The sequence below is a fragment of the Alteribacillus bidgolensis genome, assembly GCF_002886255.1.
Taxonomy (GTDB): domain Bacteria; phylum Bacillota; class Bacilli; order Bacillales; family Marinococcaceae; genus Alteribacillus; species Alteribacillus bidgolensis.
On record NZ_KZ614149.1, the window covers coordinates 516,026 to 573,696 of the forward strand.

Below are 57,671 nucleotides of genomic sequence, written 5' to 3' on the forward strand. Positions count from 1 at the left end.
TATGGGGGATTTTTTTAGCTGCGGCATTCGCTGTACTCGGAAAAAAGCCGAGTTTTTCTAGAGGAAGGAGGATTCGATGGGAAGGCAATGGAAAGGAAAAGTAATTTTTCATGTAGATATTAATAGTTTTTATGCATCAGTAGAGAGAATACATGATCCTTCTTTAGCTGGAAAACCAGTAGCTATAGCAGGCAATCCAAAAGAAAGAAAAGGAATCGTAGTTACAGCTAGTTATGAGGCAAGAGCGTATGGCGTGAAGACTACGATGCCTGTTTGGGAAGCGAAAAGAAAATGTCCCGGTTTAATTATTCGACCTCCCGATTTTGATAAGTACAGAGCAGCTTCTGCCGAGATGTTTCATTTATTAGAGGAATACACCGAGTTAGTGGAACCTGTTTCCATCGATGAGGGTTATTTGGATATGACAATTCCTTTTAAAGAAGGAAAAACAGTTCAGACTGCATATGAATTGCAAAACAGAATGAACAGAGAATTAGGATTGCCATGCAGTATAGGAATAGCTCCAAATAAATTTTTAGCAAAAATGGCCAGCGACATGAAAAAGCCGTTAGGAGTGACGGTTCTTCGAAAAAGGGAAGTACCCCAAAAGTTATGGCCTCTTCCCGTTGAAGAGATGCATGGTATCGGGCATAAGACAGCCGTAAAATTAAAAGATTGGAATATATTGACTATTGGAGATTTAGCTGTTTTTTCAGCTTCTTCTCTGCAAGGGCGCTTTGGAGTGAAAGGCAAAAAACTAAGTGAACGAGCCAATGGAATAGACCATCGTTCAGTGGACCCAGAAGCTGCAAAGGAAGTTAAAAGTGTGGGGAATTCAATAACGTTGTCTTCCGACGTACAAGATAAAGAAGAGCTGATGAACGTTATTCAGACTCTTTCTGAAAAAGTGGAAATAAGATTAAAACGAAAAGAAGTGTCTTCTGCTAACATACAATTGATGATTAGATATAGTGATCGACAGACGATAACAAGAAGCAGAAAACTTCCCAATCCGCTTTTTACGGGTGCAGAGATAAAACGACAGGCAGCCGAATTGCTCAATAAGCATTGGAATGGTAAACCGGTCCGGTTAATAGGTGTGACCGCCTTGAACGTCATTCCTCTTTCAGAAGCTTATAAACAACTAGACTTATTTTCATACAAAAAAGATATGAAAGAAGCCGAATTATCTCATTCAATTGCTGAACTGACCAATAAGTATGGAGACAATATTATTTCGAAAGGAAGTTCTCTTAAAAAGTAGGCTGTGTGTAAAGGCACAAGCCTTTTTTTATATTTTAGGAATGTTTAACTTTGTTAAAGGATCAAAGTATAAGAAAAACTACGACTTCCGCTTATAAGGAATGGACGGCAAGCCGAGTTTTTCTAATGCTTTGAAAATGAAAGGAGTAAAAAACAGGGAATAGATCTAGTCCGTAAGTCTTATAAATATCAACAGAATGAAGCCGATAATAAAGGCAGAGTGATTAATCGGGGTGAACAGTGTGAAATTGTCAGCAAATATATCTTCTAAACAAAACCAGTCCTCTTCTTTACCATTACGAGAAGGTGCTGTATATCGTGCAAATATATTAGAACGGCGGGGAAACAATGAAGCGACAATACGTCTTAATAACTGGAAAATACATGCAATATTTCAAGGTGGTATGCCTAAGCAAAACAACATTGCTTTTCAAGTAACGAACAGAAAAGAGGGCGAACTTCAGGTTCGTGCTCTTACCAACAGCCAAAATAATATAGACGGACAAAATCGAGCAGTTTCTACTTCTTCTATTTTAAAAAACTTAGGAGTTCATCAGCCTTCCAATGCCGTAAAAAGCGGAGCTTCAATTTTGTTAGATTTAGGCACAGCACTTACCAAAACATCCACTCGTTCTCTGCAAAACTTCATGGAAAAATCATCAGGTACGACAGAGCAGAAATTACAAACGGTGCAAGCAGCAGCTAATAAAAGGATTGATATAACAGAAAATAACTTAAGAGATATACATGAAGGTTTACATAGTAAAAGTGCTGTTAATTTTATGAAAAGTCTCTCTGTATCTAACTACAACTCTCAAGAATCACAAACACAAATGTCAGCCGATAAAGTAAATGAGGCAGTAAAACAAGGAATAAGAGCGGCAGAAGCGAGTGATAAAGAAGGACTAAAGGAGACAGTGCAAAATATACGAACGCAGCTTCAAAAAGGAGAAGAACCTTCTAAGGCTTTAAAAGAAATCAAAGAAAAGATAATCAATCATTCCGCTCTAACAGAAAGACAGAGATCAGATGCAGAAAAAGGAGTAAAAGAAGTAGAAAATTTTATTTCGAAAGGGAAAACACGTCAAGCAAAAGAAGTACTGTCCGATACGTTGAAAACAGAAGGGGCATTGCCTAGAGAGAAGTCTGGGGCAGTGAGTTCGTCTTTAATAGAAAATATTCAAGATATACGTTATGCACTGCATAATGGAGGTTCTGCTAAAGAAACCATTAAACAAATACAACGTGAAGTATTAAACCATCCGGAACTTACAAAAGAACAAGCTTCTCAGTTAAAACAAGCTATAAAAGAAGCAGAACAACTAAGCAATGCTGGACGGGAAAAGCTCGATAATGCTTTGCGCACGTTAGAAAAAAGTGCAGGAACTAAAATGGCCCCCGCACCAATGGAAAGACTAGAAGAACCATTGCATCAGCTGCGCAAGGAATTACAAGCTGGAGCACCTGCCGATAAAGTGCTTCAAAAAATAAAACAGCTTTTACAACAAGGTGATAAAAGGGAAATAGCACAAACATTAGATCGAGTGCTTTCCCAAATGGCAAGTTCATCAGCCGGAAACAAGGGAGCAATGCACCTTGACATCCAACAAGCTTTAGAAAAAGCAGGGTTTTATAGAACTTATGTTCGTGAAATGGGGAAACTCATCAATCAATCAGAACAGCTGCATGAAGCCGGAAGGAAGCACATGATAAATATACTGGACAAAATAGAATTAACGGGAAAAGAAAGGGCAAATGTTCAAGAAATGCTGCCATCCCTGAAAAACAAGGTAAATCAGGAACCTGATTTGAACAAGTTATTAAATCAGGTGAGAGGTGAATTGGTTCCGTCACTGCCAAATCGTTTGCAGCCATCGGCAGCTGAACAGACAGCCAAAGCTCAAGTACTTTTAGATCAGAGAAAAGAATTAGCATCGAGACAGCATACTCATCGCTTACTTGAAGATTTAACAAAGGCTATGCAAGTAAATGATAATCAAAGTAAACTTTCTTCCTATGTAGTTAACGAAGCAATCCAGACATCGGTGCCGTTCGAATCTAAACAGCTGCTTGAAACGAGAATTACAGAGAAACTTATAAAAGTGGCGGATGATTTTAAACAAATAAAGCAAGATACACTAAAACAATTAGAACAAGCATCAAAATTAATACGGCAGGACAAACAATCAGCACCTCAAGCTAAGAAAATTCTAGAAGCAGCAATAAAAAAATTAGATCGGGCCATTTTAAGAAGCGATGTCATGCTTTTTACGGATATGAAAACAGAACGACAATTACTTCAAGCAAGTGGACAGCTTGCCGAAGCTAAACAATTGCTTGGAAAAGGAAAGATTGCAGAAGCTCATTGTTTCACTTTTTGTTCGGTCGGTTTGAATTGTAATTTACTCATTCTTGTACCTCGTTTACAACCTATTAATTGGCTGAACAAAATAATATTCATATGCAAGAAGACCCTGGACTACTAGAAAATTTATTAGATATGGACCTAGGTGATAATGTCCCTCCGCAGCTTTATTCTGTTATAGCAGAAATTTTGCTGCTTATAGAAGAAATGGAAAAGAAATATTAATGCTGCGGGTTATAAAACCGATAGTAGTAGTAGACAACCCGAAAGGGGCATGAGTAATGACTTTTTTATCAGATGAAATCCTGCAACAAAAAACCTCTCAAGAACTGACAATGATGTTATATGAAGCATGTGAATATAATGTAGAAGAAGCAATTTCCTCTATTGAAAAAAAAGATTATATGCTCGCAAATAAGAAATTTCAGCGAGCGGTAGATATTCTTGAACGCCTAGGTGTTGGTTTAAATTATGAAGCCGGCATCATAGCAGATGAATTAGATGCTTTGTACAACTATATGAGTGAGCTCTTAATAATAGCGAATATCGAAAAAAATAAAGAAAAAGCCAAAGAAACAGCCAATATATTACACCACATTTCTGCTGCCTGGAATGAGGCGATTTTTACCCAAACAGATAAACAATCAAAGACTGTGCGGGCAAGAACAAATGCTTATGAAAAGAATGCATTGTATGCTGATTAGTGAAAAAGGGGCGTAAAGAGTGAAGATAAATAATAACATTCAAGCATTGAATGCTTATCGCAATTTAAATCAAAACCAAAATCAGGTATCAAAAAATTTGGAAAAACTTTCATCCGGACTTCGGATTAATCGTGCTTCTGATGATGCAGCCGGCCTTGCAATTTCTGAAAAAATGCGTTCCCAAATTAGAGGGCTAAAACAGTCTGAACGAAATTCAATGGATGGCATTTCATTAATGCAGACGTCAGAAGGTGCCATGCAGGAGATTCACTCAATGCTGCAGCGCATGAGAGAACTGGCTGTACAAGCATCCAATGATACAAATACGGAATATGACAGCGAACAGCTGCAAAAAGAAATATTAGAGCTGACAAAAGAAATTGACAGTATCTCTAACAGAACCGAATTTAATACGAAAAAACTGCTGGATGGGTCAAGTGCTGTTTACTCCTATTTAGATGAGGATAAAAATGGTGCTAAATTAGCCTCTCCACCAGTCGCGTTGGATGCTGACATTCAACCTGGTGATTATAGTATATCTGTTTCAGGAAAAAGTTTAAAAATAGATGGCGCCGACGGGGTGCTGCCAAACCAAGAAGATGAAAATCAGAGATTGGGTGAATACACTATAGAAGTAGAAGATTTAAATGATGAAACTGCATTCGTAACCATTTATGATGATAAGGGTATTGAAATAGATAGTCAAAATATCTCAGATGAACAATCTAACGTAGGCGGGTTTGAATTATCCTTTAATGATATTACTGTAGAGGGTAAAAGCAAGTTCAGACTGGAAGCTGAAGGAACGTTTAAATTACTTAATGATGATGGTGAAAACATTGAATTAAAAGAAGAAGTTTCAACGAAAGATGGAAAAATCCAGCTAGGTGATTTAGAGTTTGAATTTAGAGCTAACATTAGTGATGGTTCATCCGATTTTCAAGTTATCAACAACTCCCTTGCTTTTCAAATAGGTCCAAATACAGGCCAGCAAGTAATGGTTGATATTCCTAAAATGGACGCAGAAGAATTAGATGTTGATGAGGTGGATGTTTCGACTCACGACGGTGCAAGCAAAGCGATTACACAATTTGACGATGCTATTAATCAAGTATCAGATGCAAGAGCAAAACTTGGGGCCGTTCAAAATCGCATGGAGCATACTGTAGCTAACTTGCAGGTTACTCATGAAAACCTAACTTCATCCGAGTCAAGGATTCGGGATGCGGATATGGCCAAGGAAATGACTGAATTTACGAGAAATAACATTATTAACCAATCTGCAACAGCGATGCTGGCCCAGGCCAATCAGCTTCCACAAGGCGTTTTGCAGCTGCTTCAATAAATGGAAAAATCCGGAAGAGTGACAAAGATGGACTTTTCCGGATTTTTTATTATTTTAGGAATGTTTACTTTGTTAAAAAAGTATAACTTTAGCCATAAGAAGCGGAGGCAAGCCGAGTTTTTCTAATACTTTAAGAAAGTTAACTTCATTAAAGGATCAAAGTATAAGAAAAACTAAGACTTTTGCCATTAAGGACTTGGCGATAAGCCAAGTTTTTCTAATAATCTTTTCCGCCTTTTTGCTACTTTATGGTAAAATGTAACAAGAAATATAAGTGTAAAGGTCGTGACGATAGTGGATATTCATAAAGTTATGCAAACGGGTGTCCATCCGCCTTCTTCTAAAGGGAAAGAAACGTCCCGGACAAGCGTCTCATTTACAGAAATAATGGATCAACGACGCCATGATAAAGCTTATGATCGTCTCACCAAAATGATTGAGCAAATAGATGATCAAGGTAAAGTCTTATCTGAAACCCGTACTGTCGAAGAATTGCGTAAATATAAACAGCTGGTTAAAGATTTTATGAAGGAAGCTGTAGATCATGGCTTGAATTTAGAAGAAAAACGTGGTTTTAACAGGCGTGGAAGAACAAAAATTTATAAAGTAGTAGAGGAAGTTGATCGTAAATTGCTTGAACTAACAAACGCAGTAATGGAAAAAGAAAAAAAGGGAATAGATATTCTGGATAAAGTTGGAGAAATTAGGGGATTGCTTGTTAATCTCTATGCCTAAAAAATTTAACCTGATAAAGAAGTAAGTATAAGAATGGACTAAGCCTTCCACCAACTTGGCGACAAGCCAAGTTTTTCTAATAAAAAAATAAGAAGGCGTTTCCATCTAGAGAATTTCCATGAAAAAAGAATGAAAGCAAAGCTGAATTTATAAATCGGGGTATAAAACGTAAAATAATTGCATATAAAGTTATATTAAAGATTGCAAAACCCTTACATCTTTCTTAAGATACAGGTTGTGCTTCAAACGAAGGGAGTTGTTAACTTTTACCTGAAGACTTCATATGATTTTATCATTTACAGGTTGTTAACCCTTTTCGGCTGAAAGAAGTAAATCGTTTAGGTGTCACGAGAAAAAACTATAAAGATAAGGAAGTGTCCATGTGATAGTACATGACCTGGTGGAAGCGAAAGAGTATTTCGAGAATGAAACAAAGAACGATTACTTAGTTCTTTATGAAAAGTTTCAAAATAGCAAGTGTGACTTTGAGGAAAATGGACGCTTTTGTATGAAAGAAGCTGATGAAAAAGAAGTCGTTCAAATCTTACGAGGTCGACAAGATGATACACTGTATAGTGTGAAAAATTATGACCTTAATGATTTTTCTTCGGTAGAAGCCATTCTCGAAAAAGTAAAAACGGAACATCAAGAAATTTTTGTATAGCTTCACACCATAAATAGATATAAATCGCTGCCGCCTGAAATGGGGCAGCGATTTTTTAATAGGTTATATTTTTCGTGTTTTTTTAGTTTATTATTTTTAAAAAACTGATTATTGTAAAAAACCATAGCAAAGGCGTCCATTTGTTCGGTGCTTTAGTTGACAAGAAAGTTTAGGATATTATTGGTTAACATTATAAGAAAGTTTTGTCAGAAGTATTCGTGCACAGTATAATAAGAAAAAAAGGAGCATTCGAAGAAAATGAAAATTAATGTGTTATTTGTTTGTCTTGGAAATATTTGCCGTTCCCCTATGGCAGAAGCGGTATTTCGAGATAAGGTTTCAAATGCAGAATTAAGTGATCAAATACAAATGGATTCAGCAGGGACCGGTCATTGGCATATTGGCAAGCCTCCTCACGAAGGGACTAGAAGCATCTTGATGAAAAAGAATATATCTTATGATGGAATAAGAGCGAGACAGATAAACGCTGATGACTATAAGAACTTTACATATATTATTTCGATGGATGATGCTAACGTATCAGAGGTTGAGAAACTACAAAAAGGTAAAACTGATACTTTATATGCTGGCAAACTTCTTGATTTTCATCCTGATTTTGATGGCGGGGATGTTCCTGATCCATATTTGACAGGGAATTTTGAAGAGGTTTACGATATGATTGATTTAAGTTGTACAAACTTATTAGCATGGATTCGGAGACGAGAAAGCATATGAGCATATCTATTCAAAGAGCATTAACTGGAGCAGGGATAAACGAAAAGATTGACAGTATTCAACCGGTTTCTGGAGGCAGCATTAGTGCAGCTTATCTTGTACATACAAATAGTCAATCATACTTTGTGAAATGGCATGAAGAAGCTCCTAATGATTTTTTTAGACAGGAAGCATTAGGACTGCGCTTTTTAGAAGAAGCAAAAGATATTTTTGTACCTAGCGTATACGGTTGGGGCAAAAAATATATTGTGATGGATCCAGTTATAGGGGCAGCTTCTATCCAGACAGAGGGAGAACTAGGACGTGCGATAGCGTCCTTACATTGCAGCAGCGGATCATTTTTTGGATTAGAAGAAGACAACTTCATTGGAGAATTACCTCAAGTAAATGACTGGGAAGAATCATGGGTAGCTTTTTTGCGTGACAAAAGACTGCAGCCCCAAATAGAACTAGCCAGATCTCTCGGTCGCATGCCGAAAGAACGTAATAGAAAAGCGTATTATGTGCTTGATCATTTAAATGATTGGGTACCTGATCATAAGCACCCGGTAAAGCTGCACGGAGATCTTTGGGGAGGAAATTGGCTGCCTGGTGAAAATGGTAAGCCTTACTTAATTGATCCTGCTGTATGGTATGGAGATCACGAATTTGAACTTGCTTTCACGTACTTATTCGGTGGTTTTTCCAAAAATGTGTATGATGCATATCAAGAAATTAAAACGATTGATGTTTTATTTGACGAGAGAAAAGCTTTATATCAGCTTTATTATCTACTCGTTCATTTAAACATTTTCGGTGAAAGCTATGGGAGACAAGTGGACCGAATATTGACAAAATACGCTAAATGAAAGAGCTCTTATAGAACAAGGAATTAAACAATCATTAAGAGAGTTATAAATGTAATCATATACAATGTAACTTAAAGAAACATAAAATAAATGGCACATTTCACCCCTGTTTGAATAGCATGAATTAGTATGTTAGACGGCATACTTTGCTGCAGAGAGGGGTTTTTTTATGTGCGGTATTACAGGATGGCTGCAATTTAATAAGGACATGAAACAGGAACAACCTGAAATAAACAAAATGACAAATACCCTTCGTTATCGAGGTCCAGATCAACAAAACACGTATAGCAGCAAGCATATCACTTTTGGCCATTCTAGATTAATTGTCATTGATCCTGCAGGTGGAAAGCAGCCAATGCTTAAAGAACGAAACAAAAAACGTTATGTCCTCGTTTATAATGGAGAATTATATAACACAGATTTTTTACGTTCTCAACTAAAAAAAGCAGGTCATACGTTTTCTTCTCATTCCGATACAGAAGTGGTTTTAACTTCTTATATAGAGTGGGGCAGCAGCTGCGTTGAGAAAATGAACGGTATATTCGCTTTTGCAATTTGGGATGAAGAGGATGAAAGTCTTTTTTTGGCAAGAGATCGATTAGGAGTAAAGCCATTGTTTTATACCGAAAATAAAAATGGATTTATATTTGGATCAGAAATAAAAGCTTTGCTAGCTCACAGAAGTGTAAAACCTATTGTTAAGGAAGAAGGTTTGCTTGATTTATTTAGTTTAGGCCCTTCGAGAACTCCGGGATCTGGTATTTATGATGGGATAAGTGAATTAAAACCAGCACATGTTATGAATATTTCTAAACAAGGTTCAAAAATGACACGTTATTGGAATGTACAAGGTAAACCTCATAACGCAACTGCAGAAGAAACCTCTGAAGCCATAAGAACTTTGCTTTATCAAGCTGCCAAACGACAGCTGATATCAGATAAGCCGGTAAGTACTTTTTTATCCGGAGGATTGGATTCTAGTGCCTTAACTGCCATAGCAGCCAAGGAATACGAAAAAAAACTGCATACCTATTCGATTGATTATGAAGATAATGAAAAATACTTTAAATCAAACGATTATCAACCAGATAGTGACCAAACATACATTGATAAAATGAAAAATACTTTTCACACGCAACATCATTACGAATCAATAACGATTGAGGAGTTAACGGACTCATTAAAAGAGGCAGTGCTTGCACGGGACCTGCCAGGGATGGCGGATATAGATTCTTCATTATTGTGGTTTTGCAAAAAAATAAAACAGCAAGCTGTGGTGGCTTTATCTGGGGAATGTGCCGATGAAATATTTGGAGGGTACCCTTGGTTTTATAGAGAAGATCTCATAAATAAAACTGGTTTTCCGTGGATTTCGTCGCTTAATGAACGACACCAATTACTAAATGATAAATATCGTAAAAACTTAAACATGGAAGAATACGCTTTAAAAAGATACAGGGAAACGATAAAAGAAACGCCGTATTCACCAAATGATAATGAAATAGAGAAACGACACAAAGAAATGTCTTATCTAAACATGAATTGGTTCATGGCGACTTTGTTAGAAAGAAAGGACCGCATGAGCATGAGAGCTAGTCTAGAGGTAAGGGTGCCTTTTGCTGACCACGAGTTAGTAGAATACGTGTGGAACGTTCCATCAGATTGGAAGAGATGGGGTGGAAAAGAAAAAGGGATATTGCGAAAAGCTTTGGAAGGTATATTGCCAGAAGATGTGTTATATCGAAAGAAAAACCCTTATCCGAAAACACACCATCCGAAATATACGACAATGATGACAGAAAAAATGAATGATATTTTATCTAAAAAAGAAGCGCCTCTGTATGAGATTATGGATCCAAGCCAGTTAAAAAAACTGGCAGAAAGTAATGGAGCTTCGTTTAAAGTTCCATGGTTTGGTCAATTAATGACGGGCCCGCAGCTGCTTGCATATTTATGGCAAGTTAACTATTGGCTTGAGGCTTATCAGGTAACAATAAAATAAACAATTACTGCCAACTTCTGCTGTAAGCGTAAGTTGGCAGCTCTTTTTCTTCATAATTCTTTTTCACTGGATCAGCTAAATAAAAAATAGAAAAAAATAATATTTTTCCATATTCGCCCGGTCAAACGACTACCTCCATACATATAGTAATTCTGAAAATACAAAAAGGAGGAAATATATATGTCTGGTGGATATGGATATGGAGGCGGTTTTGCGTTAATCGTCGTTTTGTTTATTTTGCTAATAATTGTGGGAGCTGCGTGGGGATATGGCGGTTATTAAAAACCGTTAAAAAAGGAACCGTTCCAATTTTGGAGCGGTTCTTTTCCTTTTCTGTAAGGAAAGCATACCAAAAAATATAAGCAAAATTTCTGCTTTGAACGTACAGGATTATCTGAATGCTATTGCTGCTGATGTAATAGCTCGTTAAAGAAAGCTTTTTCTGAAAACGCGAACGTTATTCCGTGTAATTCCGATTTAGTTATACAACCTCACTTCTTGCATCACTTGTGTTTTTTGAAGCAGTGGATTATCTTTACGTAACTTGAGATGTTAAATTAGGTAAAATTGCTTGATATTTGGGGATGGGTACATAAAAAGACTAGAGCGACGTTAGAAGTGCTCTAGTCTCCGTGTAATAGATGGAGAATCGCTAAAACCAAGAAAAACGCGGCCGGTCATCGTCTTCGGTATGCTCATCATTGTCTTCGTCTGTGTTAGAAGAAGAAGTATCTTGCGGCCTTCCAAACAAGAGATCGCTCCAAGGGTCTCGACCTACTGGTTTCTCTTCCGTATTTTCTTCTTTTTCCGAGCTATTATTCTGCTTCTTTTCTTCTTTCAGAAAAGAAGCAGAATAATATGGTGCATTTTTGTTAATCATTCTTTCACTCCGTTCTACAACTTTTAGTGATAAATTCATTCATATTCACTATATTCATTGATGTGAAGTGTGTTTAGGCACTTATAAAAGTTTCCAAATCAGGCTTTTATTTTACACGGTTAAGTAAGAAGGATGAGGTTTTATTGGGGATGAAATGGAAAAAGAACAGGACTGTCCTGTTTCAGGAGCAGCCCTGTTCCGAAGAGAGAAATGAGAGTTTTTCATTGATTCACTGCAATTCTGTTAACTGATTGCTTACTTTACTTTATGAAAAAAATCAAACAATGGCAAGGTTAAAGCCTAATATGTATAAAGGAATCCTGATGATGTAAGAAAAGAAGGTTTTCTATATCATATTAAATGGGTAAGAAGAAAAAAATTAATGTATAGGGTGCTGTAACCAAATGTGTAGAAATTTAAATGTAAAGAAGTGGTTATACAGATTTTTCTCCTTGTTCATCATTACAAGTTGTTTATATCTTTTTTTTGAAATCGCAGGCTTTCTTCACACAGAAAAACTTATTACATTTGACCAGCTAGTCATGAAAAATATCCCTTTTTTTCATTCGGAAGGCCTTACAGCTATTTTTTCATTTCTCACCTCATTAGCTTCTGTTACGTTTACTAGCACCATTACCATTATGCTATGTGCATGTTTTTTCTTTTTTAAAAAAAGGAAAGAAGGATGGATATTGGCCCTTTCTGTCGCAGGAGGAGGCTTATTTAATTATGTACTCAAAGCTGTCTATGAAAGACAAAGACCTGATATTGACCAGCTTATTGAAGTTTCCGGCTTTAGTTTTCCGAGCGGTCATTCAATGAATGCTGTAACTTTATATGGTATGCTTGCTGTTCTATGTTTTTTTATGATGAATCGTTTAACATTAAAGCTTATGAATGGTATAGGATTTTGTCTATTGATTTTTTTAATAGGTGTCAGCAGGGTATATTTAGGGGTTCATTATGTAAGTGACGTTATAGCAGGATATCTTGCAGGATTCGCCTGGATTAGTGCAGTAATATTACTTTATCGTTCCATGTCAGTTAAAAAGAAAAAAGTTTAAAAACATTTTCGTTGCGCTGTGTAAAGGAATGTCTTATGATAGCAGAGGTGTTTGAAATATTAGTTTTTCGGTAATACATGGAAAATGAGGTGAGAGTAAGTGTTGAAAAAGTTGTTTGGTAAAAAAGAAGAACCTAAAAATGTAAGTATCACATCACCTGCAACTGGTAAGTTTGTTGATTTAACGGACGTTCCTGATCCCACTTTTTCAGAGAAAATGATGGGAGATGGTTTTGCTGTAGAACCTTCTGAAGGAAAAATAGTCTCGCCTGTTGATGGAAGAGTTGTACAAGTATTTCCTACAAAACACGCAGTCGGTATAAAATCAAGTGAGGGACTCGATGTACTTATTCATATCGGTCTTGAAACGGTATCACTAAATGGAGAAGGATTCGAAGGGCGTGTAAGTGAAGGGGACAAAGTGAAAAGAGGAGATGTGCTAGTCGAATTTGCTATAGAGGATGTTAAAGAAAAAGCGAAGAGTACTATTACTCCTGTTGTTTTCACAGAAGGTGACCAGGTCGATCACCTGGAAAGAAAAGAAGTTAACAGTTTGACAGCTGGAGAAACGGAAATCATGACAATAACTGTAAAAAGTTAAAAGGCAGAAAGAACAGAGAAGAATCTGCAAGTATCCATTTTTAGGATGCTTGCAGATTTTCCTTTAAAAAAGAAAGGCTTTTCCTTACAATAATAATCATTACTAGTTTGTAAATGGAGAGGTCGACATGGTTATCCAAAAAGTATTAAATCACAATGCTGCCATAGTACTTCATAATCAAGAAGAAAAAGTCGCTATAGGCTCTGGCTTGGCTTTTCAAAAAAAGAAGCAAGATAAGATTAACCCCGAAAAAGTAGAAAAACTTTTTGTGCACAATCCAAACAGTCAAACCCCGTTTGTTCATTTGTTAGCTTTAACAGAAAATGACGATACGAAATTAGTGCAGGAAATCGTTTCATGGCTCGAACAAAAACACGAAAAACATTTTGACAGTCATTCCTATGCACTGATTTTTGACCATTTGGTTCATTTAATGAAAAGGCTTAAACAAGATAAGAAAATAAACAACCATTTGCTGCAGGAAATTAAAACACTTTATCCTGATGCCTTCGAGCTCGCACAAAAAACAGCAGAAAAAATAAAAATATATGTCAATAAAGACGTAGCACAAGATGAAATTGGTTTTTTAGCTTTACATTTGTATAAATCCAAAAAAAAGAAAATGTCTCCTCAAATTTTAAAAGAGCATACCGAAGCATTACATTATATGGTAAACATTATGGAAGAGGAGTTAAATACTATTTTTCCTAAAAATACGATAGCTTATGAAGGCCTGATTAGTCATTTGCATGTCACTGTAAAAGCTGCGGAAGTAGAGGAAGAATTGACTAAAGCGCCAGCAGAATTAATAGAAATGATGAAAATGGGCTACCCAAAGGCTTTTCGAGCTGCAGAAATGGCCGTCTCTGCCTTTGAGAATCGCTATAGACTCTCCCTTCCTGAAGATGAGAGTGTCTATATTGCCATGCATACACAGCGGTTAGTGAGCAGAAGAACAAACGGCTGAAAGTGTGTCTATACCCAGTGGTCAAATGTCTTTTCATGTGCTATACTATGTGACATCATTTTAATCGAAAAGTGTTTCAATTATTTGAGAAATTAAGAGCGTAAAGTGGGGGAATGGCAGTGGCAGCACAAGTGAAGTTGTATGATACAACGTTACGTGACGGCACGCAAGGGGAAGGAATCAGTTTATCTGTAGATGATAAAATAAAGATTGCAAATAAATTAGATCAAATGGGCGTTCATTATATTGAAGGCGGCTGGCCTGGAAGCAATCCGAAAGATATGAATTTCTTTGAACGCGCTAAAGACTTATCCTTAGATCAAGCTGTCATTACAGCATTTGGGATGACACGCAGACCTGGTTTAAAAGCCGAAGAAGATCCTAATTTAAAGAGAATTTTAGAAAGCGGGGTAGAAGCCGCAGCCTTAGTCGGTAAAACGTGGGATTTTCACGTAACAGAAGCAGTTCAAACGTCTCTAGAAGAAAATGTAAATATGATTTATGATTCCGTACGTTTCTTGAAGGATCACGATTTAGAAGTTATTTTTGATGCGGAACATTTTTTTGACGGATTCAAAAATAATAAAGAATATGCTCTAAAAACTATTTTAGCAGCCGAAGACGCAGGAGCAGATTGTGTAGCGCTCTGCGACACAAACGGAGGGTCCCTTCCTTCTGAGATAGCCGCTATTCTAACAGAGGTTCAAAATAAACTAACAGTAGAAATAGGCATTCATTGCCATAATGACGGCGAACTTGGAGTAGCAAATACTCTGGAAGCGGTGAACGCCGGAGCCAGTCAAATTCAAGGCACAATTAATGGCTACGGTGAAAGATGCGGAAACGCTAACTTAGTATCCGTTATTCCAAACTTGCAGTTAAAAATGGGTATAGAGTGTGTGTCTGACGAGCAGTTAAAACAATTAACAGAGACATCTAAATACCTTCATGAATTAGCAAACCAAACACCTCCAAACGGTCAGCCGTTTACAGGGAAAAGTGCTTTTGCACACAAAGGCGGTATGCATGTCAGCGCTGTTTTAAAACATCCAGAAACGTACGAACATGTTATCCCTGAAAAAATCGGCAATGAAAGAAGAGTACTAGTCTCAGAATTGTCAGGTCAGAGCAACTTATTATTTAAGGCAAAAGAATTGGGTCTTTCTCTTGATAAAAGCAATCCTGCCGTCAAAGAAACTATTGAAAAAATGAAGGATATGGAGCATAAAGGCTATCAATATGAAGCAGCAGAAGCATCTTTTGAACTGCTTATCCGTAACGGCATGGGAGAAAATCACGATTACTTTCGACTAGATCATTTTAAAATCATTACCCATAAAGAAAAAGAAGGAAGCTTTACGACCGAAGCAGTTGTGAAAATGATCATTAAAGACCAAACCGTAATGACAGCTGCTGAGGGAAATGGCCCTGTGAATGCACTCGATCATGCTCTCAGAAAAGCGATAGGAGAATTTTATCCCCTTGTACATGAGATGTACTTGTCTGATTATAAAGTACGTGTTCTCGATGAGGCAGAGGCAACCGCTTCCACTGTAAGAGTCTTAATCGAATCTTCCGATGGAAAAGAAACGTGGAGTACTATTGGGGTGTCTGCAAACATTATTGAAGCAAGCTGGCATGCACTCGTTGACAGTATCCGTTATTATTTTATGAAACAAAGAAGCAGACTTGAAGAAGTGGAACTTTTCTCTTCTATGCCTACAGAGGGCGTTAAAAACCATTAAGACAAAGATTTCTTAGGAGAGAGCAGATGATGAATAATTATTCAGAAGAAAAAGGTTATTTTGGAGAATTTGGTGGAAGTTTTGTACCGGAACAATTACAAGCTGTCCTCGAACGATTAGATGAAGCATTTTTAAGATTTAAAAATGATCCCGAATTTTTGCAAGAATATCATTATTACTTAAAAGAATATGTCGGAAGAGAGAATCCTTTAACCTATGCAGAGCGTTTAACCAAAAAATTGGGAGGCGCAAGAATATATTTAAAAAGAGAAGATTTAAATCATACTGGTGCCCATAAAATTAATAATGTAGTAGGACAAATTTTACTTGCTAAAAAAATGGGAGCCGCTCGTGTTATTGCAGAAACAGGGGCCGGTCAGCACGGGGTTGCGACAGCTACTGCGTGTGCCATGATGAATATAGACTGCACTATTTATATGGGAAAAGAAGATGTGCGAAGACAGGAATTAAACGTATTCCGTATGGAATTATTAGGAGCTGAAGTTGTAGCTGTTAACCAAGGGGGAGGCCGTTTAAAGGACGCGGTCGACGAAGCGTTAAAAGATCTGGTTGCAAACTATGAATCTACCTTTTACTTAATTGGGTCTGCGGTTGGCCCTCATCCATACCCGTCGATTGTTCATTATTTTCAATCGGTTATTAGTGAAGAATCAAAAAGACAAATTCTTGAAAAAGAAGGATGCCTGCCCGATGCTGTTGTTGCTTGTGTAGGTGGCGGAAGTAATGCGATCGGAGCATTTTCTGCCTATCTGGAGGATAAAGACGTTCGTTTAATTGGGGCTGAGCCAGTTGAAGCTGCTACTTTAACACAAGGAAAGCCAGCAGTGCTGCACGGTTTTAACAGTCTTTGTCTTCAAGATGATGAAGGCAATCCGCTTCCGACAGAATCTATTGCAGCCGGCTTGGATTATCCCGGAATTGGTCCTGAGCATAGTTTTCTTAAGATCTCGGGACGGGCCGAGTATGTTACCGTTACAAAAAAAGAAGTACTTGAAGCTTTTCAAGAAATCTCCCGGACGGAAGGAATTATTCCTGCGCTTGAAAGTGCCCATGCGATTGCACATGTTATAAAATTAGCTCCATCTTTACAAGAGGATAGTATTATTATCGTAAACTTGTCAGGACGAGGAGATAAAGATGTGGCTGAAGTGAAAAGACTTCTAGAATTAAATGTATAAATAAACAACAAAAGTGCCCGGACTCAGTAAATTTCTGATTCGGGCACTTTTTATACTTCAAGGAAGTTTAACTTTGTTAAAGGTTCAAAGTAAGGAAAACGACCTCTTCCGCCATAAGGACTTGGTGCCAAGCCGAGTTTTTTAATCTACCTTATTCTGCTTGAATAATGGTTGAAGGATCGAGCATCGTAATAACGATGATAGCTAATAAAAAACAGTAAATGGCAAAATAAATTAACCTTCCTTTGTTTAAAAAGTTAATCAACCATACAATCCCAATCCACGAGGTAATAAAAGAGGCTATAAACGATACAATCAGCTGCAGGGTGCCAATAGAAGCGAGGGCACCTGTATTTAAGTCATCAATAGCAAGCACTGATGAACCTAAAATGACCGGTATAGATAATAGAAAGGAATAACGAACGGCTGTTTTTCTATTTAATCCAGCATATAGTGCTGCAATTAATGTGCTGCCAGAACGTGATATCCCTGGAAGTACAGCTAAAGTTTGTGCAAGCCCAACAATAACAGCATCAAGCAGGTTCATTTCTTTTTCTGTACGATGTCCAATTTTATGATATTTTTCGATTAATATTAAAAAAAAGCCTGTTATTGCTAGAGAAGATGCGATAAAAATAGGAGTTTTAATAGACTCTGCAAGGAAGTCTTCCAATAACAATCCTAAAAAGCCTGTGATCAATGTGGCAATGACAATGTAAATGGCAAAGAAAAATTCTGGACGGTCCTCTGGATGCCTTTGTGCTATGAAACGGAAAAAAGCATTTATAAGATGGATAATATCGCTGCGGAAATACAATACGACAGCTACTATCGAACCTAAATGTAGAATTACTTCAAATGATAATCCTGGAAAAGAATATCCAAATAATAATTGAGCAATTACAATATGTGCCGTACTAGATATAGGAAGGAATTCCGCAATCCCTTGTACGATTCCAAAAATTAACGCTTCTAAAACACTCATTTATTCCACTCCTTCATCCGTCTGCATTTGTGTTTTTACAAACGGTTCTCATTTCCCTTAGTAAGTGTAGCAAAACCAGGTCAAGGTGGGAAGAAAATTTTGGCTCAAAATTCAATCATCAAAAAGCGTTCACAGAATGTAGGTAGGAGATATAGTGTAAAACTAGTAAAATAGAAATAAAGATACAGCGGGCTGAACAGGAGGATATGGAAAATGAATAAAAAATTCATCACGAGCATGGTGCTTGCAGCAGCCATAATAATCATTAGTTATGTGATATTTACAAATATTTCTGCACAAGAAGTCGGTACACAAGAAGGTGATGCTGCAGCTGACTTTACCCTTCCTTCGTACAATGGAGAGGAGCGCTCTTTATCTTCTTATGAAGGTAATATCGTAATTATGAATATGTGGGCTTCCTGGTGTGAGCCATGTACCGAAGAAATCCCTGAATTAATGGAATTTCATCAACAGTATGAGGAACAAGGTGTTATAGTATTAACGATTAATATGAATTCTTTTGAACGAAAGCAAGAGCAAGCAGAGAAATTTGTAGAACAATTTGACATGAGACAAACTCCGGCTTTAATTGATGAAGAAGGCGAAGTGGCTGATTTATACAACTTGCAGTACTTACCGACGACATACATTATTACTAGAGATGGTACGATAGCAGAAAAAATAGCGGGAGAGATTAATTTTAAACAGTTAGAAGAAAAAGTAGCAGATCAGCTATAATTAATAATAATAGACCTGCACACGTAAGGTAGAAGAGAGGTGAAAAAAATGTATGAAGAGAAAACGGTGCAGGTTATAGATATTCTAGAAGAAGATCAATGGATTCAAAAACTAAAAACAAATGGAGGAGCAGGACAGGCGATATTATATTTCGTTTGTAGCCCCCGTGTTAACATTGGAGATACAATAAAGGTAAATACTACGGCAGCAAAATTAAAATTAGGTACTGGTGGATGGGATATGGTCATAACTTCCTTGGAAAAGGATAACTATAACGAAGGCAGCGGCCATATTATGAAAGCACGTTATACTCCGTGCCAGCACAGTGTTTTTGCTGTAGATTCTCCTGAACATCCTGATCACGCCCTTTTTAAACTTCCATTTGAATTACACCAAAAGAAAGTTTTACTCGCTGAACTTCATAGTATGCTGCCGATTATTTTAGGAGCAATCTTTATGTGTAAGGAAGATCAGCATATTGGGATTGTTTTATCGGATGAAGCTGCGATACCTGCAGGGCTTAGTGATCATATGAGAGCGTGGAAAAGCGACCCAAGGGTGCATGTCGTGACGACTGGCCAATCTTTCGGGGGGACCGCTGAGGCTGTAACAATCCCCAACGCGTTACAATGGTTAATGTTAAAAAAACAAGTAGATGTATTGATTATCTCCATGGGACATGGAACAGTTGGCACCAATACGCCTTTTGGGTTCAGCGGTATGGCACTGGCAGGCTGGGCAAATATAGTAGGAGCGTTAAAGGGCGAATCGGTATGGTTACCGCGAATTTCTTTTCGTGAGAAGAGGAGCCGTCATTTTGGATTAAGCCATCATACTCTAACACCGCTGCAACATTTTACTTACGCACCTTCCACCCTGGTCCTGCCGGCTTTGGAAAGGTATAAAATGGAGAAATTCGATGAACAGACGAAGGCACTTCGACGTCATTCGTTTATTAAAATAAAATATGAAGAAGTAGAGAAGTGGATGCCGCTTTGGTTAAATTGGTATAAAACGAACCACCCCTCTATTCATACAATGGGGGTGAAAGTCGAAGAACATACGGATTATCTAAAAGGGATTATGGCTTCAGTGAAATATGTTCAGTAACCAAAAGATTAAGGAAACGATACGATCATTGAGGAGGAAACGATGAAACTAACAGAAAAAACAACACACAAAGAATCAATATACAAAGGAAGAATTGTCGATTTGAATCTTCATGAGGTAGAACTGCCAAATGGAAAAACTAGCAAGAGGGAAATTATCAATCATCCTGGAGCAGTAGCGTTGATTGCTCTCACGGAAGAAGGCAAGCTTTTGATGGTTAAACAGTTTCGAAAAGCTCTCGAAAAAGAAATTGTTGAGATTCCAGCTGGAAAATTAGAAGCAGGTGAAAATCCTGAAGATACAGCTATAAGAGAATTAGAAGAAGAAACAGGTTACAAAACGAGTCAATTGAAAAAGGTAATCTCTTTCTACACTTCTCCCGGGTTTGCTGATGAAATTGTTCATATTTTTGAGGCAAATAACCTAACAAAAGGACGCTCATCTACAGATGAAGATGAGTTTGTGGAGGTAATGGAAGTGTCGTTAGAAGAAGCTGAGAAAATGATAGAAACAGAAGAAATCCATGATGCAAAAACTGTTTTTGCTGTTCAGTACATACGAAATAGGACAGCGGAAAGTTCACCCTAAACTTGATTATGAAATATAAAAGGAACGGTAATAGAAAAGTTTCCCGGCTCATAGAGTGTAACATGTCCTATTAAGCAGGGAGGCAGTTTAAAATGTTCCAGACAACGTCTTTACTGATACAAAAACATTGGCTCGAATATCGTTCCTTTTACTGGTTTTCCCTTATATTATTATTTATGGGAGTGATTTTTGGAGCAGTTTTAGTTAATAGTTTGTCGCTGCCTTTGAAAAATGACCTTTATTATTACCTTCAGCAATTCCTTACCCAATTTGAATCCGGAACAGATATTACTGCTCGTCAAATATTTTTACAAAGTATTTCTCACCACGCTGGTTATATAGGCTTAATGTGGGTACTTGGGCTGTCCGTGGCAGGAGTTCCTTTCATATTAATTCTATTGTTTCTTAAAGGAGTCGTTTCTGGATTTACGATTGGATTTTTAGTTCAGCAAATGGGAAGCGGTGGATTTTTTCTAGCTTTTGCCTCCATTTTGCCGCAAAATATAATCGTAATTCCTGCTTATATGATCATGGCAGTAACTTCTATCGGAATATCATTAAGCATTATAAAACATTTATTTAAACAAAGCCGTTCTACTCCAGTGCCTGCGGTAATCTTAAAATCGGTAATTATATCTGGAGGAATTCTATTACTTCTCAGCGGTGCTGCAGCAATAGAAGGCTTTTTATCTCCTGCGATGATGAGAAATGTGATAGAGTGGGCAATTTAATTCTCATTTTATAATCATTTTAATTTAATGATAATTATTATTATCATTTGACACTCTTCCCAGCTGTCATTATAATAAAAACGTAGCCGCTTATCAGGGGGAGGGTAAACATGGAGCAAAGAATCGATAGGATTAAGAAGCAACTTCATTCTCAAAGTTATAAACTAACGCCCCAAAGGGAAGCGACTGTAAGGGTGCTTCTTGAACATGAAGAGGATCATCTGAGTGCAGAAGATGTTTATCTGCTCGTGAAAGAAAAAGCTCCGGAAATTGGATTAGCTACCGTGTATCGTACACTTGAGTTACTTAATGAATTAGAAGTCGTGGATAAAATAAATTTTGGGGACGGTGTGTCCCGTTATGACCTTCGTAAAGAAGGAGCTGATCATTTTCACCATCATCTTGTCTGTATAGAATGTGGTTCAGTAGATGAAATTCAAGAAGATTTGTTAGGTGATGTTGAAAAAGTAGTCGAAAGAGATTGGCATTTTAAAATTAAAGATCACCGTTTAACATTTCATGGTGTTTGTCATCGCTGTCAAGAAAATGGGGATTCAGAGAAAAAAAATCAATCTCCAGAAAAAGCAATTAATAAAGTGCGCTAAAACCTTTTCGTCAGGAAGAGGTTTTTTATTTGTTCTATTTTAGGAAAATTTAACTTTGCTAAAGGAATAAAGCATAAGTAAAGACTAAATTTTTTGCCAAAGCAAGTTTTTCAAACATATGCTTAAAATTTATTTATCTAAATCAATTTCATAAGTGCTATTTTGTTTATCAAAAACGAACATTATATTGATTGTAGCGGAAGGCGGCGACTGCGGGATAAGCTTGAGCTGAAGACCCCGCAGGCAGCTTGCTGCCGAGGAGGCTGAAGCGAAGCCCGCGGCAAAGAAGACACTACGACAACGAACAAAGTGAGTTGGAGTAGATGTCGCGCTTGTACCCCGAGGGTGAAAGCGTCCGTCTGAAACGAAAATCGAACGATAGCGAAGGGATTTTATATGATGTTCGTTTATAATGATATAGAAATGAATGATGAAATTCATTCATCTATATACGGAATAGCTGGTCTGTTCACTCAGGAAATTTATAAGGATACGTATAATAAAGGTTGTTTTTGTCATAGATAATTCATAGCTGTGTTAGAAAGGAGGAATTCATAATGGAAAAGTGGATGTCATATGGGGTAGAAACAATTAAAATTTTCGTTATTTTTATAGTGTGCCTTTTAGCTTTTTATTATGGTATTCTATGGTTAAGTGATAGTTATGAAGCAGATGAACGACTAAATAAGCCAGAGAAAAATTATGAGGAAGTTAAAATAAATAGTAAAATTAGTTTTTATTAAGACAACTATATCAAGGGGGAAAGGGATTTGCAGCATGACGTATTAGATTTTCTCCACTATTGTCAAGTTGAAAAAGGATTATCTGAAAATACGATTAGCTCTTATAAAAGAGATTTACTTAACTATATTTCTCATTTAGAGAAAAATTATTTAAAAGACATAGAACAAATAGAGAGATCTCATATTGTTGACTTTCTATTTACAATGAAAGAAAATGGACGCTCTACCTCTACCATAGCAAGAACGATTTCATCTATACGTGCCTTCCACCAATTTTTGTTAAGGGACCAGAGATTAAAAAAAGACCCTTCTGAGTTAGTTGAAATACCAAAGGGAGAGAAAAAATTACCAGATGTGCTTTCTGCCTCAGAAGTAGAAAAATTGTTATCTGCCAGTGAAGGTGTTACTGCATTTGATCTTAGAAATAAAGCTATGCTTGAATTAATGTACGCAACAGGTCTTCGAGTGACTGAACTTTGTGAGCTTGAAGTTGGTGATATCCATTTGCAAATGGGATTTGTACATTGTATCGGAAAAGGTAATAAAGAAAGAATCATTCCGCTTGGTAAAATGGCGCAAGAGGCATTAGAGCAGTACATACATAAAGGCCGGTCTTTTTTAATGAAAAAGAAAAGGCATGACGTTTTGTTTGTAAATCATCATGGAAACCAGTTATCGAGACAAGGATTTTGGAAAATATTAAAGACTGCTTCAGAGAAAGCCAATATCCAAAAAAAATTAACTCCTCACACACTTCGTCACTCGTTTGCTACTCATCTTCTAGAAAATGGTGCCGATTTACGAGCGGTGCAAGAAATGTTAGGGCATGCTGATATCTCCACAACACAAATCTATACCCACGTTTCTAACCATAAATTAAAAGATGTCTACATCCATTTCCATCCTAGAGCATGAAAGTTTAAAGCAAATGTTATTATCAACGGTTAAAACTACATTATGGAAAAGGTGATAAAATGTCAAATTATCATTTCAAACGAATATTTGTCATCGTTATGGATTCCGTTGGAATTGGAGAAGCTCCCGACGCGAAAGAGTATAATGATAAAGGGGCTGATACTTTAGGTCACATTGCTGAAAAAATGAATGGTCTCCATATGCCTCATATGGAAAAACTGGGGATTGGAAATATTAAAAACACAGCTGGAATAGAAGCAGTAGATCAGCCGCAAGCTCACACCGGTATAATGGAGGAAGCTTCTCATAGCAAGGATACAATGACAGGACATTGGGAAATTATGGGACTTCATATCAAGGAACCTTTTCGCACTTTTCCGGATGGTTTTCCAAAAGAGCTTATTTCGAAACTAGAGCAGGAAACGGGACGTAAAATAATTGGAAACAAAGTTGCCTCTGGCACAGAAATTATTAAAGAGCTTGGCGGCGAGCATATGTCATCTGGAGCTCTTATCGTTTATACATCCGCTGATTCTGTACTGCAAATAGCCGCACATGAAGACGTTGTGCCGATTGAAGAACTATACGATATTTGTGAAAAAGCGAGAGCAATGACTTATGAATCGCCTTATATGATTGGTAGGGTTATTGCACGGCCGTTCATAGGTCAACCAGGCGCATTTGAAAGAACAGCGAATCGTCACGACTATGCTTTAAAACCTTTTGGCCGTACAGTAATGAATGAATTAGCGGATAAAGGATTAGACAGCTTAGCAATTGGTAAAATCAGCGATATATATGACGGGGAGGGAGTAACTGAATCCATTAGAACAAGTTCAAATAACGACGGCATGGATAAAATTATTCAAACAGCAAATAGAGATTTCACCGGCTTATGCTTTTTAAACTTGGTAGATTTTGATGCTAAGTTTGGGCATAGAAGAGATCCTTTAGGTTATGGAAAGGCACTTGAAGAGTTTGATGAAAGACTGCCTGACTTAATGGAAGAATGCCGAAGGGAAGATGTCATCATAATTACAGCAGACCATGGAAACGATCCTGTCCACCACGGAACCGACCATACTAGAGAATTAGTACCATTGCTTGTTTATACCCCGGCATATACACCTGGAAATGACTTAGGAGTAAGAAAAACGTTTGCAGATATTGGTGCTACTTTGGCTGATAATTTTAACGTTAAACGCCCGGAAAATGGTACAAGCTTTTTGAAAAACATTACGAAATAAGGGTGATGCATTTGACAACTAAACGCCTCTTAGAAGACGCAGCCGAAACACTTCAAGAAAAAATTGATTTTGAACCAAAAGCAGGGCTGATTTTAGGTTCCGGGTTAGGAGTATTAGCAGAAGAAATCGAAAATCCTGTAAAGGTGCATTATGAAGACATTCCTGGTTTTCCTGTTTCTACAGTGATAGGACATGCCGGACAGCTCGTTTTCGGTCGCTTAAAAGGAGTTCCTGTCGTGGCTATGCAAGGAAGGTTCCATTATTATGAAGGCTACACGATGCAGGAGGTAACCTTTCCTGTCAGAGTTATGCGTGCCCTTGGAGTGGATACTCTGCTTGTCACAAATGCAGCAGGGAGTGTGAATGAATCCTTTTCTCCTGGTCATTTAATGCTTATTAAAGATCATTTAAACTTGCAAGGAGATAATCCCCTTCTTGGAAAAAATGATGATACACTAGGGCCAAGATTTCCAGATATGTCATCAGCATACAGCGTGGAACTCATGGAAGCAGCAAGAAAAGCTGCGTCTTCTCTTAACATTACGTTACAAGAAGGTGTGTACGCTGCAAACACAGGTCCTGCATATGAAACACCAGCAGAAATAAGAATGATTAGAACATTAGGTGCAGATGCAGTTGGAATGTCAACTGTTCCAGAAGTTACGACTGCTGTTCACGGCGGAATGAAAGTGTTAGGAATTTCATGTTTGTCCAATATGGCAGCCGGTATTTTAGATCAGCCGCTAAGCCACGATGAAGTAATCGAAACAACTGAAAAGGTAAAAGAAGAATTTCTTTTGTTAATGAAAGAGATAATACACCAAATGGGTAAGGGAGAGGCTTAGCATGAATCAATTAGCGGAAAAAGTAACAGAAGCAGCCAATTATCTAGAAGAAAAAATTGTAAATCAGCCGAAAATTGGTTTAATATTAGGTTCTGGATTAGGTGATTTAGCAGAAGAAATTGAAGCAGCAACTGAAGTTGAATACAGTTCTATTCCTTATTTTCCTATTTCTACGGTAGAAGGACATGCAGGAAAATTAGTTATAGGAAATTTACAGGGAAATGTAGTTATAGCTATGCAAGGACGTTTTCATTATTATGAAGGTTACAGTATGCAAGAAGTAACATTTCCTGTAAGGGTCATGCAAGCTTTAGGTGTAGAGACACTTCTAGTAACTAATGCTTGCGGTGGGATGAATCCTTCATTTCAACCTGGAGATTTAATGGTGATAGAAGACCATATCAATATGACAGGAACAAATCCGTTAATTGGACGAAATGATGAAAAATTGGGACCGCGTTTTCCTGATATGAGCCAAGCTTATGATAAGTCACTTCAAAAGATTGCAGAAAATGCAGCTGAGTCAATTGGTATATCGGTACAAAAAGGTGTCTATACAGGGATTTCCGGGCCTGCTTTTATGACGGCAGCTGAATTAATTATGCTGAGACGTTTAGGAGGAGATGTAGTCGGAATGTCTACTGTACCTGAAGTAATCACAGCCCGGCACGCAGGCCTTAAAGTGCTCGGTATCTCGTGTATTACTGATATGGCAGTAGGAGAGGAAATAGAGGGCGTCTCTCATGAGGAAGTTATGGAAACAGCCTCTAAAACAAAACCTAAGTTTATTGCTCTTGTAAAACAAATACTTAAAGAGATGTAAATTAAACTCTCCTTTAACCGTGAATGATAGTTATATAGGATGCAGGTGATGAAACACTGCTGCAGTATGCAGCAGTGTTTATCTGCGCATTTATCCCCCCTTTCCTCAGAATGTCATAAATGGGAAAAGGGGGGATAGAAAAGAAAGGGTGCGTGTAATATGAGAATGGTGGATATCATTGCAAAAAAACGTGACGGCAGGGAGCTTTCTGATGATGAAATTCGTTGGTTTGTAAATGGATACAGTAACGAAGAAATCCCAGATTATCAAGCTTCGGCATTTGCAATGGCTTTATACTTTCAAGGGATGACGCAAAAAGAAGCTGCGTCTCTAACATTTGCGATGGCTGAATCTGGTGATCAGCTTGATTTATCTGAAATCGAAGGGACGAAAGTAGATAAACATTCAACAGGAGGAGTAGGAGATAAAACAACCCTTATACTAGGTCCGCTTGTGGCTGCTCTTGGAATTCCTGTTGCAAAAATGTCAGGGAGAGGATTAGGGCATACAGGCGGTACTATTGACAAGCTCGAATCGTTTAAAGGGTTTCGAACAGAACTGAAGCAAGATGAATTTATCAAGCTTGTAAATGAGAATAAAATAGCACTTGCCGGTCAAAGCGGAAATCTTACTCCTGCCGATAAAAAGTTATATGCCTTAAGAGATGTGACAGCTACCGTCGATTCCATTCCACTTATAGCTAGTTCTGTAATGAGTAAAAAAATTGCAGCAGGTGCTGACGCGATCGTATTAGATGTGAAAATGGGGTCCGGGGCATTCATGGAAAATCTAGAGGACGCAAAAGCGTTAGCACAAGCGATGGTTAAAATCGGACATTCCTTAAATCGAAAGACGATGGCTGTTATCTCTAATATGGATCAACCTTTAGGACGTCATGTTGGAAATGCCCTCGAAGTAAAAGAAGCGATAGAGACCTTAAAAGGACAAGGACCTGATGATCTTCATGAATTAAGCGTTGAATTGGCTGCTCATATGGCAGCAGCAGGCGGAAAAGCTTCGAATGAAAAAGAAGGCCGTAAGTTGATTGAAGAAGTAATCTCAAATGGCAAAGCTATTGAAAAGATGAAGCTGTTTATTGAAAAACAGGGAGGAGATGCAACGGCAGTAGATAATCCGGATTTATTCTGTACAGCAGCCTTTAAAAAGGAAATAAAAGCTCCAAAACCCGGATATGTACAATCAATGCATGCTGCACAAATAGGAAGAGCAGCTATGGTGTTAGGTGCTGGAAGAGCAACAAAAGATGATATAATTGATCATGCCGTTGGTATAGAGCTTCATAAAAAAATAGGCGATGAGGTAAAAAAAGATGAATTAATAGCAACATTGCACAGCAATCAGCCAGATACAGAACAAGCCGAAGAGATGGTAAAAAATGCTTTTTCTTTAGTCAAAGCCAAAACAGAAAAGCCGCTCCTTATTTATGAGACTATTTATAATTAAATAAGGAAAACATCAGGGTCTGTATGGATGCAGTATGACATCTATGCAGACTTTTTTACTGTCTAAGATCTAAAATGGAAAATATTTATATTAGGCTATCCGGAAAGCAACTTTTCTTATTGTAAAATTTCTTAGTATATACGATGAAAATAATGGAAAAAATAATCGTATCATTATGGGAGGTGTCTGGAATTGATAAAAAGTCTACCTGCGTTAAAGACCAGTTTTCTTTGTGTATTGACACTGGTTACATTTATACATTCTGAATCGGTTTTCGCAAAGGAAGAAGAGGAAAAAATCCCTGAACTCGCGGAAGATGCTAAGTCAGCCATTATTATGGAAGTGGACACAGGACAGGTTCTTTACAACAAAAATGAAAATGAAAAACTGCCTCCAGCTAGCATGACTAAAATAATGACAATGCTGCTCGTCATGGAAGCTTTAGAAAAAGAAGATATTCAATTAGATGAACAGGTTACAGCTAGTGAACATGCTGCCTCGATGGGAGGGTCGCAAATATTTTTGGAGCAAGGAGAGCAAATGACAGTTCATGAACTGTTAAAAGGGGTAGCAGTAGCTTCCGGAAACGATGCATCAGTAGCTCTGGCTGAACATATTGCAGGTACGGAAGAGAAATTTATTAAAAAAATGAACGATAAAGCAGAAGAGCTGGGGTTAGAAAATACACACTTCAACAATACAACAGGGTTAACCGAAAAAGATCATTACACTACAGCCAGAGATCTTGCGGTTATGAGTCAGGCCTTGCTTCAACATGAAAAAATTTTAGAATATACGAGTATTTACGAAGATTATTTACGACAAGGCACTGATAAAGAATTTTGGCTTGTTAATACAAATCGTCTGGTAAAACATTATGACGGCGTAGATGGATTAAAAACAGGTTTTACTTCGGAGGCTAAATATAATTTAACCGCAACGGCGCAAAAGGATGGAATGCGTGTAATAACTGTTCTAATGGGAGCAGAATCACCGAAAAAAAGGAATAAACAAACAACTGAAATGCTTGATTATGGTTTTCAAAACTATCAAAAAGTAGTCTTAGCTGAAAAAGGAGAAGAAATAGCTTCTATTCCAGTAGAAAAAGGGAAAACCAAAACTGTACCGGTTACATTGGAAAGAAATGCTGCCATTGTCCTTCCGAAAGGCAAAAAAATTGAAAAAATCGATAGAGAGATAGATATCAATGACAAAGTTATTGCTCCAGCTGAAAAAGGTTCAGCGGCAGGGGTTGTACAATTTTATGATGGAGAGAAAAAACTAACTGAAAAAGAGTTGGTATTAGACGAAGAAGCACAATCTGCCAGCTGGTATGTTTTATTTAAAAGAACACTCTCTTCCTTAACGGGACAATTGTCGTAAAAAAAGCGCTGAATGAAAATAGTCACTTCTTTTACCGAATAAACACTAGTTTTGTCATGAAGAAAGGAAATGTTTGAAAAGAATTGAATATTAGCATCAGAAGTAATGACAAACGTTTAGGGGGGAAATAGTATATGAGTTTATCAGTCAACCTAGAGCAAGTCGGTGATGTCCTGTGTATCCGGTTAAGAGGAGAATTAGATCATCATTCTGCAAGAGAGCTGAGAAGTCAAGTTGACGATTACTTGGATGCCCATCAAATACAGCATATTGTCTTAAATTTGGAAGAGCTTAATTTCATGGATAGTTCAGGTATTGGGGTGATTTTAGGCAGGTACAAACAAGTCAGGAGAAATGGAGGAGAAATGGTGGTCTGCTCTATTTCTACACCGGTTAAACGGTTGTTCGAGCTATCGGGTCTCTTTAAAATTTTGCGTTTGGAAAATCGGGAGACAGATGCACTACGAAAGCTGGGGGTGGCCTAAAAGTGAAAAATGAGATGAAATTGGAGTTTTCCGCGGTGAGTGAAAATGAAGCATTTGCAAGGGTGAGTGTTGGTGCCTTTGTCGCTCAGCTTGACCCTAATATGGACGAGCTGACAGAGTTAAAAACCGTAGTTTCTGAAGCTGTAACCAACTCCATTATTCATGGATATGATGAAAACCCAGCCGGCACGATTACGATTATGGTGAAAATTGATACGGATATGGTAGAACTTACCGTAAAAGACAATGGTGTGGGCATAGAAGATATAGGAAAAGCAAAGGAGCCTTTATATACGTCAAAACCGGAATTAGAACGTTCAGGGATGGGATTTACCATTATGGAGAATTTTATGGATGAGGTGGAAGTGATCTCCAAACCAAGCACTGGTACTACTGTTTACTTAAAAAAGCGTTTAGCTAAAAGCAGATCACTTTGTAATTAAGGAGAGTCTGTATGGATGTAAAATTAAAAAAGCACCAGCCTCTTCAAGATGACAAAGTAAGAGACTTAATACGACAAAGTCAGGATGGAGATCAAAAAGCACGAGAAGAAATAGTAAATAAAAATACTAGGCTGGTTTGGTCGGTAGTTCAACGTTTTATTAATCGAGGATATGAAGCGGAAGATCTTTTTCAAATTGGTGTGATCGGGTTAATTAAATCAGTGGATAAATTTGATTTGTCCTATGATGTTAAATTCTCTACTTACGCTGTCCCAATGATTATTGGAGAAATTCAGCGTTTCATTCGAGATGATGGTACAGTAAAAGTAAGTCGTTCCTTAAAAGAATTAAATAACAAAGTAAGAAAAGCAAAAGAAGAATTAACAAAAAAATTAGGCAGAGTACCGACTCTTCAAGAAATTGCGGAATCCATGGAAATGCCAATGGAAGAAATTGTGTTTGCTACAGAAGCGACAAGAAGTTTATCGTCATTACATGAAACCGTGTATGAAAATGACGGCGATCCAATAACGTTAATGGACCAAATTGCTGATCAAGGAGATTCAAAATGGTTTGATCAAATAGCTTTAAAAGAAGTTGTTGAACAATTAGAAGAACGTGAACGATTAATCGTTTATTTACGTTATTATAAAGATAAGACCCAGTCTGAAGTAGCACAAAGGTTAGGAATTTCTCAAGTACAAGTTTCACGGTTAGAAAAAAGAATTCTCCATAAAATGAAAAGTCAGTTGTCAGATTAGACAGCTGGCTTTTTTGTTATATTTTAGGAAAGTTTAACTTTGCTAAAGGATCAAACTACGACTTCCGCCATAAGGACTCAGCGGCAATCCGAGTTTTTCTAAGTCATATCGGCTTTTACATAATTCTCCTAAACTGATGAAGGTTATGGGTAAACGTATGCATCTTCAGTGAACTTTCTTTTTCAGAGACTGTGTATTTCTCTTCATCCCCACATATTGAAGTATGATCCTTTTGTTTACGTTCATACTAAGCAAAAGGGAGGGACGGATATGCACCAACAAATATATATGCAGTTATATACCGGGATAACGGTACAGCCAGGCCAGGATCTGTATCTTAAGGATGTTGCACGTCTCGAGGGGGAAGCAGAAAGTCTTCGTCCTCTAATGTCTGTTCACTTGTACAGTATAAGCCGTACAGATAAAACGCACGTAGTTCTTGATATATTAACTATTCTACAAAAAATCCATAAACAATTCCCTGAGATTGATATTACTGTGGTTGGTCCCGAGCAAACGGTAATTGAAGTAACGATTGAAAAAAAGCTTATTTCTCCTCTAATGCTGGTTTTAGTCTGGTTTCTATTGTTTACTGGTGCTGCTCTGGCTATTATGAATTTTCACGAAGATGTCAGTATGCTGGCCGTTCATCAAAAGCTGTACACCCTTGTTACTGGAAAACAGAGTGAACAGCCTTTATTATTGCAGGTTCCTTATTCGATTGGATTAGGCCTTGGCATGATTTTATTTTTTAACCATGTATTCAAAAAAAGAATCAATGAAGAGCCTAGCCCGCTTGAAATTGAAATGTTTCATTATAAAAAAGATATTGAAGAATACCTAGCTGACACAGAATCTGATCGGAGTTCAAAACCTTGGCAGTCGAAGCTTTATTCGCCATATTCATCGGATTAAGCGGCGGACTGGCGGTTGGAAGTGGGCTTGTAGCTTTTATTACCGTGTTAGGGATTATTCCAAGGCTTGTCCAGCTGACAAAAACACAAAAGGCCATTCAAGCATACGAAATTGCAGTCATTACTGGAGCTGTTATAGGATCCATTGCTACTCTTCATGATATAAAAGGAACATTTCCTGCTGTGTTAACCATTCCAGTAGGCTTAGCTGCAGGAATGTTTGTTGGAATGCTTGCGGCAGCTCTGACAGAAGTATTAAATGTATTTCCAATCTTGGCTCGTCGTGTAGGAATGGAAAAAAATATTATAGTGCTTGTAATGGCGATTGTGTTCGGAAAAATTTTGGGGTCGCTTTTTCACTGGATATTTTTCGTGAAATTTTAATGAAAATGAATGGGGGAAAGTAATTTGATTCGAAGAAAGAAATGGAAATCTCGAAGCTTTCACAGTGATCACCGGCATAAGAGACAATCGGAGGATAAGAATGAAGAAACACCGATCTCTAAACACTTAGAGGTGAACGAAAAAGAATTAAAAGACCGCCTTGGCATTGGGGTAAGCTTTGATGTAGGTATTAGAAAACTTGAGATATTGGGTAAGGAAATTCAAATATATTTTGTGAATGGTCTTTGTGACATGGAATATATCATTGAATTGTTAAAAGAACTAATGGATTTAGAAGCAAGAGGAAGAGAAACCCCCCATGTCAGAGAAGCTATTGAAAACCACCTGACTCATGTACAAGTGGAATACAAAGATACATTAGAAGATTGTATAGTTGAAATGCTTTCGGGTCTTATTTTTATACTAGTCGAAGGCGAAGACAGAGCTTTTGTTGTAGATGTTCGGAACTATCCTGGACGGGGGCCGGAAGAACCTGATAATGAAAAAGTGATACGAGGTGCAAGAGACGGGTATACCGAAAATATTATAGAAAATACGGCGCTTACAAGAAGAAGAATCAGGGATGAAAGGCTTCGTCATGAAATTTTGAGAGTAGGGGTACGGTCAAAAACAGATATTTGTATTTCTTATATTGAAGGAGTTGCCGACCCTAATTTAGTAAAGATTGTCCGTAAAGAATTGGAGTCGATTAAAATAGATGGTTTGCCCATGGCAGATAAGGTAGTAGAAGAATATATGGTAAACCAGGGGAATAACCCGTTTCCTCTCGTTAGATATACCGAACGTCCTGATGTTGCAGCTCTTCATTTGTTTGAAGGGCATGTTATTGTAATTGTTGATGCTACTCCAAGTGTGATAATAACCCCCACTACCGTTTTTCATCATGTTCAGCATGCTGAAGAGTATAGACAGGCTCCTTTTATAGGAACGTTTATAAAATGGATTCGATTTATCGGGATGTTTATTTCATTGTTTGTATTGCCGCTTTGGCTTTTATTTGTATTAGAACCAAATTTACTTCCAGACCAGTTTAACTATATTGGTCCCAGTGAAGATGCGAACGTGTCAGAATTTATGCAGATTATTATAGCTGATGTGGGGTTGGAACTACTAAGAATGGCAGCGATACACACGCCTTCTCCTCTTACTACAGCACTCGGACTTGTAGCTGCACTGTTACTTGGGGAGGTAGCTATAGAAGTTGGATTATTTACATCTGAGGTAGTATTATATGTTGCACTTTCGGCAATTGGAGCCTATTCCAATCCGAGTTATGAATTAGCTATCGCTATAAAAATGATAAGGCTTCTATTATTAATTGTTGTGGTTAGTTTTGGAAGTATTGGGTTTGTTATGGCTAGTACGATACTATTTTTAATGCTTATTCAAATTCGTTCTCTAAATAAACCTTATTTATGGCCATTAATACCGTTTGATCCTCAGTCATTATGGCAAATTGTGATGAGAACAACAGTACCAAACTTACGCCGCAGGCCTAGAATTGTACATCCGCAGGATACGATAAAACAGACTTCGGAATAGGAGTGTCGGACTTTTAGAGTCCGGCGCTCTGTTTTTTCAATGTTTAATCCTTTTTATCCTGTGAAAATGATGCTAAAATGTAAACATTCATTTGTCGTAGATAAGGAGAGAACGAGTCATGTATTTACATGGAACGAGTAAAATAAACAGCCTGGGACACCTTGAAATAGGCGGGGTGGACACGGTTGATATTGCAAAAAAATATGGCACTCCTGTGTACGTGTATGACGTGGCACTGATTAGAGAGCGTGCCAGCGGATTTAAAAAAGCTTTTGAAGAAGCAGGGGTGCAGCATCAGGTAGCTTATGCCAGTAAAGCGTTCAGCTGTATTGCTATGGTTCAGTTAGCAGATCAACTGGGCTTAAGCCTTGATATTGTTTCAGGCGGTGAATTAATGACTGCCAAAAAAGCGGGTTTTCCTATGGAGAGAGTTCATTTTCACGGGAATAACAAAAGTCCTGAAGAAATAAAATTTGCGCTAGATCTTGGTGTAGGCTGCATTGTACTTGATAATTTTTACGAAGTTGCTCTTTTACAGCAAGAAGCTGTTTCTAGAAACCAAAAAGTAGATGCTCTAATACGTACCACACCGGGTGTAGAAGCCCATACTCATGAATATATATCAACAGGTCAAGAAGACTCTAAATTTGGTTTTGACCTCTCAAGCGGTCAGGCCGACAAGGTAATTAAGATTCTTCAAGAAGATACAAATGTTAATTTACGAGGTGTCCACAGTCATATCGGTTCACAAATTTTTGACACGAATGGATTTGTACTAACGGTAGAAAAACTCTTTTCTCAATTTACAAGATGGAAAGAGGAGTATGGTTTTGTGCCGGAAATTCTTAACGCTGGCGGAGGCTTTGGCATTAGATACGTGGAAGGAGATGAACCGCTCCCCCCTGAAGATTATGTGAAAGACTTAATAAAAGCTGTGAAAAAAGAATCTGAAAAAGCAAACATGGATGTTCCAGAAATATGGATTGAACCTGGCCGTTCTATTACAGGGGATGCAGGAACTACTCTTTATACTGTCGGCTCCAAAAAAGATATTCCAGGAGTACGGAGGTATCTTTCTGTCGATGGAGGAATGACAGATAATATCAGACCAGCGCTGTATCAAGCAGAATATGAGGGGATTTTGGCTAATCGAGCAAACGAGCAGGCAGAAGATCACTTCGCTGTGGCAGGAAAGTGCTGTGAAAGCGGAGATATGCTTATCTGGAAGCTTGCGCTGCCTGAAGCAGATCATGATGATATTTTGGCTGTATTTTGTACAGGAGCCTATGGATATTCTATGGCTAATAATTACAATCGAATAACAAAACCTCCCGTTGTCTTTGTAGAGGACAATCAAGCTGATCTAGTTGTTAAAGGGGAGACATTAGAAGATATAACGAAAAATGATCTTCCCTTACGTTCAAAAGAACGAGTATAATAAATTTATAAACAGCAGCAGGTGTTATTATTTCTTCCAGAACAGCTGCAGTAAATATTTCAGATTATAAAATAACTATTTGAGGTGAGAATCGTATGAAAAAAGGCAGCATCGCATTTGAAAATGGAGAACAAATTACGATTGAATTTTTCCCGGATGCGGCTCCGGGGACAGTAGAAAACTTTGAAACCCTTGCAAATAAAGGTTTTTATAATGGTTTGAATTTTCATCGCGTGATTCCGGGTTTTGTAGCACAAGGGGGCTGCCCTAATGGAACCGGAACCGGGGGGCCTGGCTATACAATTAAATGTGAAACGGAAGGTAATCCCCATAAGCATGGCCGGGGGTATCTTTCTATGGCACATGCAGGTAAAGATACAGGGGGAAGTCAATTTTTCATTTTATTTGAACCGCAGCCTCATTTAGATGGCGTCCATACTGTGTTTGGAAAAGTAACGGAAGGTATGGATTCTGTGGATAGAATACAACAAGGCGACGTTATGAAAGAAGTAAAAGTATGGGATGAGTAAAATGTACTAAAATGTACAACCGGCAGGAATTAAATCTGCCGGTTTTTTCTATAGATTCAGGGTAAAGCCAGCTGGTAAAAGGAGGAACGATTCCATGAAAGAAAAAGTCGGCAATTGTACTGTTTGTGGTAAAGAAGTGTTTTGTTTGAATGGATTTTTAAATGGGGTATTGGATAATCAAAAAAATTTATTTTGTTTTTTATGTATAGAAAAAAAGGAAAAACAAGCATAATGAGTTGACGTTTCATATAGAAAAAGGATAAAATCAGTTTATAAAGTAAGTAAACTGGATTTATGACTAGTTTATTTAACGATATATTAAGCGGTACCTTCGGGGTCGGGTGTAATTCCCAACCGGCGGTGATAAAGCAAGCAATACATGTTTTTCAGTCCGTGACCCGTAGTGATTTTATCATTACGGTGGATCCGGTGGAAATCCGGAGCCGACAGTAACAGTCTGGATGGGAGAAGGATAAGCCGTGTTCAAAAATTATCATACAGCAGCCTTAGGATACGTGTATGTTTTTTTAAATCATCCTATTGCGAGAGAATGATGTCTAACCCCTTGAAAAAGGGCTTATTTGAGCACGTTTAAACCCTGAAGAATCCTTGTGTTCTTGAGGGTTTTTTATTATGCATGGATGAGTTAGCCAAACAAGTAAGGCCTCATTCAATACTTATCAATTAACACTCTAAGAAATGGGGGCGTTCAAAGAATGACAGATATAGAATATATGAAGCTGGCTTTACAAATGGCCCATTCTACAAAAGGACAGACGTCCCCTAATCCTGTAGTTGGAGCTATCGTTGTAAAAAATGGAAGAGTTGCCGGTATGGGTGCACATTTAAAAGCTGGGACAGAACATGCAGAAGTCCTTGCACTGAATATGGCAGGCAGTGATGCAGAAGGCGCAACCATTTATGTTACTCTTGAGCCATGCAGCCATTTTGGAAAAACACCCCCATGTGCTGATTTAATAATAGATAAAAAAGTAAAACGTGCTGTGGTGGCAACACTAGATCCAAATCCTCAAGTATCAGGAAATGGTGTTCGAAAATTAAAAAAAGCAGGAATAGAAGTGACAGTGGGGGTGAAAAAAGAAGAAGCAGATTGGCTGAACCGGCATTTTTTTCATTATATTCGGACAGGACTCCCATACGTAACCTTAAAATCAGCAGCTTCAATAGATGGAAAGACAGCAACACATACAGGAGAAAGCCAGTGGATTACAGGTCCTCGTGCACGTGAAGACGGACACATTTTACGTCATGAACATGACGCTATATTAGTTGGTATCGGTACGGTATTAAAAGATAATCCGTCCCTTACAGTAAGAACTTCTACTGGCGGTATACATCCTGTACGAATAATACTCGACCACCAATTAAGAACACCTCTTACAGCGAAATTGCTGACTGATAAGCAAGCTCCCGTTTGGATTTTTTGTTCAAAAGAAGCAGACAGCACCAAAATAAATCGCTTGGAGAAAGCGGGAGCTGAGGTAATCTCGATTTCTTCAAAAATTGAGGCGGGTGAAGTACTGCAAGTTTTGGGGAAGCGAAAGATTCAATCTGTTTACGTAGAAGGCGGCGCAGCAGTTCACGGAAGCTTTTTAGAAGCAAAAGCTTTCCAAGAAATTGTCTGTTATATTGCACCTAAATTAATCGGAGGTGCTGATGCTCCTACCGTGATAGGAGGAACAGGATTTTCTTCAATGGCACAAGTGCCTGAACTAGATGTAGTTTCATTAGAACAGCTAGAGTCAGACATTAAAATGGTAGCTGTTCCCAAAAGAAGTAAGGAGTGACTGAATTGTTTACAGGGATTATAGAAGAGAAAGCCGCTGTAAAAAAAATCGAGGAAACCGATGAGGCTATGATTTTAACAATTGAGGCTAACACTATTATGGATGGTATACGTCTTGGTGACAGTATTTCAGTTAACGGCGTTTGTTTAACGGTTACTTCATTCCAATCAAATTATTTCACCGTGGATGTTATGCCTGAAACAATAAAAGCCACCAGTTTAAAGGTGCTCTCAGAAGGAGCTAAAGTAAATCTCGAACGGGCAATGTCTTTTGATGGCAGATTTGGAGGACATTTTGTTACAGGGCATGTTGACACCACAGGTACTATCCGTTCCATCACTCCATACGAAAATGCTTATTATATTGATATTGAGCTTCCTAGACAGATTATGACATATGTCATGGTGAAAGGATCAGTCGCAGTGGATGGAATAAGCCTGACTGTATTTGGAGCTGATGATGAAAACAACATTTTAACTATTTCCATTATTCCCCATACGTGGCAAGAAACGATTTTAAATGAAAAAAAGATCGGGGACCCTGTAAATATTGAAGCAGATATGCTGATGAAATATACTGAAAAACTGTTAAATACCCGTCAAAAAACAGCTGAAAACATAACGGAGGAAACATTAAAAGATAATGGTTTTATGTAATAAACATTAGGGGAAAGAAGGGATGTAAAAATGGCAGAGGACCACGTGTTTGACCCAATCGAAGAAGCAATATATGATTTGATGCAAGGTAAAGTAGTAATTGTGTGTGATGATGAAGATCGTGAAAATGAAGGTGACTTTGTTGCTCTTGCTGAAAAAGTGACACCAGAAACAATAAATTTTATGATTACGCATGGGCGTGGACTTGTTTGTACTCCTATTTTGGAAAAAAGAGCTCAGGAATTAGAGCTTGTTCCGATGGTCGATCATAATACAGACCCCCATGGGACTGCCTTTACAGTGAGTGTAGACCACAATTCTACGACGACAGGAATTTCTGCTCATGAACGGGCAGATACGATTAAAGCATTGCTTCATCCGGAGAGTAAAAGCTATAATTTCAAACGGCCGGGTCACGTCTTCCCATTAGTAGCCAAAAATGGCGGAGTCCTTCGAAGAGCAGGCCACACAGAAGCAGCTATTGATCTAGCTAGATTAGCTGGCTCTGAACCAGCAGGCGTTATTTGTGAAATTATTAAAGATAATGGAGAAATGGCAAGAGTACCAGATTTAAAAATAATTGCTGATAAGCATGATTTAAAAATGGTAACTATAAAGGATCTCATTCAATACAGACATAAAAAGGATAAACTTGTAAAACGAGAAGCAGAAATTAAACTCCCTACTGACTTTGGCGACTTTAAAGCGATTGGATATACATCTGTTGTAGATGATAAAGAAAGTATTGCTCTTGTGAAAGGACAGCTTCGCCCGAATGAACCGACACTTGTTCGTGTGCATTCAGAATGCTTGACTGGAGACGTATTTGGTTCCCACCGCTGTGACTGCGGACCTCAGCTTCAAGCAGCATTGCAGCAGATTGAAAAAGAGGGAACCGGCATATTATTATATATGAGACAAGAAGGACGCGGAATTGGCCTCATTAATAAAATGAAAGCCTATCAGCTTCAAGAAGAAGGGTATGATACAGTAGAAGCTAATGAAAAACTGGGGTTTAAACCGGACTTACGGGATTATGGTATAGGAGCTCAAGTTTTAAGAGATCTTGGCGTTTCTAAAATGAAGCTTCTTACGAATAATCCAAGAAAAATTACCGGACTAAAAGGATATGGTCTTGAAGTTGTCGAACGAGTAGCTTTACAGCTTCCTTATAATAAGGAAAATGAAAGGTATTTACGAACAAAGTATACTAAATTAGGCCATATGCTTCATTTTTAAGTTAATGTACAGATTTGCTTGAAAAACATTGTAGAATGATAGTACCTATTTAAAAAGTAAAGGAGTTTAACAATGGCAAATATTTATGAAGGAACCCTAGTAGGAACCGGTTTAAAAATAGGCATTGCAGCCGGAAGATTTAATGAATTTATTACGAGTAAACTTCTAAGCGGGGCTGAAGACGCGTTAAAACGCCACGGATTGGAAGAAACTGATATTGATGTAGCATGGGTACCTGGAGCGTTTGAAATTCCATATGCTGCAAAAAAAATGGCTGAAACCGGAAAATATGATGCAATTATTACGTTAGGAACAGTCATTAAAGGTTCGACACCACACTTTGATTATGTTTGCGGGGAAGTAGCAAAAGGAGTAGGAAACTTATCGTTAGAAAAAGGATTACCAGTCATTTTTGGTGTATTAACGACGAATACCATTGAACAAGCTATAGAAAGAGCGGGTACGAAAGCAGGGAATAAAGGTGCTGAAGCGGCTTTAGCAGCAATTGAAATGGCGAATCTTGATAAAAACATAAAAAAAGAGTAAACTAATAATGACACATTAAAAACTCGACTTGCCGCCTTGTAAAAGAAAATGCCACGTCCTGTGGAACGGCGGCATTCGTGTGTGTTCTGTACTTAGAACGTTGTAGTTTTACTTCTGCTGTTTACCAATAATATTTATAACTATTGAACAGTGAAATAAAAGAACATGACGGTTTAATCTGTCATGTTTCTTCTATGTCATGCGGGAAAGTATAAGCTTTTTACACTTTATGAAAATAAATATTATAAAAATGGGCGAAATTTACAAAGAAATTTGTATAAAATATTGATATGGTTGGCGATGATAAAAAAGTACAAAGAAATATGTTATTGCTCCGCCACCTCTTTTCATAAGTATAATTTGAAGTATAATGAGAGAAAAGCAATTAGAAATTTTTGTTTGGCAATAAACTTCTCTCAAGAATAAGGGATGATCAGTATGTTTATTAAATTCAAATCAGCCTATAAAAAAATTGCCATGGGATTGCTCTCTTATATGCCTGAAGAAAAGGACGTTAAGAAATTACAGGAAACAATAAGAAATTATGAAGAAAACGAACAATGGCAGTTATATTTGTGGAAAGAAGCTGATGATATTATCGGTGTACTTGGTCTTTATTTTTATGAAGACAATACAGCGAGATTACAACACCTATGTGTTAATCCATCTTATCGAGACGAAGGAATTGGCAGAAAAATGGTGTTAACAATGAAAGAAAGATTAGATGGAGATCTTATTGGCTGTGACGAAACCGTAGAGTTTCTAGGAGCATGTATAGAAGATAATGAAAAAAATAAACAAACAGGTGAAGTGAGCGGGTAAGAGCAGGCTTGTCATAACAGAAAAGCTGTTCCGGTATTTAACTCCGGGACAGCTTTTTTTGCTCTCTTAATAATTTTTGGTGAAGCCGTTCCTTTGTCACACTTGTCCGGTCTCGTAAAATGTGACGGTGGACAATATACGGATCATCGAGGTCGCTGTCAGCTAACCATGTTACTTGATTCGCTTCACATTCCTGTCTGCATTGTTCAATTAATGCTGTATCCGTAATAGGAAGGTTCATATCAGTATAAACCTTATGGAGTAAAAGATCAGAAATTCTTTCATCAATTAATTGAATAAATTGACTTGTATCAAGACCTAACTGTTGAAGAGAAGTTTTATTTTCTTGTATAATGCTGCGGGCATTTTGAAATGTTTTTCGGGCTCCTCGCCAATTTTCTCTTCTATGGTGATAAAGGCCGACTGCCACTTGAATTAAACCTACCCAGTATTTGTCGCGATTTCGAGTCTCTTTTTCTTTCCAATGTTCTTCAAGAATTTCGTGACATTCAAAAAAATCTCTATAACCATGAAATTGTACTAAATATTGAATGTATGCTTCAGGATACATGGTCCGTACCTTCTTTCCATACCGGTTTACTGTGCATAACATTTCCTAGTGTAACATACTGGACAACGTGATATCTAATATTAATAAAAAATAGTTAACATAATTTCAACAGTGTATATGGTATAATTTTTTCTAGAATCAATACATAACGATTATCGTTTAAACTGCGGGGGTTATAAATGAAGCGTTACAATGTTAAAATCGACAGCTTCGAGGGACCACTAGACCTTTTATTGCATTTAATTCATCAAGCAGAAGTTGATATTTATAATATACCGGCGGCTGTAATTACGGAACAATATTGTCAATATGTACAGACTATGCAGGAACTTGAACTTGATGTTGCTAGTGAATATTTAGTTATGGCAGCAACATTGTTAGAAATTAAAAGCAAAATGCTTCTGCCACAAGACACAGAATATAAAGAAGAAGACCTAGTTGACATAGAAGAAGATCCGAGAGAAGAACTATTAAGCAGGTTAGTGAAGTATAAGAAATATAAAGAAGCTGCTCATCACTTAAAAGAAAAAGAAAAAACAGCAAGCTCTTATTATGCTAAAGCTCCTACAGTACATCATCAAGAAAACGATGATTCTTCGGAAAGTGAGAGTACATTACCGGAAGATTTAACTTTATTTGATATGCTTAAAGCTTATCAAAAACTGAAAAAAAGAATTCGAGTATCTTCTTCTCAAATGACTACTGTTAAAGCGGAAGAAATTTCAATTGAAGAAAAAATGGATGATATTGTACATATTTTGGAAAAAAAACAGGGAGAAATAAAATTTTATGATTTGTTTTTGACTCGTGAAAAGCCTCATATTGTTGTTACTTTTTTAGCTGTATTAGAGCTGATGAAACATAAGAAGGTAACATGTATACAAGCAGCTAATTTTGAAGATATCAAGGTGGAATATATAGAGGAGGCGGCTTATTAATGGAAGAATTAGAAATGCAAGCCGTAATAGAAGGCCTTTTATATGTTTGTGGAGATGAAGGTTTAAAACTAGAAGAAGCAGCAAGGACATTAGCTATCTCAGAACAAGAAGCAGAGAAACAATTATCTGTTTGTAAAGAAAGAATTAAGAAAAATATGCTAGGATTAGAGGTCAAAATAAATGGGAATAAGTATCAGCTTGTAACAAATGAAAAAACAGCTCCATTTATTGAAGCTTTAGCATCTGTTCCAGAAAGAGGGAAATTGTCCCAAGCCTCCTTGGAAACACTTGCAATTATAGCGTACAATCAACCCATAACAAGAACAGAAATTGATGATATACGTGGTGTGAAATCGGAAAAAGCCATTCAAACATTAATAAATAAAGTATTAATAACTGATTCTGGAAGAGCGCAAAGCCTCGGCCGCCCAAAACTTTATAAAACAACGGGTCGATTTCTAGAGTATTTTGATCTTTCCTCATTAGATGAGCTGCCGACATTAGACGATGTAGAAGAGCATGATGTAACCGAGGAAGCTGACCTGTTTTTTGATTCTTTAAAATAGCTTTTTTCGTCAATGAAATCGCCTTAGCTGATTATAAAAATAAACAGAAGGCGATTTTTTGTGGGCTTGCGAACCATGAATTTTAGTAGTATGAATTTGAATCGTTCAGATATGACTTGTATTATCATAACGAACGGATTTCCATTACGAATCATATGTTTGAATGAATAAAGGAAATGATCCATTCCATTCGGCGTAGAGTATTCGATTTATGTCAGGAATATTTCTTGCGTAAATATGCTGAAGGATTTGTTCTTTGGACACGCTTGTTTCTATAATATTATCCTCTATCCATTCCCCGTCTAAAATCAACGCTAATGGTAATTCAGGCTGTGGAGGGGGGTCGGTCATCCACTGCCCGTTTGTAGGGGTGGAAGCCTCGGACGTTTTAAGTACACTAACTGTGCCATTTGCTTCTAATATAGCGTAGTGAACGTCTTGCAGACTGAATACTTCCCTATCTCTCAATAAATGCTGAAGTTGATTTAAATCGAGTTTATTTTTTTTCAATGCCTCATAATCAAGTTTTCCTTCCCTAATAACTATAGAAGGTTTACCTTCAAGCAGACTCCTCGTCTTTTTTTGTTTTTGTGTAATTGTTTCAATGGTACCAATAAGCAATGTCCATAACACTATGGCATAGAGGACGTAATGGAGACCAATTTCTTGATCATATATGGCATTACCGACTAACTCACCAAGGACAAGGGCAGAAATGAAATCAAAAGGCCTTAACTGGTTAATCTGCGTTTTCCCAAGTATTTTCGTGATTAAAAGCAAAGCAAAAAAACCAATGATTAATTCAAAAGTTAAATGTAAAAAATTAGTAGATTGCATAGCTGTCCTCCTGTTGTCAGTTATGCTTTTTTTAGTATGGACTTTTCCATAAATATTACCCTTCTAATAATAGTGATAATAAAATATCCCGCCTTGCATCAAAGGAAAAAGGCGAGATGACGATCAAGTTTATTTAATAGCTGCATCGAGGCTGCAGCGATCTGTTCTTTTTCATTAAAGTCATTATTTGAATTTGCTCAAAAACTTTTTTTATTTCTTAGAAGTTTTCCAAAATACTTCGACGTATTCATTGTAGTAATCAAAAAATTCTTCTATCCCTTTTGCTTTTTCTGCAGCAAACGTTTTATAAATGATTTCAACATTGTATGAAACCATTCCAGGAGTTTCTTCGATCGCTCTTGGATGGGAGATTTTGTTTGTTTGTAAACGACATCTCTGATTTGCAGCGCATGCATATGAAGATGATGGCGAATTTCTTCTTTTAGCTCATTATTATGCTGAACTTCTTTGTTGTTATATAAAACTTGCAGTTGTTTTTCTAAATGGTCTTTGAGTTTTGCTATTTTTCTTACATGAAATAATATAAATAACAAAATGGTGAAGTTTACATCCTATAAATAGAGCTAGCAAATCCTGTAAGACAATGTCTTTTATATTAAGCACCATACCTTTCAAGTAAAAACCAAAAATTGACAAATAAAGATGTAAATAAAAAAGGTTACCCTATTTCATACTATAAAGGCAGGCTTTGAGGGAGGGAAGAAAAGAATGCAGAAAAGTTCGGGATTAAAAGTAATATTATTGACAAGTATTTTTTTGGTATACGCTGCAGGTTGTCAAGAAAATGCATCTCCTGAGCCCACACGTGTTATTAATAAAGAAACGCATGAAGCAGAAGAGTTATTAGAAGAATTAGAACCAATAACAACAGCTGTTGCCATAACAAGCGGTAAAAAGTTATATGCCGCAGCAGAAGTGAAACAAATGGACAGATTTCAACTTGAATCAGTAAGAAAAAAAGGTTATGACCGATTATCGAATCGATGGCCTGATTATAATATACATTTTTCTACAGATAAAAAAGCAATGCTAGAGCTGCAAAATTTAAATAAAGATATGTCGGTTAAAAAGATGAAGAAAAAAGAAAGAGAGCAGCGTTTAACTAAAATTGAAGAATTCATGAAAGGATAACAGGTGGTTGTTATGAGCCAGCAAAAACAAGAAGAAGATGTAAAAACAACGTATCAAAAATTTGCTTCTAAAGATGAACCTAAACGGCCGGTAGTAGCCAACTGTATTAAAGCATTTTTTATTGGAGGATTAATATGTATAGCGGGACAGGCGATACAAAATTTCTTTTTGTACAACTTTGATTTTAACGAGCAAACTGCAGGTAATCCAACGATAGCAGTATTAATTTTAATTGCAGTATTACTTACAGGTTTTGGCGTATACGATAAATTTGCACAGTTTGCTGGTGCAGGATCAGCTGTGCCCGTTACCGGTTTTGCCAATGCAATGGCTAGTGCAGCTATCGAGCACAGGACAGAAGGACCAGTTTTTGGAATCGGGTCCAATATGTTCAAATTAGCTGGCCCTGTTATTGTGTTTGGTACAACGGCAGCGTTTGTTATTGCTCTTATTAAAACAATTTGGACACAGATAGGAGGATAAAAAAATGCTGCAAGGAAGCCAATCTTGGACATTTGATAATTCACCGGTCATTTTATCAACCGGGACAGCAGGTGGTCCATTTGAAGCGGAGGGTAATTTAGGAAGAGATTTTGATCACCTTTTTTCTGATATTTGGATGTCCGAAGATTCATTTGAAAAAGCCCAAACGAAATTAATGGAAGAAGCAGCTTATGCTTCTTTATCAAAAATTAATAAGAAACCAGAAGATATGCAATTTGTGTTTGCTGGAGACTTAATAAACCAAATAACGGCAACCAGTTTTGCATGCCGATCTCTCGCTATACCTTATATAGGTTTATTTGGTGCGTGCTCTACATCAATGGAAGGGCTTGCTTTAGGAAGCTTTATTGTAGACAAAGGCGGCGCAGACTATATATTAACAGGTTCTGCGAGCCATAATGCAGCAGTAGAAAAGCAATTTCGTTATCCTACCGAATACGGGGCGCAAAAACCGCCTACTTCTCAATGGACAGTAACAGCTTCCGGAGCGGCAGTAGTTGGTAAAACTGGGACAGGACCGAAAGTAACATCTGCTACGATTGGAAAAGTAATAGATATGGGTTTGACTGATCCCTTTAATATGGGAGGAGCTATGGCACCAGCAGCAGCTGATACGATTGAAGCGCATTGCACTGATTTAAACAGAGATCCTTCCTATTACGACTATATAGTAACCGGTGATTTAGGAAGCGTTGGCTTACCTTTAATGAAAGAATTGCTGCAGCAAAAAGGAGTAATGGTAACAGATGACCAGTGTATTGATTGCGGGTTGTTGATTTATAACGAAGATCAAAATATACAGGCAGGAGCTAGCGGGTCAGGATGCTCTGCAGCTGTTGTTTATGGACATTTACTTAACCGTATGAAAGATAAGGAGATAAATAAAATGTTAGTGGTAGCGACGGGAGCTTTATTAAGCCCTCTTTCATATCAGCAAAAAGAATCGATTCCATGTATTGCGCATGCTGTTTCTATTGAAAGGGGACAGAATTAACATGATGTTTTTCTGGGCGTTTATCGTTGGAGGAATAATTTGTGTTATTGGCCAGCTCTTAATGGATGTCGTAAAGCTTCCCCCTGGTCATACCTTGAGCGCTTTAGTGGTTGGTGGAGCCATTCTAGATGGTATAGGGTTATACGAACCATTAATTGATTTTGCAGGAGCTGGTGCAACGGTACCAATTACTAGTTTTGGCAACTCACTAGTTCATGGTGCTATGGCCGAAGCTGAACAGCATGGCATTATTGGAGTTATTACTGGAATTTTTGAAGTCACTAGTGCTGGTATCTCAGCTGCTATCATTTTTTCATTTTTGGCTGCTCTTTGTTTTAAACCAAAAGGGTAAGGCAAAGATTTCGCGTCTTCTGTTTTTAACAATTGAAGGCGCTTTTTTCTGGGTTATTTTTGGTGACCCATTCGACGTTTCTTATGCTTTTTCTTTAAGAGAGAGCATATTCCAATGATTTAAACATACAATCTAAACAAAGTTATTTGATGGACAAGGTAAATTGTACAAGGAAGACGGGGTGGCAAATGAAAAATTTCTTCATACTGTTTGTAATAACGATTGTACTAGCAGCAAGCATGCCTCCTTATAAACTAAATGCTGAAAATGAAGATGCAGTTAGTGTATCCGGGCGGACAGCTGTTTTGCTCGAACAAGACAGCGGCCGGGTTTTGTATGGAAAAAAAGAACACGAAATCCGAAAAATAGCAAGTATCACAAAAATTATGACTTCCATTTTAGCCATAGAATCGAGTGATTTTGAAAAAACAGTAAAAGTCAGCTCTAAAGCAGCTGGTGTTGAAGGTTCCTCTTTGTTTTTAGAACCAGGAGAAAACATTAAATTAAAAGATTTAACATATGGATTAATGCTTCGTTCTGGGAACGATGCAGCAGTCGCTATTGCCGAACACGTAGGTGGCAGTCTAGACGGTTTTATATATATGATGAATGAGAAAGCAGAACAAATTGGAATGGAAAATACACAGTTTACCAATCCACACGGCTTAGATGATGGTGACAATCATTACTCGACAGCTTATGATATGGCATTACTCATGCAGTACGCCATGAAAAATGAACAATTTAGAGAAATTTCCCAAACAGAGCGTTATAAAGCTCCACAAGAAGGGGAAGCGTGGGATAGAATCTGGACGAATAAAAATAAATTATTAACTTCATTGTATGAACATAGTACAGGCGGGAAGACAGGATATACGAAAGCAGCTGGGCGGACGCTTGTTTCAACAGCTCAGAAAGATGATATGTCATTAATTGCTGTTACTTTAGATGCTCCTTCCGATTGGAATGATCATATCTCAATGTTTGAATGGGGATTTTCCACCTTCCAAAAAGAAGAGCTAGGAGAAAAAAGAGAAAAAATGAATGTGAAAGACATAAAAGAGGGGACATTTTTTATACCTTATTCTGTTTATTATCCGTTAATGGAAGGAGAACAAGAAAAACTAAAACAGAAAATAACGTTGAATGATAATTTTTTTCATAACCGTCAGGATGTAACAACAGCTGGGAAAATAGAGTGGTATATAGATGACACACTTATTCACAGCATGCCGCTTATGTATGAAAAAGAACAAGCGAAAAAAGAAGGTTTTTTTCATAAGGTGGGAGATTTTATTCGGACGTTAACAGGAGGGACAGGTTGATGGTCCATGCCATTTGGATTTTTATGCTGACAGCTGGAATAATTACAGCCATGTTCAACGGCCGAATGGAAGACGTATCAGAGGCGATTTTTTCAGGAGCAGAAGAAGCGGTTACTCTTTGTTTTGGATTAATTAGTATTATGGTTTTTTGGCTTGGTATTATGAATATTGCTAGAAAAAGCGGCCTTATGGATATTTTTACGAAACTGCTGCGCCCGGTTGCTGTACGGTTATTCCCTGATGTACCGGCTCGCCATCCAGCGATGGGATATATTATGTCAAATATCACCGCAAATCTGATGGGACTCGGAAATGCTGCTACTCCGATGGGAATAAAAGCTATAAAAGAATTAAAGAAGTTAAACGGCGGAAAAGATGAAGCAAGCCGTCCGATGATCACATTAATGGCTTTAAATACAGCAAGCTTAACATTAATACCAACCACCGTAATTGCTATTAGAATGAATTATGGTTCTGCAAGTCCTGCTGAAATTGTAGGGACGACCATTTTTGCAACAGCTTGTTCTACTGCAGCTGCCCTATGCATTGACAGGTATTTCTATTTCAGAAGATTACGAAAAAGGAAAGGATATTCATGAGTTGGATTAGCACGGTTTCATTATGGATACTTCCTTTGTTACTGCTTACCGTATTGATTCACGCAGCTGTGAAAAAAATTCCTGCTTATGATTCTTTCGTAGAAGGTGGAAAAGACGGGTTTCAATTAGCCATTTCTTTAATTCCATACTTGGTAGGTATGATGGTTGCCATTTCTGTTTTCAGAGCTTCTGGGGCTATGGAGCTTTTGCTCGGTTCAATAAAACCATTCTTAATCTTTATTGGTGTACCGGCTGATATTGTCCCATTGGCATTTATTCGTCCAATATCAGGAGCAGGTGCTCTTGGAATGATGAGTGATCTTCTAGCTGAGCACGGACCGGATTCATTTATTGGCAGGTTAGCATCGACTATGCAGGGCAGTACGGATACTACTTTATATGTTCTAACTGTTTATTTTGGGGCAGCAGGTATTAAATATATGGGAGACGCATTAAAAGTGGGTTTCTTGGCAGATGCAGCTGGTGTAGCTGCTTCTATCATCATTGTAACCATTGTATTTGGGTCATAATCACTTCCTATATTTTTTGGGAGTGATTATTTTTTTTTAAGGAGCAAAGCATAAGTAAAACGACGGCTCCGTCAAAAGGACTCGGCGGTAAGCTGAGTTTTTCAAATTTTTCATAATAAAAATATTTTTTCAATCCTGCGCTCGGTTTGTTAAAACGCTTGTGAAAACAGATTTGGATGGTTATGATGGACAATGAGGTGAAAAGCATTGGAACGAATTCAAAAAGTAATTGCGAATGCTGGAGTTACATCCAGACGGAAAGCAGAAAAATTAATAGAAGAAGGCAGAGTAAAAGTAAACGGAAAAACAGTCCGAGAATTGGGTACAAAAGTTTCTCCCCATAAAGATACTGTAGAAGTAGATGGAGTCCCAGTTGATAAAGAGGAGCCGGTGTACTATTTATTTTATAAGCCTAAACAAGTAATCTCAGCAGTCAAGGATGACAAAGGAAGAAAAGTAGTTACAGATTTTTTTGAGGAAGTAGAGCAGCGTATTTTCCCAGTCGGCCGGCTCGACTATGATACATCAGGCCTTCTGCTGCTTACTAATGATGGAGACTTTGCTAATTTAATGATGCACCCTAAAAACAAAATAAACAAAACCTACATCGCAAAAGTCGAAGGTAAACCAAACAAAGAAGCATTGAATCAATTGAAAAGCGGTGTGAAAATCGATGGGAAGAAAACAGCTCCTGCTAAAGTAAGAATAAAATCAGCAAACAGAAAAACGAATTCATCCATTGTAGAGCTTACTATTCATGAAGGAAGAAATCAGCAGGTGAGAAAAATGTTTGATGCTGTTGGTCATCCTGTAAAGAAGTTAAAACGAGAACAGTATGGATATTTAACATTGGGAAACCTGCAACCGGGGGAAAAACGTATTTTAAAACCGGTAGAAGTAAAAAGGTTAAAGGATAGTGCTGTCACATAAGTTTCATAAAAACTAGTCTATAATAACCGATATTACAGCGTTATAATAAATGGTGAGTGATTTTTAATAAAAGTAGAGTATACGGCGCCCGTTAACCACTCTACGTTTTTTGCCATAAGAACTTGGTGAAAAGCCACGCTTAATTATAAAAAGAAAAACTAATGCGTTGATGTCTAATAAATACGGCGTCTTCACTCCCGGCTCGATATGAGGGTGAACAGCTCCGTTGCTGCGGTAGGCTTTGACGGAATAATAGAAACTTAGGAGCATTATTTTATTCATCAAGGCTCTTGTTTTTCTTGTCGAGGTGTTCTTATGAACGAAGTGAAATGTGATTGCGGCCATGCAAACCCGTATGGGACAAATTTATGCCAGTATTGCGGAAAACCTTTGCAAGATAAAGATATTAAAGCTCCTTTAGTGGACATGCGATATGAAGGAGCAGCCAGAAGGTCGCAGACATACAACAAATCGATTGTAGATAAAATTTGGAACTTCTTTTCTTCAGTTAAAGTAGGTATATGGATTATTGTATTAACATTAATTGCTTCTTCGATAGGTACTATTTTTCCGCAGGAAATGTACATACCAAATAGTGTAAACCCGGCTGAACACTACCAAGATGAGTATGGTATCGCTGGGCAAATTTATTACACTCTAGGTTTTCATAACTTATATGGATCCTGGTGGTATATGGCGTTAATTGCTTCTCTAGGTATTTCTCTAATAATAGCTAGTATCGACAGAGTAGTACCTCTTTACCGTGCTCTGAAAAATCAACGAGTAACGCGGAATGACGCCTTTTTGAAAAGGCAGCGTTTGTTTGGCAGAAGCAAGGTTGAACAAGCAGACGAAACGTTGGTAAAAGCAAAAACGTTACTGGAAAAGAGAAAATTTAAAGTTCGAGAAGAAAATGGAAATTTACTAGCAGAAAAGGGAAGGTTCTCCAGGTGGGGACCGTATGTTAATCACCTTGGTCTTATTATTTTCTTATCAGGTGCAATGCTGCGATTTTTCCCTGGAATGTATGTAGATGATATCGTGTGGGTGAGAGAAGGAGAGACAGAAGTAATACCCGGCACGGATGGAGAATTTTATATAGAAAACGAACAGTTTTTTATTGAGCTTTATGATGAGGATGATGAAACCTTTGGTCCTGCAATGGAAAGAGCAGGCGGGCCGACCATTCAGAACTACCAAACTAATGCTGTACTTTATGAGAGAGAAAAAACGGGGACAGTTGGGGTGGAGCCTGAATTAGAGGAAGTTAAAAAAGATGAAATACGAGTGAACCACCCGCTTCGGTTTAATAACTTTGCGCTTTATCAAATGGACTATAAGCTGAATGAATTAAACACGATGTCTTTTACTCTTGATAATCGAGAAACAGGGGAGAGTATAGGAACAATAGAAATTGACCTATTTGATCCTCAGGATGAATATGAACTTGGAGATGGCTACAAAGTAGTGATTGATTCTTATTTCCCAAATTTCGAATTTAATGATGATGGGGAACCATCTACCGTTTCAAGTATACCTGATAATCCAGCCTTTATATTTCAGATGTTTTCCCCTGAACATCCTGATGGAGAATACAGCTTTGTAGGAATACAGCGAAATGAAGATGTGTTCGGAGAAAATGACTATGAAATGAGCTTTGCCGATGTGGACACAAAAAATGTAACAGCATTAACAGTCCGAAAAGACTTAACGCTTCCGTTCATCATTACAGGAGGAGTTATTTTTATGATAGGCTTAATTCAAGGCTCGTATTGGTCTCACAGACGAATTTGGCTTAAACGCAAAGACCGGGAAATTTGGATGGCTGGTCATGCAAATAAACACTGGGAATCCTTAAAAAAAGACTTTCGAACATTGGCAGAAGAAACAGAGTTAATAATCCCGGAAGACCAATCAAAAAAGGCTAAAAAGGAAAGGTAATCACAAGGGAAGGGATGACGGGAATGGAAGCAATCAGTGGAAATTTCTTATTAATAACGTTTTTTATGTATTTACTCGCTACTATTTGCTTTACTGTTTCAGTAACGGGAAGAAAATGGCGTGACCAACAAGGAGAGATGACAGGAAACCGCTGGGGCCCATTTGGGTTTATCGTTACAATCATTGGTTTTATATTTGCGCTTGGCTATTTTGTGACAAGGTGGATTGCATCCGGTCATGCACCAGTTAGTAATATGTTTGAATATACAACTTTCTTAGGAATTGCACTCAGTTTAGCTTTTATTATTTTATACGCCATATACAAAACCAATGTACTAGGTATGTTTACCATGCCGATTGTCATGCTGATTATTGCCTTTGCCTCTGTCTTTCCCTCTGAAGTGGAGCCGCTCATTCCGGCTTTGCAGAGTAATTGGTTGAAAATCCATGTCACCACAACAGCCTTAGGACAGGGGATTTTGTCTATTGGTTTTGCGGCCGGCCTTATTTACTTAGTTCGTACATTGGATTTTACAAAACGGGACAAAAAAGTATTTTGGCTTGAATTTATTATGTACAGCTTAATAAGCATTATTGGTTTTGTGTTTGTACGATATATTTTTTCGATGTTTCAGTATCAAGCTGAATTTAAATATGTAAATGAAACAGGAAATGAAGCAGAAATGACGTATAATCTTCCTCCTCTTTTAGGACCAAATGAAGGGGAAATCCTTACCTCCGGTGCCATGGAGCCGCTGATTTCTATGCCTGCTTGGCTCAGAAGTGATGATGCGAACGCTGTTATTTGGTCTTTGGGGGCAGGACTCATTTTGTATTTATTGTTACGATTATTATTTCGAAAACCAGTTGGTGGCAAAATTCAGCCGTTGTTAAAAGGAATAAATCCAGACACGGTAGATGAAGTAAGCTATCGAGCTATTGCTATAGGGTTTCCAGTTTTTGCACTTGGCGGTTTAATTTTTGCAATGATTTGGGCACAAATTGCATGGACAAGGTTTTGGGGCTGGGACCCGAAGGAAGTTTGGGCATTAATTACTTTTCTTTTTTATGCTGCTTATTTACACCTTCGATTATCTCAAGGGTGGCACGGCGAACGATCCGCCTGGCTTTGTGTAATAGGGTTTGTTATTATAATGTTTAACTTAATATTTGTTAACCTCGTCATAGCTGGTTTGCATTCCTATGCTTGATGAATATTGGAATAGCTGTTCCTGGAAAGTAATGCATGGGACAGCTGTTTTGTAAGTTTAAAAAACGAACATCAGGGGGATTGAAAAATGGCAGATGAAGCAAAAGTACTAGTCGTAGATGATGAAGAACGTATTCGCAGATTATTAAAAATGTATCTTGAAAGAGAAGATTATACTGTAGAAGAAGCAGAAAACGGGGAAGAAGCACTTGATTTAGCAATGAATAAAGATTATGACGTCATATTACTCGATTTAATGATGCCTGGTATAGATGGGATAGAGGTTTGTCAAGAGTTAAGAAAGTCAAAAGCTACACCAATTATTATGCTTACAGCAAAGGGCGAAGAATCAAACAGGGTTCAAGGATTTGAAGTCGGCACGGATGATTATATTGTAAAACCCTTTAGTCCAAGAGAAGTCATACTACGGGTGAAGGCTCTTCTTAGACGCTCTTCATCTACAAAGTTTCTTCAAACAGAAACACAGGCAAAGGATGTCCTGGTATTTCCTCATTTAACAATAGATAACGATGCTCATAGAGTAACAGCTAACAATGAAATCATTAGTTTGACACCAAAAGAATATGAATTACTGTTATATCTTGCCCAAGCTCCTGATAAAGTATTTTCGAGAGAGCAGCTGCTAAAAGATGTCTGGAACTATGATTTCTTTGGAGATTTGAGAACCGTAGATACTCATATCAAGCGATTGAGAGAAAAGTTAAGTAAAGTATCACAAGAAGCTGCTGATATGATTTCAACAGTATGGGGAGTTGGCTATAAATTTGAGGCAGTGAACGAGTAATGCTTTGGAGAAGCGTCGTTGGTAAACTATGGATCACGATATTACTATTAGTTCTTGTTGTTCTTTTAATACTAACCGTCTTGCTGCTGCAATTTTTTGAAAGGTTTCATATTACAGAAGCAGAAGAACAATTGACGAATCATGCAAATGTTATCGTTTCTGTATTAGAAGAGTATGACAATCCGTCTGAAGCGCTTAATACAGTGGAAAAAATTGCAGATTCGTATGATACGACTGTAGTTGTTTTTCAAAATGGAGAGGAATGGGAATCTTCCAATCCGGAAACAAAAATTCATCTGCCGCTATCCTTGTTTAAAGAAGACGAAAGGTTATCTCTTGATAGTGCTGACGAATCAGTTATAACTCATGGTGATTTTCCTGTATATGAAAATGGAGAAGAAATTCATAATGAGATTTTTGTGGTAGGGATGCCGTTTGAAACAACAGACGGAGAAGCAGGGTCATTATATCTTTATCAATCGCTGTCTATTATTGAAGATACAACCGGAGAAACAAAACAAATTATTTTATTATCTGCTGGAATAGCCATTATTTTAACGACAGTATTTGCTTTTTTTCTTTCTACTAGAATTACTGCACCTCTTCGTAAAATGCGCGAACTTGCGTTAGAAGTAGCAAAAGGAAATTTTGAAACAAAAGTTCCGATTTTAACAAATGATGAAATCGGTCAATTAGGTAACGCCTTTAATAAAATGAGGCGGGAATTAAACCAAAATATAACTGCTTTAAATCAAGAAAAAGAACAATTGAGCAGAATTCTAAGCAGTATGGCTGACGGAGTTATTACAATGGACAGAAAAGGGACAATAGTAGTGACTAATCCGCCGGCAGACCGTTTTTTACAGTCATATCAATATGAACACTATCATGAATTAAACAATGAAAAAGAGCTGCTTCCAAAAGAAGTTAAAAAATTGTTTCAAAGGGTTGTGGCGTTAGAACAAGAACAAATGATAGAAATGGACGTACAAGGCCGAAGTTACGTTGTACTAATGACACCGCTCTATGATAAACAATTTGTACGAGGTATTGTGGCGGTCATACGGGATATGACAGAAGAAAGGCAGCATGATAAACTTCGTAAAGATTTCATAGCTAACGTTTCACATGAGCTGCGCACCCCGATTTCTATGCTCCAAGGCTACAGCGAGGCAATTATCGATGATATTGCTGCTAGTGAAGAAGATAAAAAAGAAATCGGCCGTATTATTTATGATGAGTCTATGAGAATGGGCAGGTTGGTTAATGAACTTCTAGACCTGGCACGCATGGAGGCAGGTCATATACAACTAGAAAAACAGTGGATTCATATACCATCATTCAGCGAAAGAATTCATAAAAAATTCCAAGGTTTAGCTAAAGAGGCAGAGGTAGAATTGAAATTAATGCAATGTAATGAATTTGAACAAGCATATATAGACCCAGACCGTGTGGAACAAGTGATGACAAACCTTATTCATAACGCTATACGCCATACCAGTGTTCACGGCTATGTGAAGATGATGATTAATAATTCCGCTAACGGAATTACAGTAGAAATAAAAGATAGTGGTTCAGGAATACCAGAAGAAGACTTGCCGTATGTATTTGAGCGTTTTTATAAAGCAGATAAAGCAAGAACGAGAGGAAAAGGCGGCACGGGGTTAGGGCTTGCTATCGCTAAAAATATTGTCGAAGCTCATAGCGGTGAAATAACTGTTCACAGTAAGCTGCATGAAGGGACGACATTTCATTTTTATATTCCAAGAGAAAAAGATAAGGAATAAGAAATGCTTTAACATTTGGAGGAAACTCTATGAAATCATGGTTTGAAGAACATTTTCAAGAAGATTACCTGCGTATTTATGACCATAGAGACGAAGAAAAAGCAGCAAATGAACTAACTCATATTATGAAATATCTACCGCTTGAAAGAGGGATGAAAGCGATAGATTTATGCTGCGGAAACGGCAGACATGCAAGGTGGCTGGCAAGAAAAGGGCTGCATGTAACCGGTATAGATTTGTCACCAGCTCTATTAAAAAAAGCCATCGATTTAACCTCAGGCCTTCCCGTTCATTATCAGAGAGCAGATATTAGGGATGTGCCTTTGCTGCAGGAGTTTGACGCTGCCTTTAACTTGTTTACGAGTTTTGGATATTTTTCGGATGATGCAGAAAATGAACTTGTATTTACTCGAGCAGCAGAAGCATTGAAAAGCGGGGGCTGGTTTTGTTTCGATTATTTAAACCCTGCTTATGTTAAAAATACACTCGTTCCAAAAGATGAATCCATGAAAGATGGTCTGCACGTTATCCAAGAACGTGAAATCTCACCAGAGTTTGTTTTTAAGCGAATTACAATAAAAGAAGACGACACAAAAAGAGAATATCAGGAAAGTGTTAAGTTATACGAACAGGCGGCTTTAAAAAAAATGCTTGAAAGAAACGATTTTAACGTTTTGCACCTGTTTGGAGATTATGATGCTTCTTCTTATCATAGTGAGAATTCACCTAGACAAATTTTCATATGTCAAAAAAATTAATTAAAAATATATTTCATATGAAGTTTTTTTATGTATAATTAAAAAAGACTGTAAAATAAAATAAACGTATGCTAAAGGTCATACATGAAAATGTATGTTAAAAGGGAAGCCCGGTGTAAATCCGGCACGGTCCCGCCACTGTAATCGCACATTTGAATTTGTTCTTTATGCCACTGTCTAAAAGATGGACGGGAAGGCGAACATTTTCGCGTAAGTCAGGAGACCTGCCTTTAGCACGGTGATGAACCTTCGAGGAAAAGGTGCGGCCGAATGACTGATCTGTGCTGGTTACAGTAACATCAAGAACATTCCGCTCTCCTCTTCGAAGGGGAGTTTTTTTAGTATCCAATTACATATATACAAGGGGGAAATATTATGAAAAGGTGGATAGGATTCATTTTTACTTCTTTTAGTATTTTATTTTTGTCAGCTTGCGGGACGAGTGAAGAAAGTTCTTCTTCTGATATGAACGAAGAAAATGAACAAGAAGAGCAATCAGCTGGAGAATTTCCGATCGAGGTAACAGATGGCAGAGGTGAAGAAGTAAGTATTGATGAAAAGCCTGAGCGTATCGTTAGTCTTGTTCCAAGTAATACAGAAATAGCATTCGCACTAGGGCTAGGTGATGAAATCGTTGGGGTAACAGATTATTGCAATTACCCAGAAGAAGCAACAGAAAAGCAAAGTGTCGGAGATATGGATTTTGATGTGGAAACTCTTCTTTCTTTAGAGCCGGACCTCGTTTTAGCTCACGCTTCTTCGGCTCATGGTTCAGAAGAAGGCTTAAAGCAGATAGAAGAAGCTGGTATTGATGTATTAATCGTAAATGACGCTTCTTCATTTGAAGATGCGTATGGTTCCATCGAAATGATTGCACAAGCTACCGGAACAGAAGAAGAAGCAGAAACGATTATTTCAGATATGAAAGAGGATATCATAGAAATTGAAGAACAGGCAGAAAGTATAACGGAGGATGAGCGCAAAACGGTT

Annotated in this window: 62 protein-coding genes, 1 pseudogene and 2 riboswitches (1 of these 65 cut by a window edge); of the genes and pseudogenes, 58 read left to right on the plus strand and 5 right to left on the minus strand. The window is 37.6% G+C overall.

Annotated elements, in window-relative coordinates; translation table 11 throughout:
• Nucleotides 1-76: 76 nt before the first annotated feature.
• From CEF16_RS02760 to CEF16_RS02810, 11 genes and pseudogenes are all read left to right on the plus strand, one after another.
• Entirely contained in the window at nucleotides 77-1,264 is a 1,188-nt protein-coding gene (locus CEF16_RS02760) for a DNA polymerase IV (RefSeq protein WP_091579355.1), read from the plus strand.
• A 241-nt stretch (nucleotides 1,265-1,505) separates the two neighbouring features.
• The gene (locus CEF16_RS02765; protein WP_091579357.1) at nucleotides 1,506-3,749 is read left to right on the plus strand and encodes a hypothetical protein; all 2,244 of its coding nucleotides are present in this window, start codon (nucleotides 1,506-1,508) and stop codon (nucleotides 3,747-3,749) included.
• Nucleotides 3,701-3,853, plus strand: a pseudogene (locus CEF16_RS24225) (EscU/YscU/HrcU family type III secretion system export apparatus switch protein); the annotation flags it as partial. The gene CEF16_RS02765 and the pseudogene CEF16_RS24225, both read left to right, overlap by 49 nt.
• A 56-nt stretch (nucleotides 3,854-3,909) precedes the next feature.
• On the plus strand, nucleotides 3,910-4,332 hold the full coding sequence (gene fliS, locus CEF16_RS02775; RefSeq protein WP_091579360.1) for a flagellar export chaperone FliS: 423 nt from the start codon (nucleotides 3,910-3,912) through the stop codon (nucleotides 4,330-4,332).
• Nucleotides 4,333-4,351: 19 nt separating this feature from the next.
• On the plus strand, nucleotides 4,352-5,677 hold the full coding sequence (locus CEF16_RS02780) for a flagellin N-terminal helical domain-containing protein (protein ID WP_091579362.1): 1,326 nt from the start codon (nucleotides 4,352-4,354) through the stop codon (nucleotides 5,675-5,677).
• A 294-nt stretch (nucleotides 5,678-5,971) separates the two neighbouring features.
• On the plus strand, nucleotides 5,972-6,412 hold the full coding sequence (locus CEF16_RS02785) for a YaaR family protein (protein WP_091580704.1): 441 nt from the start codon (nucleotides 5,972-5,974) through the stop codon (nucleotides 6,410-6,412).
• Between the two features lie 382 nt (nucleotides 6,413-6,794).
• Complete coding sequence (locus CEF16_RS02790) at nucleotides 6,795-7,076, plus strand: hypothetical protein (RefSeq protein WP_091579365.1); 282 nt, start codon at nucleotides 6,795-6,797, stop codon at nucleotides 7,074-7,076.
• A gap of 258 nt (nucleotides 7,077-7,334) precedes the next feature.
• Entirely contained in the window at nucleotides 7,335-7,811 is a 477-nt protein-coding gene (locus tag CEF16_RS02795; protein ID WP_091579368.1) for a low molecular weight protein-tyrosine-phosphatase, read from the plus strand.
• Entirely contained in the window at nucleotides 7,808-8,659 is an 852-nt protein-coding gene (locus tag CEF16_RS02800; protein WP_091579371.1) for a fructosamine kinase family protein, read from the plus strand. Before CEF16_RS02795 ends, CEF16_RS02800 begins: the two co-directional genes overlap by 4 nt.
• A 169-nt stretch (nucleotides 8,660-8,828) precedes the next feature.
• Complete coding sequence (asnB, locus tag CEF16_RS02805) at nucleotides 8,829-10,661, plus strand: asparagine synthase (glutamine-hydrolyzing) (RefSeq protein WP_091579374.1); 1,833 nt, start codon at nucleotides 8,829-8,831, stop codon at nucleotides 10,659-10,661.
• Nucleotides 10,662-10,841: 180 nt separating this feature from the next.
• Nucleotides 10,842-10,943 carry a YjcZ family sporulation protein gene (locus CEF16_RS02810; protein WP_091579377.1) on the plus strand — a complete coding sequence of 34 codons (102 nt, stop codon included), beginning with the start codon at nucleotides 10,842-10,844 and terminating at the stop codon, nucleotides 10,941-10,943.
• A gap of 370 nt (nucleotides 10,944-11,313) precedes the next feature.
• Here the strand turns inward: CEF16_RS02810 and CEF16_RS02815 are convergent, their stop codons facing one another.
• On the minus strand, nucleotides 11,314-11,541 hold the full coding sequence (locus CEF16_RS02815) for a hypothetical protein (protein ID WP_091579379.1): 228 nt from the start codon (nucleotides 11,539-11,541) through the stop codon (nucleotides 11,314-11,316).
• Between the two features lie 404 nt (nucleotides 11,542-11,945).
• Between CEF16_RS02815 and CEF16_RS02820 the strand changes: the two genes are divergently transcribed.
• The 5 genes from CEF16_RS02820 to trpB all read left to right on the plus strand — a co-directional run bounded on the left by CEF16_RS02820 (nucleotide 11,946) and on the right by trpB (nucleotide 17,116).
• Nucleotides 11,946-12,605, plus strand: a complete 660-nt coding sequence (locus CEF16_RS02820; RefSeq protein WP_091579382.1) for a phosphatase PAP2 family protein — start codon at nucleotides 11,946-11,948, stop codon at nucleotides 12,603-12,605.
• Between the two features lie 99 nt (nucleotides 12,606-12,704).
• Nucleotides 12,705-13,205 carry a PTS sugar transporter subunit IIA gene (locus tag CEF16_RS02825; protein ID WP_091579384.1) on the plus strand — a complete coding sequence of 167 codons (501 nt, stop codon included), beginning with the start codon at nucleotides 12,705-12,707 and terminating at the stop codon, nucleotides 13,203-13,205.
• A 127-nt stretch (nucleotides 13,206-13,332) separates the two neighbouring features.
• Nucleotides 13,333-14,172: a PRD domain-containing protein gene (locus CEF16_RS02830; RefSeq protein ID WP_091579387.1), complete on the plus strand. Its 840-nt coding sequence runs from the start codon at nucleotides 13,333-13,335 to the stop codon at nucleotides 14,170-14,172.
• 113 nt (nucleotides 14,173-14,285) lie between these two features.
• Nucleotides 14,286-15,917, plus strand: a complete 1,632-nt coding sequence (gene cimA / locus CEF16_RS02835; protein ID WP_091579389.1) for a citramalate synthase — start codon at nucleotides 14,286-14,288, stop codon at nucleotides 15,915-15,917.
• Between the two features lie 29 nt (nucleotides 15,918-15,946).
• Nucleotides 15,947-17,116 (plus strand): tryptophan synthase subunit beta, encoded by a 1,170-nt coding sequence (gene trpB, locus CEF16_RS02840; protein ID WP_091579392.1) that lies wholly within the window; start codon nucleotides 15,947-15,949, stop codon nucleotides 17,114-17,116.
• 151 nt (nucleotides 17,117-17,267) lie between these two features.
• On the opposite strand, the gene uppP is transcribed toward trpB, so the two are convergent.
• Complete coding sequence (gene uppP, locus CEF16_RS02845) at nucleotides 17,268-18,101, minus strand: undecaprenyl-diphosphatase UppP (protein ID WP_091579395.1); 834 nt, start codon at nucleotides 18,099-18,101, stop codon at nucleotides 17,268-17,270.
• Nucleotides 18,102-18,314: 213 nt separating this feature from the next.
• Between uppP and CEF16_RS02850 the strand changes: the two genes are divergently transcribed.
• From CEF16_RS02850 to CEF16_RS02970, 26 genes are all read left to right on the plus strand, one after another.
• Nucleotides 18,315-18,839, plus strand: coding sequence for a TlpA family protein disulfide reductase (locus CEF16_RS02850; protein WP_091579398.1), 525 nt, complete (start codon nucleotides 18,315-18,317; stop codon nucleotides 18,837-18,839).
• 48 nt (nucleotides 18,840-18,887) lie between these two features.
• A complete protein-coding gene (locus tag CEF16_RS02855; protein ID WP_091579401.1) occupies nucleotides 18,888-19,949 on the plus strand; it encodes a DUF3866 family protein in 1,062 nt (353 codons plus the stop codon).
• 42 nt (nucleotides 19,950-19,991) lie between these two features.
• Nucleotides 19,992-20,537, plus strand: coding sequence for an NUDIX hydrolase (locus CEF16_RS02860; protein WP_091579404.1), 546 nt, complete (start codon nucleotides 19,992-19,994; stop codon nucleotides 20,535-20,537).
• A gap of 92 nt (nucleotides 20,538-20,629) precedes the next feature.
• On the plus strand, nucleotides 20,630-21,268 hold the full coding sequence (spoIIM, locus tag CEF16_RS02865; protein WP_091579406.1) for a stage II sporulation protein M: 639 nt from the start codon (nucleotides 20,630-20,632) through the stop codon (nucleotides 21,266-21,268).
• A gap of 110 nt (nucleotides 21,269-21,378) precedes the next feature.
• On the plus strand, nucleotides 21,379-21,873 hold the full coding sequence (gene fur / locus CEF16_RS02870; protein WP_091579409.1) for a ferric iron uptake transcriptional regulator: 495 nt from the start codon (nucleotides 21,379-21,381) through the stop codon (nucleotides 21,871-21,873).
• A 557-nt stretch (nucleotides 21,874-22,430) separates the two neighbouring features.
• Nucleotides 22,431-22,616, plus strand: a complete 186-nt coding sequence (locus tag CEF16_RS02875; protein ID WP_091579412.1) for a DUF4227 family protein — start codon at nucleotides 22,431-22,433, stop codon at nucleotides 22,614-22,616.
• Nucleotides 22,617-22,643: 27 nt separating this feature from the next.
• Complete coding sequence (xerD, locus tag CEF16_RS02880; RefSeq protein ID WP_091579414.1) at nucleotides 22,644-23,531, plus strand: site-specific tyrosine recombinase XerD; 888 nt, start codon at nucleotides 22,644-22,646, stop codon at nucleotides 23,529-23,531.
• Between the two features lie 59 nt (nucleotides 23,532-23,590).
• A complete protein-coding gene (gene deoB / locus CEF16_RS02885) occupies nucleotides 23,591-24,778 on the plus strand; it encodes a phosphopentomutase (RefSeq protein ID WP_091579417.1) in 1,188 nt (395 codons plus the stop codon).
• Nucleotides 24,779-24,789: 11 nt separating this feature from the next.
• Nucleotides 24,790-25,623 (plus strand): purine-nucleoside phosphorylase, encoded by an 834-nt coding sequence (locus CEF16_RS02890; protein ID WP_425427947.1) that lies wholly within the window; start codon nucleotides 24,790-24,792, stop codon nucleotides 25,621-25,623.
• Between the two features lies 1 nt (nucleotide 25,624).
• Nucleotides 25,625-26,446, plus strand: coding sequence for a purine-nucleoside phosphorylase (locus CEF16_RS02895; RefSeq protein ID WP_091579422.1), 822 nt, complete (start codon nucleotides 25,625-25,627; stop codon nucleotides 26,444-26,446).
• Nucleotides 26,447-26,605: 159 nt separating this feature from the next.
• A complete protein-coding gene (locus tag CEF16_RS02900) occupies nucleotides 26,606-27,910 on the plus strand; it encodes a pyrimidine-nucleoside phosphorylase (RefSeq protein ID WP_091579425.1) in 1,305 nt (434 codons plus the stop codon).
• Nucleotides 27,911-28,105: 195 nt separating this feature from the next.
• Nucleotides 28,106-29,293, plus strand: coding sequence for a D-alanyl-D-alanine carboxypeptidase family protein (locus CEF16_RS02905; RefSeq protein ID WP_091580707.1), 1,188 nt, complete (start codon nucleotides 28,106-28,108; stop codon nucleotides 29,291-29,293).
• Nucleotides 29,294-29,427: 134 nt separating this feature from the next.
• Nucleotides 29,428-29,778, plus strand: coding sequence for an anti-sigma F factor antagonist (gene spoIIAA / locus CEF16_RS02910; RefSeq protein WP_091579427.1), 351 nt, complete (start codon nucleotides 29,428-29,430; stop codon nucleotides 29,776-29,778).
• A gap of 2 nt (nucleotides 29,779-29,780) precedes the next feature.
• Nucleotides 29,781-30,221, plus strand: a complete 441-nt coding sequence (gene spoIIAB, locus CEF16_RS02915) for an anti-sigma F factor (RefSeq protein WP_091579430.1) — start codon at nucleotides 29,781-29,783, stop codon at nucleotides 30,219-30,221.
• A gap of 11 nt (nucleotides 30,222-30,232) precedes the next feature.
• The gene (gene sigF, locus CEF16_RS02920) at nucleotides 30,233-30,982 is read left to right on the plus strand and encodes an RNA polymerase sporulation sigma factor SigF (RefSeq protein WP_091579433.1); all 750 of its coding nucleotides are present in this window, start codon (nucleotides 30,233-30,235) and stop codon (nucleotides 30,980-30,982) included.
• 270 nt (nucleotides 30,983-31,252) lie between these two features.
• A complete protein-coding gene (locus tag CEF16_RS02925; protein WP_091579435.1) occupies nucleotides 31,253-31,897 on the plus strand; it encodes a stage V sporulation protein AA in 645 nt (214 codons plus the stop codon).
• Nucleotides 31,858-32,280: a stage V sporulation protein AB gene (locus CEF16_RS02930; RefSeq protein WP_091579438.1), complete on the plus strand. Its 423-nt coding sequence runs from the start codon at nucleotides 31,858-31,860 to the stop codon at nucleotides 32,278-32,280. The genes CEF16_RS02925 and CEF16_RS02930 overlap by 40 nt, the downstream gene beginning before the upstream one ends.
• A 132-nt stretch (nucleotides 32,281-32,412) precedes the next feature.
• Nucleotides 32,413-33,843 carry a spore germination protein gene (locus CEF16_RS02935; RefSeq protein WP_281259205.1) on the plus strand — a complete coding sequence of 477 codons (1,431 nt, stop codon included), beginning with the start codon at nucleotides 32,413-32,415 and terminating at the stop codon, nucleotides 33,841-33,843.
• A gap of 118 nt (nucleotides 33,844-33,961) precedes the next feature.
• The gene (gene lysA / locus CEF16_RS02940; protein ID WP_091579444.1) at nucleotides 33,962-35,281 is read left to right on the plus strand and encodes a diaminopimelate decarboxylase; all 1,320 of its coding nucleotides are present in this window, start codon (nucleotides 33,962-33,964) and stop codon (nucleotides 35,279-35,281) included.
• Between the two features lie 95 nt (nucleotides 35,282-35,376).
• On the plus strand, nucleotides 35,377-35,811 hold the full coding sequence (locus CEF16_RS02945; protein ID WP_091579446.1) for a peptidylprolyl isomerase: 435 nt from the start codon (nucleotides 35,377-35,379) through the stop codon (nucleotides 35,809-35,811).
• A gap of 94 nt (nucleotides 35,812-35,905) precedes the next feature.
• A complete protein-coding gene (locus tag CEF16_RS23555) occupies nucleotides 35,906-36,043 on the plus strand; it encodes a hypothetical protein (RefSeq protein WP_170031539.1) in 138 nt (45 codons plus the stop codon).
• A 91-nt stretch (nucleotides 36,044-36,134) separates the two neighbouring features.
• Nucleotides 36,135-36,288: riboswitch (FMN riboswitch) on the plus strand.
• A 239-nt stretch (nucleotides 36,289-36,527) separates the two neighbouring features.
• Complete coding sequence (gene ribD / locus CEF16_RS02950) at nucleotides 36,528-37,619, plus strand: bifunctional diaminohydroxyphosphoribosylaminopyrimidine deaminase/5-amino-6-(5-phosphoribosylamino)uracil reductase RibD (protein ID WP_091579449.1); 1,092 nt, start codon at nucleotides 36,528-36,530, stop codon at nucleotides 37,617-37,619.
• Between the two features lie 5 nt (nucleotides 37,620-37,624).
• A complete protein-coding gene (locus CEF16_RS02955; RefSeq protein WP_091579452.1) occupies nucleotides 37,625-38,275 on the plus strand; it encodes a riboflavin synthase in 651 nt (216 codons plus the stop codon).
• A gap of 30 nt (nucleotides 38,276-38,305) precedes the next feature.
• A complete protein-coding gene (locus tag CEF16_RS02960; RefSeq protein ID WP_281259141.1) occupies nucleotides 38,306-39,514 on the plus strand; it encodes a bifunctional 3,4-dihydroxy-2-butanone-4-phosphate synthase/GTP cyclohydrolase II in 1,209 nt (402 codons plus the stop codon).
• Between the two features lie 72 nt (nucleotides 39,515-39,586).
• Nucleotides 39,587-40,060: a 6,7-dimethyl-8-ribityllumazine synthase gene (gene ribH / locus CEF16_RS02965; protein WP_091579454.1), complete on the plus strand. Its 474-nt coding sequence runs from the start codon at nucleotides 39,587-39,589 to the stop codon at nucleotides 40,058-40,060.
• Between the two features lie 438 nt (nucleotides 40,061-40,498).
• Entirely contained in the window at nucleotides 40,499-40,882 is a 384-nt protein-coding gene (locus CEF16_RS02970; protein WP_091579457.1) for a GNAT family N-acetyltransferase, read from the plus strand.
• Between the two features lie 37 nt (nucleotides 40,883-40,919).
• On the opposite strand, the gene CEF16_RS02975 is transcribed toward CEF16_RS02970, so the two are convergent.
• Nucleotides 40,920-41,453 carry a DUF309 domain-containing protein gene (locus CEF16_RS02975; RefSeq protein ID WP_091579460.1) on the minus strand — a complete coding sequence of 178 codons (534 nt, stop codon included), beginning with the start codon at nucleotides 41,451-41,453 and terminating at the stop codon, nucleotides 40,920-40,922.
• A 179-nt stretch (nucleotides 41,454-41,632) separates the two neighbouring features.
• Between CEF16_RS02975 and CEF16_RS02980 the strand changes: the two genes are divergently transcribed.
• A complete protein-coding gene (locus CEF16_RS02980) occupies nucleotides 41,633-42,391 on the plus strand; it encodes a segregation/condensation protein A (protein ID WP_091579463.1) in 759 nt (252 codons plus the stop codon).
• Entirely contained in the window at nucleotides 42,391-42,957 is a 567-nt protein-coding gene (gene scpB / locus CEF16_RS02985; protein WP_091579465.1) for an SMC-Scp complex subunit ScpB, read from the plus strand. The genes CEF16_RS02980 and scpB overlap by 1 nt, the downstream gene beginning before the upstream one ends.
• A gap of 144 nt (nucleotides 42,958-43,101) precedes the next feature.
• Here the strand turns inward: scpB and CEF16_RS02990 are convergent, their stop codons facing one another.
• Nucleotides 43,102-43,794, minus strand: coding sequence for a DUF421 domain-containing protein (locus CEF16_RS02990; protein ID WP_091579468.1), 693 nt, complete (start codon nucleotides 43,792-43,794; stop codon nucleotides 43,102-43,104).
• 272 nt (nucleotides 43,795-44,066) lie between these two features.
• A complete protein-coding gene (locus CEF16_RS02995) occupies nucleotides 44,067-44,348 on the minus strand; it encodes a hypothetical protein (protein ID WP_091579471.1) in 282 nt (93 codons plus the stop codon).
• A gap of 175 nt (nucleotides 44,349-44,523) precedes the next feature.
• Between CEF16_RS02995 and CEF16_RS03000 the strand changes: the two genes are divergently transcribed.
• The 14 genes from CEF16_RS03000 to CEF16_RS03065 all read left to right on the plus strand — a co-directional run.
• Nucleotides 44,524-44,946 carry a hypothetical protein gene (locus tag CEF16_RS03000; protein ID WP_091579473.1) on the plus strand — a complete coding sequence of 141 codons (423 nt, stop codon included), beginning with the start codon at nucleotides 44,524-44,526 and terminating at the stop codon, nucleotides 44,944-44,946.
• A gap of 12 nt (nucleotides 44,947-44,958) precedes the next feature.
• A complete protein-coding gene (gene spoVAC / locus CEF16_RS03005; protein ID WP_091579476.1) occupies nucleotides 44,959-45,429 on the plus strand; it encodes a stage V sporulation protein AC in 471 nt (156 codons plus the stop codon).
• Between the two features lie 4 nt (nucleotides 45,430-45,433).
• Nucleotides 45,434-46,444, plus strand: coding sequence for a stage V sporulation protein AD (spoVAD, locus tag CEF16_RS03010; protein WP_091579479.1), 1,011 nt, complete (start codon nucleotides 45,434-45,436; stop codon nucleotides 46,442-46,444).
• 1 nt (nucleotide 46,445) lies between these two features.
• Entirely contained in the window at nucleotides 46,446-46,796 is a 351-nt protein-coding gene (gene spoVAE, locus CEF16_RS03015; RefSeq protein WP_091579482.1) for a stage V sporulation protein AE, read from the plus strand.
• 188 nt (nucleotides 46,797-46,984) lie between these two features.
• Nucleotides 46,985-48,121, plus strand: coding sequence for a D-alanyl-D-alanine carboxypeptidase family protein (locus tag CEF16_RS03020; protein WP_091579485.1), 1,137 nt, complete (start codon nucleotides 46,985-46,987; stop codon nucleotides 48,119-48,121).
• Complete coding sequence (locus CEF16_RS03025) at nucleotides 48,121-48,720, plus strand: nucleoside recognition domain-containing protein (protein WP_091579488.1); 600 nt, start codon at nucleotides 48,121-48,123, stop codon at nucleotides 48,718-48,720. The genes CEF16_RS03020 and CEF16_RS03025 overlap by 1 nt, the downstream gene beginning before the upstream one ends.
• On the plus strand, nucleotides 48,717-49,250 hold the full coding sequence (locus CEF16_RS03030; protein ID WP_091579491.1) for a spore maturation protein: 534 nt from the start codon (nucleotides 48,717-48,719) through the stop codon (nucleotides 49,248-49,250). The genes CEF16_RS03025 and CEF16_RS03030 overlap by 4 nt, the downstream gene beginning before the upstream one ends.
• A 207-nt stretch (nucleotides 49,251-49,457) precedes the next feature.
• The gene (locus CEF16_RS03035) at nucleotides 49,458-50,180 is read left to right on the plus strand and encodes a pseudouridine synthase (RefSeq protein WP_091579494.1); all 723 of its coding nucleotides are present in this window, start codon (nucleotides 49,458-49,460) and stop codon (nucleotides 50,178-50,180) included.
• Between the two features lie 315 nt (nucleotides 50,181-50,495).
• On the plus strand, nucleotides 50,496-52,121 hold the full coding sequence (gene resB / locus CEF16_RS03040; RefSeq protein ID WP_091579496.1) for a cytochrome c biogenesis protein ResB: 1,626 nt from the start codon (nucleotides 50,496-50,498) through the stop codon (nucleotides 52,119-52,121).
• Nucleotides 52,122-52,144: 23 nt separating this feature from the next.
• Nucleotides 52,145-53,332 carry a cytochrome c biogenesis protein CcsA gene (ccsA, locus tag CEF16_RS03045; RefSeq protein WP_091579499.1) on the plus strand — a complete coding sequence of 396 codons (1,188 nt, stop codon included), beginning with the start codon at nucleotides 52,145-52,147 and terminating at the stop codon, nucleotides 53,330-53,332.
• 87 nt (nucleotides 53,333-53,419) lie between these two features.
• The gene (locus tag CEF16_RS03050; protein WP_091579502.1) at nucleotides 53,420-54,136 is read left to right on the plus strand and encodes a response regulator transcription factor; all 717 of its coding nucleotides are present in this window, start codon (nucleotides 53,420-53,422) and stop codon (nucleotides 54,134-54,136) included.
• The gene (locus tag CEF16_RS03055; RefSeq protein ID WP_091579505.1) at nucleotides 54,136-55,923 is read left to right on the plus strand and encodes an ATP-binding protein; all 1,788 of its coding nucleotides are present in this window, start codon (nucleotides 54,136-54,138) and stop codon (nucleotides 55,921-55,923) included. The genes CEF16_RS03050 and CEF16_RS03055 overlap by 1 nt, the downstream gene beginning before the upstream one ends.
• 29 nt (nucleotides 55,924-55,952) lie before the next feature.
• Nucleotides 55,953-56,681, plus strand: coding sequence for a class I SAM-dependent methyltransferase (locus CEF16_RS03060; protein ID WP_091579508.1), 729 nt, complete (start codon nucleotides 55,953-55,955; stop codon nucleotides 56,679-56,681).
• A 58-nt stretch (nucleotides 56,682-56,739) separates the two neighbouring features.
• Nucleotides 56,740-56,927, plus strand: a riboswitch (cobalamin riboswitch).
• Nucleotides 56,928-57,056: 129 nt separating this feature from the next.
• On the plus strand, nucleotides 57,057-57,671 hold the 5' portion of the coding sequence (locus tag CEF16_RS03065) for an ABC transporter substrate-binding protein (protein WP_091579509.1). Its footprint extends 360 nt past the window's final position; 615 of the gene's 975 nt are visible here — the first part of the coding sequence; the start codon lies at nucleotides 57,057-57,059; its stop codon lies beyond the right edge, outside the window.

Coding starts and splice junctions, on each gene's coding strand:
- CEF16_RS02760 (WP_091579355.1), top strand. CDS start 77: ATGGGAAGGCAATGGAAAGGAAAAGTAATTTTTCATGTAGATATTAAT.
- fliS (WP_091579360.1), top strand. CDS start 3,910: ATGACTTTTTTATCAGATGAAATCCTGCAACAAAAAACCTCTCAAGAA.
- CEF16_RS02795 (WP_091579368.1), top strand. CDS start 7,335: ATGAAAATTAATGTGTTATTTGTTTGTCTTGGAAATATTTGCCGTTCC.
- CEF16_RS02800 (WP_091579371.1), top strand. CDS start 7,808: ATGAGCATATCTATTCAAAGAGCATTAACTGGAGCAGGGATAAACGAA.
- asnB (WP_091579374.1), top strand. CDS start 8,829: ATGTGCGGTATTACAGGATGGCTGCAATTTAATAAGGACATGAAACAG.
- CEF16_RS02810 (WP_091579377.1), top strand. CDS start 10,842: ATGTCTGGTGGATATGGATATGGAGGCGGTTTTGCGTTAATCGTCGTT.
- CEF16_RS02815 (WP_091579379.1), bottom strand. CDS start 11,541: ATGATTAACAAAAATGCACCATATTATTCTGCTTCTTTTCTGAAAGAA.
- CEF16_RS02820 (WP_091579382.1), top strand. CDS start 11,946: ATGTGTAGAAATTTAAATGTAAAGAAGTGGTTATACAGATTTTTCTCC.
- CEF16_RS02830 (WP_091579387.1), top strand. CDS start 13,333: ATGGTTATCCAAAAAGTATTAAATCACAATGCTGCCATAGTACTTCAT.
- cimA (WP_091579389.1), top strand. CDS start 14,286: ATGGCAGTGGCAGCACAAGTGAAGTTGTATGATACAACGTTACGTGAC.
- trpB (WP_091579392.1), top strand. CDS start 15,947: ATGAATAATTATTCAGAAGAAAAAGGTTATTTTGGAGAATTTGGTGGA.
- uppP (WP_091579395.1), bottom strand. CDS start 18,101: ATGAGTGTTTTAGAAGCGTTAATTTTTGGAATCGTACAAGGGATTGCG.
- CEF16_RS02850 (WP_091579398.1), top strand. CDS start 18,315: ATGAATAAAAAATTCATCACGAGCATGGTGCTTGCAGCAGCCATAATA.
- CEF16_RS02855 (WP_091579401.1), top strand. CDS start 18,888: ATGTATGAAGAGAAAACGGTGCAGGTTATAGATATTCTAGAAGAAGAT.
- CEF16_RS02860 (WP_091579404.1), top strand. CDS start 19,992: ATGAAACTAACAGAAAAAACAACACACAAAGAATCAATATACAAAGGA.
- spoIIM (WP_091579406.1), top strand. CDS start 20,630: ATGTTCCAGACAACGTCTTTACTGATACAAAAACATTGGCTCGAATAT.
- fur (WP_091579409.1), top strand. CDS start 21,379: ATGGAGCAAAGAATCGATAGGATTAAGAAGCAACTTCATTCTCAAAGT.
- CEF16_RS02875 (WP_091579412.1), top strand. CDS start 22,431: ATGGAAAAGTGGATGTCATATGGGGTAGAAACAATTAAAATTTTCGTT.
- deoB (WP_091579417.1), top strand. CDS start 23,591: ATGTCAAATTATCATTTCAAACGAATATTTGTCATCGTTATGGATTCC.
- CEF16_RS02895 (WP_091579422.1), top strand. CDS start 25,625: ATGAATCAATTAGCGGAAAAAGTAACAGAAGCAGCCAATTATCTAGAA.
- CEF16_RS02900 (WP_091579425.1), top strand. CDS start 26,606: ATGAGAATGGTGGATATCATTGCAAAAAAACGTGACGGCAGGGAGCTT.
- spoIIAA (WP_091579427.1), top strand. CDS start 29,428: ATGAGTTTATCAGTCAACCTAGAGCAAGTCGGTGATGTCCTGTGTATC.
- sigF (WP_091579433.1), top strand. CDS start 30,233: ATGGATGTAAAATTAAAAAAGCACCAGCCTCTTCAAGATGACAAAGTA.
- CEF16_RS02925 (WP_091579435.1), top strand. CDS start 31,253: ATGCACCAACAAATATATATGCAGTTATATACCGGGATAACGGTACAG.
- lysA (WP_091579444.1), top strand. CDS start 33,962: ATGTATTTACATGGAACGAGTAAAATAAACAGCCTGGGACACCTTGAA.
- CEF16_RS02945 (WP_091579446.1), top strand. CDS start 35,377: ATGAAAAAAGGCAGCATCGCATTTGAAAATGGAGAACAAATTACGATT.
- CEF16_RS23555 (WP_170031539.1), top strand. CDS start 35,906: ATGAAAGAAAAAGTCGGCAATTGTACTGTTTGTGGTAAAGAAGTGTTT.
- ribD (WP_091579449.1), top strand. CDS start 36,528: ATGACAGATATAGAATATATGAAGCTGGCTTTACAAATGGCCCATTCT.
- CEF16_RS02960 (WP_281259141.1), top strand. CDS start 38,306: ATGGCAGAGGACCACGTGTTTGACCCAATCGAAGAAGCAATATATGAT.
- ribH (WP_091579454.1), top strand. CDS start 39,587: ATGGCAAATATTTATGAAGGAACCCTAGTAGGAACCGGTTTAAAAATA.
- CEF16_RS02970 (WP_091579457.1), top strand. CDS start 40,499: ATGTTTATTAAATTCAAATCAGCCTATAAAAAAATTGCCATGGGATTG.
- CEF16_RS02975 (WP_091579460.1), bottom strand. CDS start 41,453: ATGTATCCTGAAGCATACATTCAATATTTAGTACAATTTCATGGTTAT.
- CEF16_RS02980 (WP_091579463.1), top strand. CDS start 41,633: ATGAAGCGTTACAATGTTAAAATCGACAGCTTCGAGGGACCACTAGAC.
- scpB (WP_091579465.1), top strand. CDS start 42,391: ATGGAAGAATTAGAAATGCAAGCCGTAATAGAAGGCCTTTTATATGTT.
- CEF16_RS02990 (WP_091579468.1), bottom strand. CDS start 43,794: ATGCAATCTACTAATTTTTTACATTTAACTTTTGAATTAATCATTGGT.
- CEF16_RS03000 (WP_091579473.1), top strand. CDS start 44,524: ATGCAGAAAAGTTCGGGATTAAAAGTAATATTATTGACAAGTATTTTT.
- spoVAC (WP_091579476.1), top strand. CDS start 44,959: ATGAGCCAGCAAAAACAAGAAGAAGATGTAAAAACAACGTATCAAAAA.
- spoVAD (WP_091579479.1), top strand. CDS start 45,434: ATGCTGCAAGGAAGCCAATCTTGGACATTTGATAATTCACCGGTCATT.
- spoVAE (WP_091579482.1), top strand. CDS start 46,446: ATGATGTTTTTCTGGGCGTTTATCGTTGGAGGAATAATTTGTGTTATT.
- CEF16_RS03020 (WP_091579485.1), top strand. CDS start 46,985: ATGAAAAATTTCTTCATACTGTTTGTAATAACGATTGTACTAGCAGCA.
- CEF16_RS03025 (WP_091579488.1), top strand. CDS start 48,121: ATGGTCCATGCCATTTGGATTTTTATGCTGACAGCTGGAATAATTACA.
- CEF16_RS03030 (WP_091579491.1), top strand. CDS start 48,717: ATGAGTTGGATTAGCACGGTTTCATTATGGATACTTCCTTTGTTACTG.
- resB (WP_091579496.1), top strand. CDS start 50,496: ATGAACGAAGTGAAATGTGATTGCGGCCATGCAAACCCGTATGGGACA.
- ccsA (WP_091579499.1), top strand. CDS start 52,145: ATGGAAGCAATCAGTGGAAATTTCTTATTAATAACGTTTTTTATGTAT.
- CEF16_RS03050 (WP_091579502.1), top strand. CDS start 53,420: ATGGCAGATGAAGCAAAAGTACTAGTCGTAGATGATGAAGAACGTATT.
- CEF16_RS03055 (WP_091579505.1), top strand. CDS start 54,136: ATGCTTTGGAGAAGCGTCGTTGGTAAACTATGGATCACGATATTACTA.
- CEF16_RS03060 (WP_091579508.1), top strand. CDS start 55,953: ATGAAATCATGGTTTGAAGAACATTTTCAAGAAGATTACCTGCGTATT.